Below are 54,430 nucleotides of genomic sequence, written 5' to 3'. Positions count from 1 at the left end.
ACGCGCCCCTGCACCATCACGGTCATGACGAGCTGGTTCTGGTTCAGCACGCACTGGCGGGTCGAGTCGGCGAGCGTCACCTGGTAGAGCAGCTTCTGCGGATCGTCCTTGGCGCCCTTGGCGTAGCGGCGCATCACAGCCGTGCCGTCGCGCAGATAGACCTGCGGGCACGAGCCCTGCACGACGGCGGTGCCCGTCTGCTGCTGGGTGGCCGTCTGTACGCCAGACGGATCGCTCGTCACGCCGAGATCGGCGGGCTTGTCGGTCTGATTGCAACCGGCGACGACGGCGAGAAGGGATATGCCGAGAAAGCGGCGGATATTCATTCCAAACACGATACTGTAACCCCTGCGATCAGGCCCCGCCCCCGGCGTGCAAGCCTTTCGGAACTCTTTTACGGGCCTTTTCACGACCCTAGGCGATGGTCTATAGCAGCGACGTGGCGAAAAATCGATTGTCGATTGAAACCGCCCGCAGAATTTCGACACGGCCCGTTTCACGCCGGAGCGGGCAGAATGCAACGGCATTGCCACGATCTGCCGCAAAGTGACCCGCGGTCTTGCGTGGCCTTTCGCTAGACTGGGCGACAGAGCATTGGTACGAAGCGACAGTCGGTTCCTGCGATTTTCGTCGCTCGAAATCATCAACCTTCCCAAGGACGTATGAACGTGGACTATGTTTCGACGCGGGGCGAGGCCCCTTCCCTCGGCTTCTCCGATGCGCTTCTGGCGGGTCTAGCCCGCGACGGTGGCCTCTATGTGCCGCGTGAATGGCCGAGCTTCTCCAAGAAGGAGATCCGGGCGCTGCGCGGCAAGTCCTACCAGGAGATCGCCTTCACGGTGCTCTCGCCCTTCGTCAAGGGCGACATCCCCGCAGACACGTTCCGCACGATGATCGACGAGGCCTATGCGACCTTCCGCCATCCGGCGATCGCGCCGCTGGTGCAGACGGGGCCGAACTCCTTCGTCATGGAGCTCTTCCACGGCACGACGCTCGCCTTCAAGGACGTGGCGATGCAGCTGCTCGCCCGGCTGATGGACCACGCGCTGGCGACCCGCGGCGCGCGCGCCACCATCGTCGGCGCCACCTCGGGCGATACCGGCGGGGCGGCGATCGACGCCTTTGCCGGCCGCGAGCGCACCGACATCTTCATCCTCTTCCCCGAGGGCAAGGTCTCGCCGGTGCAGCAGCGCCAGATGACGACCTCCAAGGAAAAGAACGTCCACGCGCTTGCCATCAAGGGCAATTTCGACGACTGCCAGAACCTCGTCAAGGCGATGTTCAACGACGTGAAATTCCGCGACCGGGTACAGCTCTCGGGTGTCAACTCGATCAACTGGGCGCGCATCATGGCCCAGATCGTCTACTACTTCACCAGCGCCGTGGCGCTGGGCGGCCCGGACCGGAAGATCTCCTACACCGTACCGACAGGCAATTTCGGCGACATCTTTGCCGGCTATGCCGCCAAGCGCATGGGCCTGCCGATCGACAAGCTGATCATCGCCACCAACGAGAACGACATCCTCGCGCGCACGCTGAAGACCGGGCGCTACGAGATGAAGGAGGTGAAGGCCACCACCTCGCCATCGATGGACATCCAGATCTCGTCCAACTTCGAGCGCCTCTTGTTCGAGACCCATGGCCGGGATGCCGGCGCGGTGCGCCGCGCCATGGAAAGCCTCAAGCAATCCAGCGCCTTCGACATCGGAGAAAAGGCGCTGAAGGCGATCCGCAAGGATTTCCGCGCCGGCCGCGCGTCCGAAAAGCAGGTGGCTGCGACGATCAAGGATACGCTTGCCGAGACCGGCTATCTGCTCGATCCGCATTCGGCGATCGGCGTCTTCGTCGCCGCCAAGCACGAGAAGCCCGGCGCGCCCATGGTGACGCTCGCCACCGCCCATCCCGCGAAATTCCCCGCCGCAGTAAAATCGGCCAGCGGTATTGACCCGGCGCTTCCGACGTGGCTTGCTGACCTCATGCAAAGGGAGGAGCGGTTCGACGTCCTCGATGCGGAGCTCGATGCGGTGGAAGACTTCATCGGGAAACACACGCGGGTTCGAGGCTAGAAACGCAGAAAGTGCGCAGGATGAAAGTTGAGTGCACCCGGCTTCAATCCGGGTTGACCGTGGTGACCGAAAACATGCCGCATCTCGAGAGTGTCGCTCTCGGCGTGTGGATCAAGTCGGGGTCACGCAACGAAACCACGGACGAGCACGGCATCGCCCATCTTCTGGAACACATGGCCTTCAAGGGGACGGAGCGTCGCTCCGCCCGCCAGATCGCCGAGGAAATCGAGAATGTCGGCGGCGAGGTCAACGCTGCCACCTCGACGGAAACCACCTCCTACTACGCCCGCGTGCTGAAGGACCACGTCCCGCTCGCGGTCGACATCCTTGCCGACATCCTGACGGAATCCGTCTTCGACGAGGAAGAGCTCCGCCGCGAGAAACACGTCATCCTGCAGGAAATCGGCGCGGCGAACGACACGCCCGACGACGTGGTCTTCGACAAGTTCTCCGAGGTCGCCTATCGCGACCAGATCATCGGACGCGCCATTCTGGGCACGCCGGACTCGGTGCTGTCCTTCTCGCCCGGCGAGATCCGCTCCTATCTCGACCGCAACTATACGACGGACCGCATGTTCGTCGTGGCGGCCGGCGCCGTTAACCACGAAGACTTCGTGCGCCAGGTCGAGGACCGCTTTTCCTCGCTTCCGACCGCACCGAAAATCTCGCCTGTCTTCGAACCGGCCCGCTATACCGGCGGCGACATCCGCGAGACGCGCGACCTGATGGATGCGCAGGTGCTGCTCGGCTTCGAGGGCAAGGCCTACCATGCCCGCGACTTCTACTGTTCGCAGATCCTCGCCAACATCCTCGGCGGGGGCATGTCCTCGCGCCTCTTCCAGGAGGTGCGCGAGCACCGGGGCCTGTGTTACTCGATCTACGCCTTCCACTGGGGCTTTTCGGACACCGGCATCTTCGGCATCCATGCCGCGACCGGCGGCGAGAACCTGCCGGAACTGATGCCCGTCATCTTTGATGAGCTGAAGAAGTCCTCCGAGACGATCCACCAGCAGGAGATCGAGCGTGCCCGCGCACAGATCCGCGCCCAGCTTCTGATGGGTCAGGAAAGCCCTGCAGCCCGCGCCGGCCAGATCGCCCGCCAGATGATGCTCTACGGCCGCCCGATCCCCAACGAGGAGCTGATGGAGCGCCTTGCCGGCATCACCATCGAGCGCCTGACGGACCTTGCCGGCCGCCTGTTCTTCGATACCGTGCCGACCATCTCGGCCATCGGCCCGCTGGAGCATCTCGTCTCGACCGGCGACATCACGCGTTCGCTGTCGCGCCAGGCCCTTCCAGACCGCGCGGCGAGCTGAGGAGACCATCTCCCACAACTGCCGGGAAAACTTCCGGCAGCGGTGTCGGAACGGAGATCGCGTGTCCGTCCTTGTCCTGAAACGGAAAGGAGATGGACCATGGACGACCTCGTTCTCACGACCTTCGACTGGGTGCCCGAAATGCCGCGCGGCTTCGTGCGCGACCTGCGCGTGCGCTGGGCACTGGAGGAGGTCGGATTGCCCTACCGTGTCGAGAGCGTGCCCTTTGGCGACCGCAAGGCCGGGCACCTCGCACACCAGCCCTTCGGCCAGGTGCCCTGGCTCGTGGATGGCGACATCTCGATCTTCGAGACCGGTGCGATCCTGCTCCATCTCGGCGAACGCAGCGCGGCCCTGATGCCCACCGATCCGCGCGGCCGGAGCGACGCCATCAAGTGGCTTTTCGCGGCACTCAATTCCGTCGAGATGGCGAGCCTGCCCTGGGCCTTGCTGATGTTCGCGAGCGTTCCCACAGGTTCACCCTCGCGCAAGCCGCTCGACAGCTTTCTCACGCTGCGGCTGCAGCGCATGGAAGCGGTCCTTTCGGAACGTGAGTGGCTGGCCGGCCGCTTCTCCATCGCCGACATCGTGATGGCGGACGTGCTTCGCCTCGTCGAACGCTTCGGCGGGCTGGTGGAGTATCCGGCCTGCCATACCTACATGACCCACGCCACCGCCCGTCCTGCCTTTGCCAAGGCCCATGCCGACCAGATGGCGCATTTCGCGGCGGCGGACTGAGTGGCGGGGCACGTCAGGATACAGGGATCAGCATGCTCAAGGTCATCGCACAGGATTTCATTCACCCCGAGGCTGTCGATATCGTCCGGCCGCTCTACCGGGAGCTCGTCGAGCTCACCCGCCGGGAGCCGCTGTGCATCAGCTACGATCTCTTCACGGACCAGAAGGATCCCGGCCACTTCGTCTTCATCGAAACCTGGCCGGACCGCGCGGCGCTGGATGTGCACTGCGCCACCGAACACTTCCGCCGTCTCGTCCCGCAGATCGACGCCCACCAGCGGGAAAAGGGTACCTATATCTTGATGGACGGCTTCGATCCAACCGGCTGAAATCGGAAAGACGGGAAAACCATGCAGAAAATCGCCGCGATGCTCGAACGCGCCCAATGGGCTGAAAAGCCCGACGTCTGGCAGGGCGAGTTCGAAGGCCAGGCCTTCGGCACCGACGTCTCCGTCGTGTTCTACACCACGGACGAGATCGGGCGCGGCCCGCCGCTCCACCGGCATCCCTATGACGAGATCTTCATCGTGCGCCAGGGCCGTGCGCTCTTCACGGTGGGCGACCGGCAGCTTGAGGCAAGCGCCGGGCAGATCGTCTTCGGGCCGGCCAATGTGCCGCACAAGTTCGTCAATCTCGGCCCCGGCCGGCTGGAGACGACGGACCTGCATGTGACGGCGGTGTTCGCCCAGGAGGACCTCGAATAGCAGGCATTCACGACGCCATGCAAAAAACGCATGCCTACGCTGCAAGCATATGCATTTTTTCCGGGCACGCGATTGTTTATATCATTGGCAACACAAAGGAGTTGACCAATGAACATCTTCGCAAAGCTCAAGAAGAACGCCGCCGACCGCCGTGCCGTCCGTGAACTCAACGCCCTCGACGACCGCGCGCTCCAGGACCTCGGCATCTCGCGCTCGAACATCCAGTCCGCCGTCAAGGGCCTCGTTGTTTTCGGCTGAGCCATCCGGCAGGAAAGCCGGGCGCCAGGCCTGATGACGGGGCGCGCTTGATGAAGCGCTCGAACCGGTCGTCCCGCCCTCACCGGAAGGTGGAGCGCCGATGGCTTTGAAGACGCAACCCGCCGCAAGGCGGGTTTTGTTTTTTCGGGACTTTTCCCGCCACGCCGAGGCCCCAGTCCCCCCGGACCATTTGACGCCGGTGAGCCTCTCGGCATAATCTTGTCCGACAAGGCACGCCACGCATCGGCGCGCGCGGAGGGCGAATGGCACGGTCGGTTTTTCGGTTTCTGTCCCGGCAGTCCGACACCGTGGAACTTGCCGACGATCGGCACCTCCTGCGCCTGCCCCGCTTCCAGGACTACCGGCAATGGTATCAGCTGCGTTCGGAAAGCCGCCGCTTCCTTGAGCCGTGGGAACCGACCTGGCGCAACGACGAGTTGACGGAGAGCGCGTTTCGCGCCCGTGTTCTCAGAAATGAACAGGAATTTTCCTCCGGCCAGGCCGTGCCGCTCTTCGTGTTCGCGCGCGAGGAAAAGGCGCTGCTCGGCGGGCTGACCATCGGCTATATCAGGCGCGGCGCGGCACAATGCTGCATGATCGGCTACTGGATGGGCGAGCGGCATGCCGGCCAGGGCCATATGCATGGTGCCCTGAAACTGGTCATACCGTATATCTTTTCGAGCCTTCAGTTGCACCGTATCGAGGCAGCCTGTATTCCAGACAATCAGAGAAGCATCCGTCTCCTTGAAAAGGCCGGCTTTCGGCAGGAAGGCTACCTTCGGGAGTATCTGAAGATAAACGGGGAGTGGCGCGACCACGTGATGTTTTCGCTTCTGGCGGCCGACAGGCGGCCGTAGGCGGCACCCGGGGCGCGACAGGACTGGGCAGACCTAAGGACCATGCAGTTTCAATGAAGCCTCTATCCGTGCCGCAAACGCTGCATGCCAGCCGGTTGCTCGCTCTCATCCTTCTGGCCACGATGCTCCTTTCCGGCATGATGACGGGACGCGCCTTTGCCGTCGAACCCGTCAAGATCTCCCGTGACGACACCGCGCTCGACCTCACCGCCACCACGGAAATCTATACCGGCCGGGGCGAGGCCTTCCAGGTCTCCACGGCACCCGGAACGGACGGCATCGTGCGCCGCATCGAGGTGCGCGCCACCTCGCAGGACCATCAGGGCGACTGGGCCGTCTTCGCGCTCGCCAACGTCTCTGAAGAGCAAATCGACCGCCTGATCGTCGCCCCGCATTTCCGCCTCGTGCAGTCGAAACTCTTCTGGCCGGACCTTGGGGCAAAGCGCATCATCTCGATCACCCCGAGCGAAGGCTTCGCGCTCGACCGCCAGCCGAGCGACGAGGCGGACGTCTTCCGCATCACGCTCAACCCCGGCACGGTCGTCACCTTCGTCGCGGAGCTGGCGACGCCCGATCTGCCGCAGATCTATCTCTGGGCGCCGGATTCCTACAAGGACACGGTCAACGCCTTCACGCTCTATCGCGGCATCGTGCTCGGCATTGCGGGCCTGCTCGCCGTCTTCCTCACCATCCTCTTCGTGGTGAAGGGCACCTCCATGCTGCCGGCGACGGCCGCGCTCGCCTGGGCCGTGCTCGGCTATATCTGCGTCGACTTCGGCTTCCTGTCCAAGCTCATCAGCATCACCGCGGGGGACGAGCGCATCTGGCGCGCCGGCACGGAGGTGTTCCTCGCCGCAGGCCTCGTCGTCTTCCTCTTCACATACCTGAACCTCAACCGCTGGCATGCGCATCTTTCCTATGCGACGCTCGCCTGGATTCTTGGCCTCGGCCTGCTCTTCGGCGTCGCGATCTACGATCCGCCGATCGCTTCCGGCATCGCCCGTCTCTCCTTCGCCCTGACCGGCACGGTCGGCATCGTGCTGATCGCCTATCTCGGCTTCAACCGCTACGACCGCGCCATCCTGCTCGTGCCCGCCTGGGCCCTCATCCTCGTCTGGCTGTTCGGCGCCTGGCTGACGGTGACGGGACAGCTCAACAACGACATCATCCAGCCGGCGCTCGGCGGCGGCCTCGTGCTGATCGTGCTGCTCATCGGCTTCACGGTGATGCAGCACGCCTTTGCCGGCGGCGCCTACAGCCAGGGGCTGTTCTCCGATCTCGAGCGCCAATCGCTGGCGCTGACGGGCTCCGGCGACACGGTCTGGGACTGGGACGTGGCACGCGACCGCGTCGTCACCATCCCCGACATCTCCATCCAGCTCGGCCTTGCCCCTGGCGTCATGCACGGCCCGGCGCGCAACTGGCTGCCGCGTCTGCATCCGGACGACCGCGACCGTTTTCGCGCGACGCTGGACGTGCTCCTGGAGCACCGCAAGGGCCGACTCAACCATCAGTTCCGCGTGCGCGCCGAGGACGGCCACTATCATTGGCTCGCCATCCGCGCCCGGCCGGTGCTCGGCGCGAACGGCGAGATCATCCGCTGCGTCGGCACGATCATCGACATCACCGAACAGAAGAACTCCGTCGATCGCCTGCTGCAGGACGCCCTGCACGACAACCTGACGGGCCTGCCGAACCGCCAGGTCTTCCTCGACCGGCTGCAATCGATCCTGTCACTCACCGCAAGCTCGGACACTGTGCGCCCGACGGTGCTGACCATCGACATCGACCGCTACAAGCAGGTCAACGACGCGCTCGGCATTGCCGCCGGCGACAACATCCTCATCGCCCTCACCCGGCGTCTGCGCCGCCTCCTGAAGCCGCAGGACACGCTGGCACGGCTTGCCGGCGACCAGTTCGGCCTTATCCTGATGTCGGAGCGCGACCCTGCCAAGGTCGCGGATTTCGCCGATGCGGTCAGCAAGGCGATCATGGTGCCGATCAATTTCGGCGGTCGCGAGATCATCCTGACCGCCTCGATCGGCCTCGTCTCCTGGGTCGACCAGCAGGAGGACGCGCCGGGCCTGCTCAACGATGCGGAACTGGCCATGTACCGGGCCAAGAAGGGCGGCGGCAACCGCGTCGAACCCTTCCGTCCCGCCTTCCGCACCTTCGGCGCGGATCGCCTGCAGATCGAGACGGACCTGCGCCGCGCCATCGAGCGCAAGGAACTCTCGCTCGTCTATCAGCCGATCGTCCGCCTTTCCGATGCCGAGATCGCCGGCTTCGAAGCGCTGATGCGCTGGGACCATCCCAAACGCGGCAACATCTCGCCGACGGAATTCATCCCGATCGCGGAAAGCTCCGACCTTATCAACCAGCTCGGCCTCTTCGCCTTCGACAAGGCGGCGAGCGACCTGATGGACTGGCAGCTCCAGACCGGCGACCTGCCCGTCTTCGTCTCGGTCAACCTCTCCAGCGCCCAGCTCCTCAACAACGAGCTCTACAACGACGTGCGCGCCGCGCTCGCCAAGACGCGCTGTGCGCCGGAAAAGCTCAAGCTGGAACTCACCGAATCCGTGGTGATGGAGAATCCCGAGCAGGCCCGCCTGATCCTCACCAAGCTGAAGGACGTCGGCCTCGGCCTCGCGCTCGACGATTTCGGCACGGGCCATTCCTCGCTCTCCTATCTCACCCGCTTCCCCTTCGACACGATCAAGATCGACAAGGCGCTGGTGCGCGACGGTTCCGACAAGCGCACCGTGCTGCTCCGCTCCGTCATCTCCATGGCGCGGGAACTGGAAATGCAGGTCGTCGCCGAAGGCATCGAGTCCGAAGAGGACGCGATCGAGCTCGGCAATATGGGCTGCGAATTCGGCCAGAGCTACCTCTTCGGCCCGCCGATCGGCTACGATTCCGTGCTGCGGCTGCTGAAGGAGCGCTTTCCGCTGATGAAGCGGGCATAGACGCCCGCTACGAACGCCTCACCAGCCTGTTGATGAAATCCAGCTTCTGCACGACCGGTGGCGGCAGGACGAAGGGGTAGCTGTCGGGCTGGCCCATCGAACGCTGGATGGCGTTCATGGCGACGCTGAGCGGGATCCAGGCTTCGACGAGGCGACCGGCATCGGGGGCACGGTAGGGATCGAAGGTGACCTCGGCCTCCAGCTCCTCGTGGCCCTTCGGATCGGTGTTGAGGCCGAAGGCGCGGGCGGTTTCCAGCGTATCGACGATGTGGAAGAAATGTGCCCAGCACTCGGCGAAATCCTCCGCCGGGTGGCAGCTGGCATAGGCGCTGATGAAATGTTGCGGCCAGTCGGCGGGCGGCCCCTGTTCGTAGTTGCGCCGGAGGGCGGCGGCGTAGTCCGCGCGCTCGTCGCCGAAGAGGCGGCGGGCCTCTTCCAGCGTCGCCTCCTCGCGGATGAGCCGGGTCCAGTAGAAGTGGCCGATCTCATGGCGGAAATGGCCAAGCAGCGTGCGGTAAGGTTCGTCCATCGACACGCGCACGCCCTCGCGCACCTCATCGTCGGCCTCGGCCGCGCGCAGACTGACGAGGCCGTCCTCGTGACCGGTCATGGCGGCCTGGACGACATTGCCGCCGGCATCCAGCTCGTCGGCCAGAAAATCGAAGACGAGGCCGCCGGCAGGGTCGTCCTCGCGCGTCGGGTGCGGCAGCTTCCAGCGCAGGATGGAATAGAAGAGATGGCGCTGGGCTGCGCCGATACGCCGCCAGCGCTCCAGCCCCTTCGGGTCCGTGGTGGGCACGATGCGGTTGTGGCGGCAGGCCTCGCAGAAGGCGTGCGCGCTGTCGGCCGGCAGCAACCAGTTGCAGACATCCTGCGCGGCGTTGTCGCAGAAGCGGTAGACGCCCTCGCCCGGCGCGATCTTCCAGAACCCCTCGCCCTCCGGCACCAGGGCATGCAATGTCATGTCCTCGGCAAGAAACCCGAGCGTGGAGCCGCAACGCACGCAGACGCGGTTGTCGAAATAGGTGGTCTGGCCGCATGTCGCGCAGGTGAAAAGTTTCATGATGCCTCGATCCGGCGATGGCCCTTCGACAAAATACCCGCATCGGCCGTTGGCGATACGGGTATTTAGGCTTTGCGGTGGCGGGATGACGCGGCGCGCCGTCCCGCAAGTCGTCGGTCAGAGGCGATCGACGGCGCCCTTGACTGCATCCTTGGCCTTGCCGACCGCTTTCTGGGTCTTGCCCTTGGCTTCCTGGACGGCGCCTTCAACGCGCAGTTTCGGGCTGCCTGCGGCCTGCTTTGCCTTGCCGGCCAACTCGTTGGCCGTGCCTTTAATCTTGTCGCTCGTGCTACCCACCATCGTACTCCTTGTTAGAGGCGCAATTGTTGACGCGCTCCATAAACGGCAGGCGTTGCGACAGGTTCCGGCAGCATTGGAGAAAATTTGCCGCGCCGCTCAGGCGTGGCCGGCCTCGGCGGAGAGCATGGCGGGCGAGATGCCCATCAGGGCGAGCGCCCGCTCGTATTTGCTGTCAAGATTGGTGTCGAAGATCAGCTCCTCCTGGGCCGGGCAGGACAGCCAGCCATTGGCGCCGATCTCGTTTTCGATCTGGCCTGCGCCCCAGCCGGCATAGCCGAGCATCATCAGGCCCTTCTCCGGCCCGCGGCCGCGGGAAATGGCACGCACGATATCCAGCGTCGCCGTGAGGCAGATGTCGTCGCTGACGGGAATGGAGGATTCGGACATGTAGTCGTCCGAATGCAGCACGAAACCGCGCCCGCTCTCCACCGGCCCGCCGCAGCGGATGGGAAAATCCAGCGTCGCGCCGGGCAGGCGGATCACCTCGTCCTCGCCGAGCAGGTCGAGATGCAGCAGCACATCGGAGAAGTTCAGCTGCTGCGGGCGGTTGATGACGAAGCCCATGGCGCCATCGTCCGAATGGGCGCAGATATAGACGACGGTGCGGGTAAAATTGGCGTCGGCCATGCCCGGCATGGCGATCAGGAACTGACCGTCAAGGAAGCCGCGTTCTCGCCTGTTTTTCAGAACCGACATAGCCATAATGGATGTAGCCTACCAATTCGCCATCAAATGAAAAGCGTTCTTTTCGCCGGCGCGGAACGCCAGCCCTGCAAGAAAGGTATGGTGTCCCGGCAGGCGATCAAGCTTTTATGATCGGTCCGTGCATTTTTGTTGCTGGAAAGCATTCCGCCGCAGCGCTAGATGTTGACCCATGAAACGCCTGCAAACTGCTGCAATCGCGCTGCTTTTCCTGTCCTCCGCCGCCTCGGCGGCAACCTCGCCCTGGGTGGAGACGCCGGGCGGCGACGTGCGCCTCGTGGTGCTTCCGGCGGAAACCGACGGTTCGGCGCGCGCCATGCTGGACATCCGCCTGCATGACGGCTGGAAGACCTACTGGCGCGACCCCGGCGGCAGCGGCATTCCGCCGTCCATCACCGTCTCCGGCGCAACGCTGACCTCGATCGGCTTTCCTGCGCCGCGCCGGCTCGGCGACGAGGCGAACCACTATATCGGCTATGACGCGCCGGTGCGCCTGCCGATGAAGCTCGCTACGGCGGCACGCGGCACTGTCACCGCCACGGTTTTCCTCGGCGTGTGCAAGGATATCTGTATCCCCGTGCAGGCCGAGCTGACAGTCGAGCCGGGCGGCGACGGCTTCACCAACCCGCTGGAGGAGACGGCGATCGCCGCCGCCGAGGCGACCCTTCCCGGGATGGCGGGCGACGGCTTCCGGCCACTCGACGGCCAATGGTCGGCGGACGGCAAGACGATTTCCGTGCGTTTCGAGGCACCGGCGGACGCGGCACCCGCGGATGTCTTCCTCTCGGGCGCCCCGTTCGAATTCGGCGCGGCCGGCCCCGTGCGGCGGGACGGCAATGCCTTCGTCGCCGACATTCCGGTGCTGCACCGGCCGAAGGTGTTCGACCTTGCGAAGAACCCGATCCAGCTGACGCTCCGCTCCGGCGAGAAGACGATGGAAGCCCCGCTCGCCGTCGAGTGAACCCGCGGCGTTTCGGGCGGAAAACCGCTTCGCACTTTTGCCGGCGCTGCTTATAGTGCCGCCGGCAGGCCCCTTCCGGCCTTCGCCATTCCCTATCAGACAGGAGAGAAGCCGTGACCATTTCCGTTGGAGACAAGCTGCCCGAGCTCAAGATCAAGGAGCGCACGCCGGACGGTCCCGCCGACATCTCGACCGCAGACCTTTTCGCGGGCAAGCGCGTCGTGCTCTTTGCCGTGCCGGGTGCCTTCACGCCGACCTGCTCGCTGAACCATCTTCCGGGCTATCTCGAAAACCGCGACGCGATCCTCGCCAAGGGCGTGGACGACATCGCCGTCGTCGCAGTCAACGACCACCATGTGATGGGCGCCTGGGCGACCTCCACGGGCGGCGCCGGCAAGCTGCGCTTCCTCGCCGACTGGGATGCCGGCTTCACCAAAGCGCTCGGCATGGACATCGATCTCTCCGCCGGCACGCTCGGCGTGCGCTCCAAGCGCTATTCCATGCTGGTCGAGGACGGCGTGGTGAAGGCGCTGAACATCGAGGAAAGCCCCGGCCAGGCGACCGTTTCCGGCGCGGCGGCGATGATCGAGCAGCTTTGAGATCAAAGGGGGCTAGGCCCCTCATCCGGCTACCGCCCCTTCTCCCCGCGCGCGGGGAGAAGGTCCCGGCAGGGGAATGAGCGGCAATCAGCCTGAGCGCCCTACCCCTTCTTGAACGGCGCCATGCCCTTGCGGGCGAGCTCGTCGGCACGTTCGTTTTCCGGGTGGCCGGCATGGCCCTTGACCCAGTGCCATTCCACCTTGTGGCGCAGGCGTTCGGCATCCAGCGCCTGCCAGAGGTCGCCGTTCTTCACGGGCTTCTTGTCGGCGGTCTTCCAGCCGTTCTTCTTCCAACCGAAGATCCATTTCGAAATGCCGTCCATGACGTATTTCGAATCCGTGTAGAGATCGACCTCGCAGGGCGTCTTGAGCGCGGCAAGCGCACTCATCGCCGCCGTCAGCTCCATGCGGTTGTTGGTGGTCTCGGCCTCGCCGCCGCACAGGTCCTTCTCGACCGTACCGTAACGCAGCACTGCGCCCCAGCCGCCGGGGCCGGGATTGCCCGAGCAGGCGCCATCCGTGAAAATATCGACATGCTTCATCGCGACAGACCGTATTCCGCAGGGTTTTGGATCTGGCGGTGGAAGCGCAGCTTGCGCAGATATTCCAGCGGATCCTTCTTGACGACAAGCGCGCCGGGCGGCGTCATCAGCCAGTCGTAGAGCCGCGTCAGGAAGAAGCGCAGCGCCGAGCCGCGCGCCAGCAGCGGCAGGGCCGCGGCCTCCTCCTGCGAAAGCGGGCGCACGCTTTCGTAGCCTTCAAGCAGCGCCATGCCCTTGGTCAGGTTGAACGCACCGTCCTTCTCGAAGCACCACGCGTTGAGGCAGATGGAGACGTCGTAGGCGAGCAGGTCGTTGCAGGCGAAATAGAAATCGATGAGACCCGACAGGGCGTCGCCGATGAAGAACACATTGTCCTGGAAGAGATCGGCATGGATGACGCCCGACGGCAGGCCCTTCGGCCAGTTCGTCTCCAGGAAGGCGAGTTCGCCGGCGATCTCATCCTGCAGGCCGGTCTCCACCTCGTCGGCGCGGTCCGCCGACTTTTCCCACAGTGGCCGCCAGCCACCGACGGAGAGCGCGTTGGCGCGGGTGATGTCGAACCCTTCGCCGGCCAGATGCATTTCGGCCAGCGCGCGGCCGACCTCGCGGCAATGTTTCGCCGCAGGCTTGCGCAGCCACATGCCCTCGAGGAAGGAGATCATCGCGGCAGGGCGGCCCGAAAGCTCGCCAAGCAGCGCGCCGTCGTTGCGCGGCAGTGGCAGCGGGCAGGAAAGACCCCGCTCGGCCAGGTGATGCATCAGACCGAGGAAGAACGGCAGGTCGTTTCGGTCGACGCGCTTCTCGTAGAGCGTCAGGATGAAGGCGCCTGCCGTCGTGTGCAGCAGGAAATTGGAATTCTCCACGCCCTCGGCAATGCCCTTGTAGGACAGCAGCGTGCCCGCGTCATAGGCAGTGAGGAAGCGGGCGAGATCGTCTTCGGTGATATCGGTATAAACGGCCACGGCGGGTCTCAGGCTTGCGGGGTGGTAGGATCGACGGGACGGGATGGCATGGACGGCCGCCCCTCACCTGCCTGCCGGCATCCTCTCCCCGCAAGCGGGGCGAGGAGCGATGGGCGCACCGCTCTGCTCCTTCGCCCCGCTTGCGGGGAGAAGGTCCCGGCAGGGGGATGAGGGGCAATAGACGGCAGGGCCTGCAAGATTTTATTCCCCATTGACGAAGGCCATGTCGGCGGAGGTGAGTTCGATGGTGCGAAGCTCGCGGTTGACGAGGAAGTGCTCGTTTTCCTCGACCGTGTCGGCAAGCTCCACGACGGCGTTGTAGCGCGCGCGGAAAGCCTCGATGATCTCGTTGACGATGACCTCGGGCGCCGATGCGCCGGCCGAGAGACCGACGGTCCTGATATCGCCGATGGTTTCCCAGTCGATCTCGGCGGCGCGCTGCACGAGCACGGATTTCGTCGCCCCGGCCCGCAGCGCCACTTCGACGAGGCGCTTGGAATTGGAGGAGTTCGGCGCGCCGACGACGAGGAAGAGATCGCAGCCCGGCGCCGCCTGCTTGACCGCTTCCTGCCGGTTGGTGGTGGCGTAGCAGATGGAATCGGCGGCCGGGGCCGTCAGGTTCGGGAAGCGCTCGTGCAGGCGCTTGATGACGCCGGCCGTGTCGTCCACCGAGAGCGTCGTCTGGGTGACGAAGCCGAGATTGTTTTCGTCCGGCGGAACGTATCTGTCCGCGTCCTCGACGGTCTCGACCAGCGAGACGGAGCCTTCCGGCAGCTGGCCCATGGTGCCGATCACCTCGGGATGCCCGGCATGGCCGATCAGAACGACGTGGCGGCCAAGGCGCTGGTGGCGCATCGCCTGCTTGTGGACCTTGGAGACGAGCGGGCAGGTCGCATCGAGATAGAAGAGATTGCGCGCCTCGGCATCGGCGGGCACGGATTTCGGCACGCCATGGGCGGAAAAGACGACAGGCTGCTGGCGGTGCTCTTCCGGGATCTCGTCGAGCTCTTCGACGAAGATCGCGCCCTTGGCCTCCAGCCCCTCGACGACATAGCGGTTGTGCACGATCTCGTGGCGCACATAGACCGGCGCACCATAGGCCTTCAGCGCCAGCACGACGATCTGGATGGCGCGATCGACGCCGGCGCAGAAGCCGCGCGGGCCACACAGCCTGATGGTCAAGTCCGGTCGGGTATCAATCATGCTTCACTGTATCCGGCAATGGTCGGGGCCTTGCGCCCCATATAGGCCGGCAAGCGCCGCCGCGCCAAGAAAAAACAACTTGATCGCCCGCATTCAGGCCCCTGGACGAGCGGTCCTCCGCCGCAGCACGGCAAAGAGGCCGACGCCGACCAGTGCGGCCGCCAGGCCATACCAGGTGACGGCATATTGCAGATGGTTGTTGGGCAGGTCGAACTGGGTAACGGCGCCGATCGGCAGCCCCTTGGGGTTCGGCGCATCCCCGGCATCGACGAAGAAAGGCACGAGCCTGTCTGCGGGAATACCGGTCGTCGCCGCCATCGCGTCGAGGTCCTTCCAGTAGAAGATGTTCTTCGACAGGTCGTTGTCTGGCACGATGGAGGACGGTTTTTCGGCAAGGCGGGCACGGGCAAGACCGGTCACGCTCTGCAGGCCAGTGAGCTGGCCCTGCTTGCGCATTTCCGGCTCCTTCGCCTCGAAGGGTGTAAAGCCCCGGTTGACGAAGAGGAAGCGCCCGTCGGCCAGCTGGAGCGGCGTATAGACGTGATAGCCGGTCTGGCCGCGCCAGGTGGCAAAGAAGTGCCGCTCCTTGTTGTTGGCGAAAACGCCCGAGACAGTCACGGGGCTGTATTCGATATCCTCGCCCCGCGCCGCCATCACCTCGATATCGGCCAACGACACCGGCGCGGCGTTGCGGCGCGCCGCCATGTCGGAAAGAAGCTGCTCCTTCCAGTAGAGGCGCTGCAGCTGCCAGGTGCCGAGCGACAGGAGGATGGCGAGAGCGACGACGAAGGCGGTTCCCATGAGGATCGCCACGCCCCTGCTCTTTCGCGGCATCGCGCCGGCCGGGACCTCAGCCACGGTCGATCTCGCCCGGCCGGGCATTGTTGCGGTATTGCAGCGTGATCAGCAGGCCCTTGAGCACGCGCGTCAGCCCGAGGCCGAGAATGATGACGAGCGGGATCCACAGAAGGAAATGCACCCAGAGCGGCGGATTGACGTTGACCTCCATCCACAGCGCTGCACCGACGACGATGAAGCCGACGATGAGCAGCACGAAGACGACCGGGCCATCGCCCGAATCGGCGAAGGAATAGTCGAGCCCGCAGCTTGTGCAGGACGGCTTCACCTTGAGCAGGCCGTCGAACAGCTTGCCCTGGCCACAGCGTGGGCAACAGCCACGCAGCCCGGTGCTGAAAGGGTCGACGGGGGGATAAAGTGCCTTGTCCTCGTCCATGCTCGTATCCGTATGTTCACGCCCGGGTGGGCTGCCGCGGGCTCTTGCTTCAGGCGGCAAGGCCCATCACCTGCCTGCCGGCATCCTCTCCCCGCAGGGGGATGAGGGGCCAAAGCGGCGCATATGCTCCTATACCGTCCTGCCCGCCGCCCGTCCAACCGAAAGGCCGCGACAAAGGGGCCCGAAACGGGAAACGGCCGCATCGCTGCGGCCGTTTCGACAAATCGAGCAAGGCTCGCTTACATGTGCGCGATCGGCGCGCCCCAGCCACCCCAGATGTAGATGGAGAAGAACAGGAAGAGCCAGACGACGTCGACGAAGTGCCAGTACCAGGCGGCCGCCTCGAAGCCGAAATGCTGCTTCGGAGTGAAGTCGCCGCGCATGGCGCGGATGAGGCAGACGATCAGGAAGATCGTGCCGACCAGAACGTGGAAGCCGTGGAAACCGGTCGCCATGAAGAAGGTCGCGCCGTAGATGGATTCCTTGAAGGCGAACGGTGCGTGGGCATACTCATAGCCCTGGACGAAGGAGAACAGCACGCCGAGGACGACCGTCAGGGCGAGGCCGTTGATGAGGCCCTTGCGGTCGTTGTGCAGCAGCGCATGGTGCGCCCAGGTCACGCAGGTGCCCGAAAGCAGCAGGATGACGGTGTTGTAGAGCGGCAGGTGCCAGGGGTCGAGAACCTCGATGCCCTTCGGCGGCCAGACGCCACCGGTGTGCTCGACGCGCGCGGCCTGGATGGCTTCGGCCGGGAAAAGGCTGGCATCGAAGAAGGCCCAGAACCAGGCGACGAAGAACATCACCTCGGAGGCGATGAACATGATCATGCCGTAGCGCAGGTGCAGCGAGACGACGCGGGTATGGTGGCCCTCATGCGCTTCCTTCACCGTGTCCGCCCACCAGGCGTACATGGTGTAGAGCGTGATCAGCAGGCCGATGTAGAAGATCCACGGATTGGCCAGGTTCAGGCCGAACAGGTGGAAGGTACCGCCCGACAGGTAGCGCATGTAGCCGATGCCGCCGAGCGCCAGGACGAAGGCGCCGATGGAGGCAAGCAGCGGCCACGGGCTGGGGTCGATGATGTGGTAGTCGTGTTTCTTCTGATGCGCATCGGCCATCTGACTTATCCCCAATGTATCGCGTTCCGTTCCCGGCATAGCCGGAAACGCTTGGTATTCAAAGCTTGTTCGCGTCGTCCGCCTTCACCTCCGCAGCCGAAGCCACCGGCTTCGACGCCTCATGCGGATAGAAGGTATAGGACAGCGTGAGCGTGTGGATGCCCTTCGTCTCGACCGGCTCGACGATCGCGGGATCGACGAAGAAGACGACGGGCATGATCAGTTCCTCGCCGGGCTTCAGCGTCGTTTCGGTGAAGCAGAAGCACTGGACCTTGTTGAAATAGGCGCCGGCCGCCTGCGGCGTGACGTTGAACGTCGCCTGGCCGGTCGTCGGTGTGGAGGCGAGATTGCGCGCCTTGTACATGATCTGCACGGTCTCGCCGATCTTCAGCTCGACCTCGCGCTGCACCGGCTCGAAGCTCCAGGCAAGGCCCGGGCCGACATTGGCGTCGAAGCGCACCTTGATCGTCTTGTCGAGGATGATGTCGGAGGCCTGCTCGACGCGCTGCGTCGTGCCGCCGTACCCCGTCACCTTGCAGAACATCTCGTAGAGCGGCACGGCCGCATAGGCCATGCCGACCATACCGATGACGAAGGAGCAGCATATGGCGACGATCGTGCCATTTCCCATCCTGCTCTTTTCGGTCTTTTGCATCTCGCTCATCGTCAGCCCGCCATTCCGCCGGAGAACTTCACGAGCGTGACGATGTAGAACAGCACGACGAGGCCCAGAAGCACCGCGCCGAGCGCGATGTTGCGGCCGCGGCGCGCCTTCTTCTGATTTTCCGTGAGATTTACCGTTTCCATTACAGCACCCATCCGAATGACGCGATCATGTGGTCGACCATCAGGCCGGAGAAGACCGCGAACAGATAGACGATGGAGAAGGCGAAGAGCTTCTTGGCCGGCACCATCGCGACGTCGCCCTCCGGCATGCGCAACACGCCGACAGAGTACCACACGAAGCCGAGGCCGAGGGCTGCGGCAAAGAGACCGTAGCCGAGGCTGGCGAACCCGAGAAGGGTCGGCACGACGGCGATCACGGCGGTCAGCACCGCATAGATGAGGATCTGCACCTTGGTGGTCCGCTCACCGGCGACATTCGGCAGCATCGGCACGCCGACGGCGCCGTAGTCGCGCATCTTGAACAGAGCGAGCGCCCAGAAATGCGCCGGGGTCCACAGGAAGGTGATGAGGAAGAGCACGACGCTCTCGATGGAAACGCCGCCGGTGACGCAGGCCCAGCCGATCATCGGCGGAAAGGCGCCGGCCGCGCCACCGATGACGATGTTCTGCGGCGTCGAGCGCTTGAGCCACATCGTGTAGATGACGGCGTAGAAGAAGATGGTGAAGGCAAGCAGACCGGCCGAAAGCCAGTTGACCGCAAGGCCGAGGATCGCGACCGAGAAGGCGGAGAGCGTCAGGCCGAAGGCGAGCGCTTCTTCCGGGCGGATGCGGCCGGAGGGAATGGGACGCTTGGCGGTGCGGGTCATGACCGCATCGATGTCGGCGTCGTACCACATGTTGAGGGCGCCGGATGCTCCCGCGCCCACGGCGATACAGAGGATCGCGATGGCGGCGATGAACGGGTTGATCTCGCCCGGAGCAAGAATGAGGCCGGCGAAGGCCGTGAAGACGACGAGCGACATGACCCGCGGCTTCAGGAGCTCGAAGAAATCACGCGGCGACGCTTCGGAGAGGTAGACCTCGCCGCCGCCCGGAACCGTTTCGTGATGCTCGATGACCGCCATGTTCTTTCCGTCGCGTTCGGCCGATTCATTCGGCCTTTTCTACTGGCGGAGCCGCCGTTTCCGGCGGCTCCGATCTCAAGGGTCTTACTTGACCTTCGGAAGCTGTTCCCACTGGTGGAACGGCGGCGGCGAAGAGAGCTGCCATTCCAGCGTGTTCGCACCTTCACCCCACGGGTTGTCGCCGGCGACGCGCTTCTTGGCGAAGGCTTCAAAGACGCCGAAGAGGAAGATCAGGACGGCGAAGGCCGAGATGTACGAACCGTAGGACGACACCGCGTTCCAGCCGGCAAAGGCGTCCGGGTAATCGATGTAGCGGCGCGGCATACCGGCAAGGCCGAGGAAGTGCTGCGGGAAGAAGATCAGGTTCACGCCGACGAACATAACCCAGAAGTGCAGCTTGCCGAGGAATTCCGAGTACATGTAGCCGGTCATCTTCGGGAACCAGTAGTACCAGGCAGCGAAGATCGCGAAGACGGCGCCGAGCGACAGAACGTAGTGGAAGTGGGCGACCACGTAGTAGGTGTCGTGCATGGCGCGGTCGAGGCCGGCATTGGCGAGCTGAACGCCCGTAACGCCGCCGACGGTGAACAGGAAGATGAAGCCGATCGCCCAGATCATCGGCGTCGTGAAGCGGATCGAACCACCCCACATCGTCGCGATCCACGAGAAGATCTTCACGCCCGTCGGAACCGCGATGACCATCGTGGCGAAGACGAAGTAGCGCTGGGTCTGGAGCGACATGCCGACCGTGTACATGTGGTGCGCCCACACGATGAAGCCGACGGCGCCGATCGCGACCATGGCGTAGGCCATGCCGAGGTAACCGAAGATCGGCTTGCGCGAGAAGGTCGAGACGATGTGGCTGACGATGCCGAAACCGGGCAGGATCAGGATGTACACTTCCGGGTGACCGAAGAACCAGAACAGGTGCTGGAAGAGGATCGGGTCACCACCGTTTTCCGGCGCGAAGAAGGCTGTGCCGAAGTTGCGGTCCGTCAGCAGCATGGTGATGCCGCCTGCCAGAACCGGCAGCGAGAGCAAGAGCAGGAAGGCGGTGATCAGCACCGACCAGGCGAAGAGCGGCATCTTGTGCAGCGTCATGCCCGGAGCGCGCATGTTGAGGATCGTCGTGATGAAGTTGATCGCGCCGAGGATCGAGGAGGCGCCGGCGATGTGCAGGCCGAGGATCACGAAGTCCATGGCAGGACCCGGCTGACCCGACGTCGAGAACGGCGGATAGATCGTCCAGCCGCCGCCCGCGCCGTAGCCGCCCGCCGGGCCTTCGACGAACATCGAGAGCAGGACGAGCAGGAAGGCCGGAATGATCAGCCAGAACGAGATGTTGTTCATGCGCGGGAAGGCCATATCCGGCGCGCCGATCATGATCGGCACCATCCAGTTGGCAAAACCGCCGATGAGCGCGGGCATAACCATGAAGAAGATCATGATGAGCGCATGCGCCGTCGTGAAGACGTTGAACATGTGCTTGCCGCCGTCGATGGCAGCATCGCCCTCGAAACCGTAGACCATCGAGGCAAGACCGTGGAAGATCTGGATGCCCGGCTCCTGCAGCTCCATGCGCATCACCACCGACAGCGTGCCGCCGATGATGCCCGCACAGATCGCGAAGATCAGGTAGAGGGTGCCGATGTCCTTGTGGTTGGTCGACAGGAACCAACGCTGGAAGAATGTGAGCGGCTTGTGTTCGTGGTGATCGTGGTGATCGCCGTGGGCAGCGGATGTTCCGGCCATGGTCTCTCTCCCTTGGAATTACTGCGCGGCGTTTGCGGCAACGTTGACGGACTTTGCCGCACCGTCGACCGACGCCATCAGGGCTTTGTTTGCATCGCCGAGGTTCGTCGCGGCGGCTGCGAGCCACGTATCGTACTTCTCCTGCGAGACGACGCGGATGGCGATCGGCATGAACGCGTGGTCCTTGCCGCACAGCTCGGAACACTGGCCGTAGAACAGGCCTTCACGGTCGGCCTTGAACCAGGTTTCGTTGAGGCGGCCCGGGACGGCATCGATCTTCACGCCGAAGGAGGGCATCGCGAAGGCGTGGATCACGTCGGCAGCGGTGACGAGGAGACGGACATGCTTGCCGACGGGGACGACGACTTCGTTGTCGACAGCCAGAAGGCGCGGATAGACGCCCCTGTCTTCCTTGCCGGCAGCAGCGCGATCGCCGTCCTGCAGCAGGATGCTGTCGAAGGAGAGCGGGCTCTCGCCGACCTGATACTCATAACCCCAGTACCACTGGTAACCGGTGGCCTTGATCGTCAGCTCCGGCTCTTCCGTCGGGGCGAGCTGCCTGGTCAGAAGCTGGAAGGACGGAACGGCGAGGAACAGGAGAACGATGACCGGGCCGAGCGTCCAGACGACTTCGATCGCCGTGTTGTGGCTGGTCTTGGACGGAACCGGGTTCTTGCTCTCGCGGAACTTCACGACGACGACGATGAGCAGGACGAGAACGAACAGGGTGATCGGGACGATGAACCACAGAGTGTACTGCTCGAACCAGCGGATCTCTTCCATGATCGAGGTCGCGGCGGGCTGAAGGCCCTTCTGCCAGTCGAACGGCTGATCAGCGAAGGCGGTCGAAGCAAAGAGCAGACAGCCGATCGCGGCCAGAACTGCAAAAGCTTTGTTTTTCACAACGTATCTCCCCAAGGCGTTTGATCGGGATCAAACAGACGCGCAGAATCCCTGCTATACTGAGTGCTTAAAACCACAGTTTCATGCTCGCCGCAACAGCCATGGGGGACACCCCGTGCGGCATTTTTGCGCAAAAGCAAAAGCATGGGCCCGCTCCCCACAGTTTCTTCATAATTCCCTATAGCATGAAAGGTTTGGCCGCGGCGATCCTGCGCAAAGCCCCCTTGCTTCCCCTCATCCACCGCCCGCACCGGCGGTTCGGCCCCGGGCAAGGCCCCTATTATAATGAGTGGAGAACCGGTCCAATTTCCGCCTTCAATCAATTGGAAATGAGCGCCCGGGGCTTTTCATTTCACCCCTGCCCCTTCAAAGATAGCCCGACTGATTCGAGATTCCGAGGTTTTCATGGGTTTTGCTCCCCTTTCCCGGCTGTCCCGCACGGCACTTGGCCTTGCCGCGCTCGGGTTCGGCGCTCTCGCGCTTCCTTCCCTTTCGGCAGCCCAGCAGCCCGGCACGGTGAAGTCGAACCACGGCGCCTGGTCGATCGTCTGCGACCAGCCGGCCGGCGCCTCCGGCGAACAGTGCGCGCTGATGCAGAACGTGCTCGCCGAGGACCGGCCCGAGCTCGGCCTGTCCGTCGTCGTGCTGAAGACCGCCGACCGCAAGGCGAAGATCCTTCGCGTGCTCGCGCCGCTCGGCGTGCTCCTGCCGAACGGGCTCGGCCTCAATGTCGACGGCAAGGATATCGGCCGCGCCTATTTCGTGCGTTGCTTCTCGGACGGCTGCTATGCCGAGGTCGTGCTCGAGGACGAACTCCTGAAGACCTTCCGCTCCGGCGCGACGGCAACCTTCATCGTCTTCCAGTCGCCCGAGGAAGGCATCGGCATTCCCGTCGATCTCAAGGGTTTCGGCGAAGGCTACGACGCACTGCCGTAAGCCCCGCCCCCGGGCGGGCTTGCCGCCCGCCTTCCGGGGACTTACATGAGGCCCCAAGTCCAATGCTTGCGGAGCCTCCCATGAACACCGACCTTCTCTCCCTCTTCGATGCCGACGAGGCGTCCGTACAGGCGGTGCTCAAGGAGACGTTGAAGAACGCCGACGACGGCGAGCTCTTCCTCGAACACGCCCAGGCCGAATCCCTTTCCTTCGACAATGGCCGCCTCAAGGGCGGCAGCTTCAACACCGACCAGGGTTTCGGCCTCCGCGCCGTTGCCGGCGAAGCCGTCGGCTATGCGCATTCCGGCGAGATGACCCTGTCGGCGCTGAAGCGCGCGGCCGACGCTGCAGGCGCCGTCACGCGCGGCTTTTCCGGCGACTACGCCGCCGCCCCGCAGGGCACAAACCGGCAGCTCTATACGCCGGACAACCCGATCGGCACACCAAGCTTCGAGCAGAAGGTCGCCCTCCTAACCGAGATCGACGCGTATCTCCGCGCCAAGGATCCCAAGGTGCGGCAGGTGACCGCCTCGATCGCCGCAAGCTGGCAGGTCGTCAACATCCTGCGCGCCGACGGGCACCGCGTTACCGACATCCGCCCGATGACGCGCGTCAACATCTCCGTCGTCGCCGGTGAAGGCGACCGGCAGGAGACCGGCAGCTACGGCGTCGGCGGTCGCACCACCTTCGACGCATTCCTCACCGAGGAAAGCTGGCGTTTCGGCGCCGACGAGGCGCTGCGGCAGGCGCTGGTCAATCTCGAGGCCGTCGAGGCACCGGCCGGGACGATGGACATCGTGCTCTCCTCCGGCTGGCCGGGCGTCATGCTGCATGAAGCGGTCGGCCACGGGCTGGAAGGCGACTTCAACCGCAAGAAGACGTCGGCCTTCGCCGGTCTGCTCGGCGAGCAGGTCGCGGCCAAGGGCGTCACCGTCGTCGACGACGGCACGATCGACGACCGCCGCGGCTCGATCACGGTCGACGACGAGGGCACGCCGTCCGCCTACAATGTGCTGATCGAGGACGGCAAGCTGGTCGGCTACATGCAGGACCGGCAGAACGCTCGCCTGATGGGCATGAAGGCGACCGGCAACGGCCGCCGGCAAGGTTATGCCTATCGCCCCATGCCGCGCATGACCAACACCTACATGCTCTCCGGCGACAGGACGCCGGAGGAAATCATCGCCTCGGTGAAGAACGGCCTCTACGCCGTCTCCTTCGGCGGCGGACAGGTGGACATCACCTCGGGCAAGTTCGTCTTCGGCTGCACCGAGGCCTACCTCATCGAGAACGGCAAGGTGACGGCCCCCGTCAAGGGCGCCATGCTGATCGGCAACGGGCCGGACGCCATGCGCCGCGTCTCGATGGTCGGCAACGACACGAAGCTCGACACCGGTATCGGCAATTGCGGCAAGGCCGGCCAATGGGTCCCGGTCGGCGTCGGCCAGCCGCATCTGCGCATGGACCAGGTGACGGTCGGCGGCACCAAGGCCTGATCCCGAAATCGCTCTACCGAGCCTCGACTTCAAGAACCAGAGACCGCAAAGCGCAGCAACAGCCATTCCCGGAAGGCGCGCGCTTCCGGGGAGAGGCGCTTGAAGTCACGGGCGACGAGCCAGTAGGCGCCATAGTGAATGGATATGTCGAAGAGCTGCACAAGGCGCCCTTCGGCGATGTCCTCGGCCGCGAAGGCGCGGTCGACCAGCGCGACGCCGTGGCCGCGCAGCGCCGCCTGCAAGACGAGATTGCCTTCGGTAAAGATCTGCGCGCGCCCGGGCGGCACATCCGCCAGGCCGGCGGCGGCAAACCAGCGCTGCCAGGCGCTGCGGTTCTCCTCGTGCAGCAGCGTGTAGGCGAGGATGTCGGCCGGCGTGCGCAGCGGCGCCCCCTCCTCCATCAGGCAGGGCATGACGACGGGCACCAGCTCCACATCCGCCAGGTGCTCGGCTGCAACGCGCGGCCAGGCTCTGGCGTCCATGCCATGCCGGATGGCGATTTCCGGCTCGTGCGCGCGAAACTCGATGAGCCGCATGTCGGATTCGACCACGACGTCGATCTCGGGATGGTCGGCGTGGAAATCGTCGAGATGCGGCACGAGCCAGCTCGCCGCGAAGGAGGGTTCGGAGCTGATCTCCAGCAGCCCGCCGCCACGCCGGCCGCGAATCTCCGACAGGCTTGCATCCATCGCATCGAAGGCGCGCGACAGGACGTCGAGCAGCGCTTCGCCGGCGGAGGTGAGGCGGACGCTGCGGTGACGGCGCTCGAAGAGCGGTTTGCCAAGCTCGGCCTCCAGCTCCTTGACCTGCCGGCTGACGGCGGCCTGCGAGACGAGCAGCTCCTCGGCCGCCAGCGTGAAGCTGCCAAGCCGGCCCGCCGCCTCGAAACTCCTGAGCGCCGTGAGCGGCAGCCGTCCGCGTTTCATCGCATAACCTCAAGTCATCCGAAATCGACGATAAACTCGTTTGAGCAAAAAGGGCAAGCAGGCGGACAATCCGTGCAGACAGAAAACACGGAGAACCACGATGTTCGACCCCATCACGCGCATCTTCATGGATGTGATCCGCATCCTCACCTTCCAGGCCGGGCGGCCGGCGCCGCCGCGCCACAGGAAAGCCGTTGTTAACCACTCGGATACCGACCGGGTGCGATAACGGCCGCGAGAGACGAAAAGGGACGACGAAGACGACATGCCGATTCGCAGCGTCATGCGACAGGGGCTGAGGCGCGCCGTGATCACCGGCGGGCTGGAGTTCGCGCATCTGGCCGAGCGCGTCGGGCTGATGGCGTCCGCGCGCGGCATGGGTGCGATCTTCACGCTGCATCATGTGCGGCCGAAGACGCCGCAGACCTTCGATCCGAATGCGCATCTGGAGATCACGCCGGACTTTCTCGACGCGGCGATCGAACACCTGGCGGAAGAAGGCTACCAGTTCGTGGCGCTGGCCGACATGCCGGCACGACTGGCCATCGCACGCGGTGGCGAGCGTTTCGCAGCCTTCACATTGGACGACGGCTATCGCAACAATGCGGTTCATGCCCAGCCGGTCTTCACACGGCACAAGGTGCCCTTCACCGTCTTCGTCTCGCCGGGCTTTGCCTGCAAGACGCACGGCATCTGGTGGGAGACGCTGACGGAGCTTTTGCGCGTCGCCCCGCATCTGGAGTTCGATTTCGGCTCCGGCGCGATCGCCCTGCCGCTCGCAACCCTCTTCCAGAAGCAGACCGCCTATGTCCGGCTCGCCCATTTCATCCAGGCGGAGATGGATGAGGCTACGGCAATCGAGCGGCTCGATGCCGCCGCAAGGGCCCACGGCATCGATCCTCTGATGATCACCGAACGGCTCGTCATGCGCGAGCCGGAGCTGAAAAGCCTCGTCGTCAACCCCCTCGCCTCGATCGGCGCGCATACCGTAAGCCACCGGGCTCTCGCCCGCCTTGGCGACGCGGAAGCACGCCAGGAGATGGAGCAGTCGGCCGAGCGCATCGCCGCCATCATCGGCCACCGGCCGGACACGCTCGCCTATCCCTATGGCGGCCGCGCCTCCGTCTCGCCCCGCGAGCATCGACTTGCCAGGGACCTCGGCTTCCGCGTCGCCGTCACGACGGATCCGGGCACGATCTCGGCCCGCTCCTTCGACGCGCCGACGACGCTCCCGCGCATCTCGCTGAACGGGCACTACCAGAAAGCCAAATATGTCGGGGCACTGGCTTCAGGCATTCCCTTCCGGCTGATGCGGCGCTGAGCTTGGGCATGCGCCTTCTCCGTGATATGCTGGCGCACACTCGGAGACCGTTCCATGCTAGCCCTGCGCCTGCCTGCCGATATCGAAAAGCGCCTTGAAGAGCTTGCCCGGAAAACCGGGCGCAGCCCGAGCGAACACGCACTCGAGGCCATCGTCGAGCATCTGGACGACCTAGAAGATCTCCACCTTGCCGAGCAGCGGCTTGCCGAACTGAAAAAGGGGCAGGCAGGCACCATCTCTCTTGCCGAGATGATGAAGGCCCATGGCGTGGAAAATTGAATTTCACCCCGGCGCGGACAAGGAGCTCGAAAAACTCGGCACCGCGGCCGCCCGGCGTATCCTCCGCTTCCTCAGTGATCGCATCGCCCCGCTCGAGGATCCTCGTGCGATCGGGCAGGCGCTGAAAGGATCCGAACTCGGCGCCTTCTGGAAGTACCGCGTCGGCGACTATCGCATCATTGCGCGGATCGAGGATTCGGTCGTCACGATCTTCATCATTCGCATCGGCGACCGGAAATCCGTCTACCGCTGACCATTCACGGATACATCCTGACCTTCGTCCAGCCGGCACCGTCCGCCGTGCGGCGGAATTCCATGCGGTCGTGCAGGCGGAAGGGGCGGTCGTGCCAGAACTCGATCGAGACGGGCTTGATGCGGAAGCCGGACCAGTGCGGCGGGCGGGGAATCTCGCCGATGGCGTAGCGGGCCGTGTATTCGGCAACCGCCTTCTCCAGCGCGAAACGGCCTTCCAGCGGGCGCGACTGCTTCGATGCCCAGGCGCCGATGCGGCTGCCCCGTGGGCGCGAGGCGTAGTATTCGTCCGCCTCGGCATCGGTGACGATCTCCACCTCGCCGCGGATGCGCACCTGACGGCGCAGCGACTTCCAGTGGAAGCACATGGCGGCCTTCAGCGCGCCAAGGATTTCCACACCCTTCTGGCTCTCGAAATTCGTATAGAAGACGAAGCCGCGTGCATCGAACCCCTTGAGCAGGACCATGCGCACATTCGGCAGGCCCGCCTCGTCGACGGTGGCGAGCGCCACCGCGTTCGGGTCGTTCGGCTCGGTCTTCGCCGCCTCCTCCAGCCATGTGCCGAAGAGGGCGTAGGGTTCGTTTTCCTCGGTGAAGTCACCGCTTGTTAACGCATTTTCGCTCATATTCGATTCAATGCCGATCTATTAACTGCATGAGGCAGGTTGGAGTGGACGTCATAGCAAAGTCGCGCGCGCAGACAAAGCCATACAGGGCACATTGCCTTGCGGTTGTTGTCGTGACCCTGTGCGGCGCCTCTCTCTCCGGCTGCATGGGCGGTCTCGACATCTTCGACGGCAGCAAGGTCGATACCCTGCGCACCAGTTCCGTGCCCTCGGGCACCGAACGCCTGACCGACGAGATCACCGTGCGCAACGCCGTCTCCTCCGCCGATCTTGCCCGCACCGGCGGCAGCGCCATTCCGTGGGCGAACTCCGCCTCGGGCAGCGCCGGCGTCATCAGCAGCATTGCGGAAAATCGCGACACGACCGGGCGGCCGTGCCGCGACTTCGTAACGACACGCCATTCCTACCAGGGCATCGCCAACTATTCCGGCCGCACCTGCCTTGGCAATTCCGGCGAATGGCTGCTGCTCGCCTTTGATCTGCAAGGTTGAGGACACGCGATCTTTGCACTTTTTCAACTCTGGCCCGTAACCAGTGATTAGGACGTTCATCGCTATCATGGCCGGCAAAACGGCAACGGGTGGAAGTTATGCGTGACCCCTATTCGGTGCTCGGCGTGAAGCGAAACGCCGGGCAGGAGGAAATCAAGGCAGCCTGGCGCTCGCTGGCGAAGGCCGTGCATCCCGACCAGAACCATGACGACCCCAATGCCACAGTGCGCTTCACGGAGGCCGGCCGCGCCTACGACATCCTGCGCGACCCCGACAAACGCAGCCGCTACGACCGCCAGCAGCGCGAGGCCGAACTGCGCCGCATGGAGCAGATGCGCCGCCAGCAGGCCGAGCGCAAGGCAAGGAGCGAAGCGCCGCCGCGCGTGTCGAACGAGGATGCCGAGGACATGATCGCCCGCATCTTCGGCGTCGATTCGCGCGGACAGCCGGCAGAAGCAAAAGTCCAGGGGCAAGCGCAGCCCCAGCCGCGCGCCCAGCAGCAGGCACAGGCCGCCGGCGCCGCCGCACAGGACGCCCGCAAGGCGGCCGACGAGCCTGAGATCGAAGAGGCGCCGCAGGGCCGCGGCGTCGCCCCGGCAAGCAGCCTCATCTCCGCCATCATCCGCCGCATCCGCGGAAGCCGCGTCAAGGTGGAGACGGCACCGGACTTCGTTGCCGACGTCACCGTCAGCGTCGAGGACATCCTCAACAAGGTGCGCCCGACAATCGAGACCCCGGACGGGCAGACGCTGCGCGTGCCTGTCGGCGCCGGATCGACGGATGGCCAGGTGATCCGCCTCAAGGAGGCCGGTTACCGCATCGAGAACCTGAAGCGCGGCGATGCCGTCATCACCTTGCGCGTTGCCCCCGGTCGCTTCCGGGTCGATGGTTTCGACCTGAAGGTCGATCTGCCGGTGACGATCGAGAATGCCGTGCTCGGCTGCGAGACGACCATCGACGGCCCGCTCGGACCGCTGCCGGTAACGGTTCCGGCCTGGTCGGGCTCCGACCACCAGATCCGTATTCCCGGCGAAGGTCTGCTCATGGAAAACGGCGAACGGGGCGATCTCGTCGCCGAAATCCGCCTTCTCCTGTGGGAAAAACCGGATGACAAGATGATCGACCTGATGCGCAGCCTGCGCGAAGGGCTTTATCTTTGAGCCCTTTGTGACGCTTTCATAAAACATGCACCCATTGTTACGAGTGCTAACAGTTCCTGAACCCTCCCGCGCTTGAACCCCAATGCCGCCTATGCCATAGGCAAATCTGACTTAAGTATCAGGGGGCAAACCATGGTTCAGGCATCTGGTCTGATGAAGGGCAAGCGCGGCGTCATCATGGGCGTCGCCAACAACCGTTCCATCGCCTGGGGCATCGCCAAGGCTATCCACGCACAGGGCGGCGAGATTGCCCTGACCTATCAGGGCGATGCGCTGAAGAAGCGTGTGGAGCCGCTGGCCGTCGAAATCGGCGCCGTGCTGGCCGGCGATTGCGACGTTTCCGACGAGGCATCGATCGACGCCGTCTTCGAGAATATCGAGAAGACCTGGGGCAAGATCGACTTCCTCGTGCATGCGATCGGCTTTTCCGACAAGGACGAGCTGACCGGCCGCTACGTGGACACCACACCGGCGAATTTCGCCAAGACCATGCAGATCTCGGTCTATTCCTTCACGTCGGTCGCCCGTCGCGCGGAAAAGCTGATGACCGACGGCGGCTCGATGCTGACGCTGACCTATTACGGCGCAGAGAAGGTCATGCCGAACTACAACGTCATGGGCGTCGCCAAGGCCGCGCTCGAGGCGAGCGTGAAGTATCTCGCCGTCGACCTCGGCCCGAAGAACATCCGCGTCAACGCGATTTCCGCCGGCCCGATCAAGACGCTCGCAGCCTCCGGCATCGGTGACTTCCGCTATATTCTCAAGTGGAACGAGTACAATGCGCCGCTGCGCCGGACCGTCACGATCGAAGAAGTCGGCGATGTCGGCCTCTACATGCTGTCCGACCTGTCGCGCTCGGTAACCGGCGAAACCCATCATGCGGACAGTGGCTACCACGTCGTCGGCATGAAGGCCGTCGACGCGCCCGACATCTCCGTCATCAAGGACTGATACGAACGTCCGCCCCGGGGTTTTCGCCTTGCTCATCTACATGATCCGTCACGGCCAGACCGCGTGGAATGCAGAGGGCAGGCTGCAGGGGCAGAAGGACATTCCGCTGAACGAGACCGGCCGCCGCCAGGCGGCCGGCAACGGCGCCGCCCTCAAAGGCATTCTCGGCGCCGCGGCCGCCGATTTCGATTTCGTCGCAAGCCCGCTGGGCCGCACGCGCGAGACGATGGAAATCCTGCGCCGCGCCATGGGGCTCGATCCCCTCGCCTACCGCACCGACGACCGTCTCGTCGAATTGTCCTTCGGCGACTGGGAAGGCCATACCCTGCCCGAGCTGATGGCCGAAGCGCCGGCACGGGTCGAAGAACGCAGCCACGCGAAATGGAACTTCATTCCGCCCGGCGATGCGGCGGAAAGCTACGAGATTCTCTCCTGGCGCATCGCGTCCTGGCTTGCCGATGTCCGTGGTCCGACCGTCTGCGTCAGCCATGGCGGTGTTTTCCGCGCGGCCTTCCGGCTGAACGGCATGGACGAGGAAGAAGCGGCCAACACGCCGATCCACCAGGATCGCCTGCTGCGCATCGATGCGACGGGCATGCACTGGCTCTAAGGGACAAGAGCCCGCCTGGAAAAGCCGGACGGCCGTGGCGGAATGAAAGGCAAAGCCTTACTGGATGATTTCGAGATCGTTGATGACGCGCTTGCCGTCGACTTCGGTGTAGAACACCAGCACCTTCACGCCCGGTTCCAGCCCTTCGAAATTGAACTCTTCCGGCGCCTGGTACTTCTTGCCGTCATCGAGCGAGAGGCTGAGGTTCGTCGTGTCGACATTCGTGATCACGGCCTCCACGTCGGCGCTTTCGGCAGAAGCTGCGAGCGGCGAAAGGAAAACGGCCGTGGCCATCAGCGCGGCGATCAGAAAGCGCATCTTGCGAACCCCTGGGAATGAATCAGTCTTTTTGCTGGCCATGTCAGATGCCCCCCAAATATGGCGAAATTCGCCCGCCCCCGCGTGCGCTGGTGAAATGGATGGCCGGAAAGATCATACGAAGCAAGGCAGGCTGCCCGCTCATCCCCGGAATTGTCGGACAAGGGCGGCGGAGGGCCCGGAAAGCGGCTTGGCAACACTCTCCCGTATCGGGACGGAAATGCAAGTATTTCAGCTGTTTATAAATGCAATCTTAAGGAAGCCTCCCTTACCGTTTTGCGACCACCGGGGATTCTCTTTTTGCGCGTTCCAGCCGCCTTTCGCCACGCTCTGGCGTCCATAGCAGAATGGGCGAAACCGTCGCTCATTCCGGCGGCGATCGCCGGTTGCGTCATCCTGACGGCGGGCATCGTCTACGAGCGGCAGAACGAGCATATCTACCGCAACGAGCTGCAGAACCATGTGGCGGGCGACCTCGCGCTGGTCGCAGCCCGGCTGCAGAGCCAGGTGAACGGCAATGTCGCGGCCCTGCGCAGCGTCGCCAACATGTTCGCGGTGGCGCCGGAGCAGGCGACGCTGCAGTTCAACGTCTTCGCCCGCAAGCTGATGCTGCAGAACACCCATTTCCGCCGGGTCGGCGTCGCGCCGGAGGGGACGGTCCGGCAGGCCTTCCCGCTCGACGGCAACCAGCATTACCTCGGCACCAATTTCAACCGCTTCCCCTCCTTCCGCCGGGCCGCCCAGATGGACCGTTCGCGCGGGCGCCCGCTAATGTTCGGGCCGGTGCAGTTCGCCAAGGGCGGCCGCGGCTTCAACCTCTTCATACCGGTCTTCACCAATGTGGATGCGCGGCACTATTTCTGGGGCTACATCGACGGGCTGATCGACGAGCGCAAGCTCTTTACCGACGCCGGCCTGTTCGATGCCGACCAGCCCACGCGGCACAGCGCGCAACGGCACGAAACCGATATCCAGCTCGCCATCCGCGACGTCAGCGTGCCCGACAATATCGTCGATCCGTTCTTCGGCGATGCGGAGGTCTTCGAGAAGGAACCCGTCCTCCAGGCGCTGGATTTTCCCGGCGGGCGCTGGCAACTGGCGGCCATCCCCTCCAAAGGCTGGCAGCACCCGCCTGAAAACCTCACCCAGATCCGGCTGATCATCGCCGCGGCGGCACTCGTCATCATCGTGCCGATCTTTCTGACCGGCGGCCTCGTCAGCGAACGCCAGCGCAACATCGCCCGGCTGCGGGCGCGCGAGCGGCAGGTGCAGTCACTCTCCCAGCGCCTCGACATCGCGCTCGACGCCTCCAAGATCGGCATCTGGGAAGTCGAGCTGTCGACCGGCGCGCGCAACTGGGACGAACAGATGCACCGTCTGCACGGCTTCCCGGAAAACGAGACGCCGAACGACCACGAATGGCGTTCCGTTCTCCACCCCGACGACGTCGCCATCGCCAGGGGCGAGATGGACCGGATCCGCGCCGGCGGCAACGACTACAAGTCGCAGTACCGCATCCTCATGCCCGACGGCAACTGGCACCATATCCGCAATGTCGGTTCACGCCTCACCGGTCCCAACGGCGAGGACAAGCTGACCGGCATCAGCTGGGACGTGACCGAGGACGTGCTGCTGAACGAGGCGCTGAAGAGTGCCAAGGACCATGCCGAGGTGCAGAACGCCGAGCTCGCCAAGCTGACGCAGCGCCTCGACCTCGCGCTCGATTCCTACGAATGCGGCCTGTGGGAGGCCGATCTGGAGGATGGGCTGACGCTGTGGGACGACCGCATGCACCAGCTCTACGGGATCACCAACACCGGCAAGCGCATCACCCACGACACCTGGATCAACGCCATCCATCCCGACGACCGTGCCGAGGCGGAAGGCAAGGCCAGCCGGACCATCGACGAGAACGTGCCCTATTCGCGCACCTCGCGCGTCGTGCATTCGGACGGATCCATTCGCCATATCCAGTCGGTCGGCAAGCTGCATACCGGGCAGGACGGCCGCCGCAAGCTGGTCGGGCTCGCCTTCGACGTCACCGACGACATGCAGATGACCGCCCGCCTGCGCCAGGCCAAGGAACAGTCCGAACGGCAGAATACCGAACTGGAACAGACCAGCCGCCGCCTCGACCTCGCACTCGATTCCTACCAGTGCGGCCTCTGGGAAGCCGATCTCGACCTCCGCCGGACCTACTGGGACGAGCGCATGCACCAGCTTTACGGCCTGGTCTTCACCGACGGCACCGTGACGCACGAGGAATGGCTCGCCGCAATGCACCCGGACGACCGGGAAGAAACGGTCCAGACCGTCAATCACTGCGTCGAACACGATTTGCCCTATGTGCGCGAGGCCCGCATCCTGATGCCGGACGGCGAGATCCGCCATGTGCGCTCCGTCGGCAAGGTCCACCACGCTCAGGACGGCGGCCGCAAGCTGATCGGCCTTGCCTTCGACGTCACGGAAGACGTGATCCTGAAGGAAAACCTGAAGGCGGCCAAGGAACAGGCGGACGCCAAGAACATCGAGCTGGAACAGGCCAAGGTCCGCATCGAGCACAACGCGCTGCACGACCCGCTGACCGGGCTCGGCAACCGCCGCAAGCTCGACGACGAGCTGACGGACATCGCCACGCGCAGCGAGACGAAGGATGCGCGCGTCGGCATCCTGCATATCGACCTCGACCGCTTCAAGCAGATCAACGACACGCTCGGTCATGCCGCGGGCGATGCGCTTCTCGTGCATGCCTCGCAGGTGCTGCGCGCCTGCGTGCACACCGGCGACCTCGTGGCACGCATCGGCGGCGACGAATTCGTCGTGGTGGTGACCAACACGACCGATCAGGTCTATCTCAGCGCGCTGTCGCGGCGCATCATCAGCCTGATGCAGCAGCCCGTCGAATATGAGGGCCATCTCTGCCGCTTCGGCGTCAGCATCGGCATCGCCCTTGCCGAGGGCCGGTCGATCGACACGGCCAGGCTGCTCGTCAATGCCGATATCGCGCTCTACCGGGCCAAGGCGCTCGGGCGGAACCGGCATGAATTCTTCACCGAGGCGCTGCAGGCCGAGATCATCTCGAACAAGCGCATCGCCGACGATATCCTGGCCGGCATCGAGAACAACGAATTCGTGCCCTACTACCAGCCGCAGATCGACGCAGGCACACTGAAGCTCGCCGGCGCCGAAGCGCTGATCCGCTGGAACCATCCGCGCGAAGGCCTGCTGACGCCCGACCACTTCCTGAAGATCGCCGAAGACCTCAACGTCATGGCCACGCTCGACCGCATCGTCCTGGAAAAGGCGCTGCTCGACTGCGCCCGCTGGGCGGCGCAGGGCCTGATCATGCCGAAGATCTCGGTCAACGTGTCGGCCCGGCGCCTCCGGGACGAGAGCCTGATCGACAGCCTCACCGGCCTCTCCATCCAGCCCGGCCAGATCGCCTTCGAACTGGTCGAATCGATCTTCCTCGACGAGAGCGACGACGTCGTTCTCACCAACCTGGAACGCATCAAGGCACTCGGCATCGACATCGAGATCGACGATTTCGGCACCGGCCACACCTCCATCGTCAGCCTCCTGAAGCTGAAGCCGAAGCGGCTGAAGATCGACCGCCAGCTTGTCGCCCCCATTCTCACCGCCCGCAACGAACAGGCGCTGGTGCGCTCGATCATCGAGATCGGCCGCTCGCTCGGCATCGAGATCGTCGCCGAAGGCGTGGAGACGATGGAGCATGCCGAGATGCTGGGCCTGCTCGGCTGCGATCTCCTGCAGGGCTACGCCTTCGCCAAGCCGCTCTCCCGCGACGCCTTCCTCGCCTTCGGCAGCGAGATGCGGTGGAAGCTGGCGTCGTAAGGGCCTGGATCGCCCCTCATCCGCCTGCCGGCCCCTTCTCCCCGCAGGCGGGGCGAAGGGGGTGTCGCGCCGGTCTCCCCAGACAGCGGCATCGTTGTGGGGGAGAACATCGCCCCTTGCCCCTTCTCCCCGCCTGCGGGGAGAAGGTCGCGGCAGCGGAATGAGGGGCAATCACTGGGCATCCTGACGGTAAAAGCGCGAAACCCTTGTCCCTACCCCGCCTTTTCCACTAAGAGAGGTCGCACTTTCCTGTGGGGTCCGGTTCCGCTCATGTCGCACAATACCTTCGGTCATCTCTTCCGCGTCACCACCTGGGGCGAAAGCCACGGGCCGGCGCTTGGCTGCGTGGTGGACGGCTGCCCGCCCGGCATCCGCTTCACGCTGGCCGAACTGCAGGCCTGGCTCGACAAGCGAAAGCCGGGCCAGTCGCGCTTCGTGACGCAGCGCCGCGAGGACGACCTCGTCAAGGTGCTCTCCGGCGTGATGCTGGACGACGACGGCGAGACGATGATCACGACGGGCACGCCCGTCTCCATGCTGATCGAGAACACCGACCAGCGCTCCAAGGACTACGGCGAGATCGCGAAACGCTACCGCCCCGGCCATGCCGACTACACCTATGACGTCAAATACGGCATCCGTGACTATCGCGGCGGCGGGCGCTCCTCCGCCCGCGAGACGGCGGCCCGCGTCGCCGCCGGCGGCCTTGCCCGCAAGGTCGTGCCGGGGCTCACCGTCCGCGCCGCGCTGGTGCAGATCGGCAAACACAAGATCGACCGCAGCAACTGGGACTGGAACGAGGTGAACAACAACCCGTTCTTCGCGCCCGACCCTGCCATCGTGCCCGTGTGGGAGGACTATCTCGACGGCATCCGCAAGGCGGGCTCCTCGATCGGCGCGGTCGTCGAAGTGATCGCCGAGGGCGTTCCCGCCGGCATCGGCGCACCGATCTACGGCAAGCTCGACCAGGACATCGCCTCCCTCCTCATGTCGATCAACGCCGTCAAGGGCGTCGAGATCGGCGAAGGATTTGCGTCTGCCGAACTCACCGGCGAGGACAACGCCGACGAGATGCGCATGGGCAATGACGGCAATCCGATCTTCCTGTCCAACCACGCCGGCGGTATTCTCGGCGGCATTTCCACCGGCCAGCCGGTCGTCGCCCGCTTCGCCATCAAGCCGACCTCCTCGATCCTCACCGAGCGCCGCTCGATCGATTCGGACGGCAACAATGTCGACGTGCGCACCAAGGGCCGGCACGATCCCTGCGTCGGCATCCGTGCCGTGCCGATCGGCGAGGCAATGGTCGCCTGCGCCGTTGCCGACCACTACCTGCGCGATCGCGGCCAGACCGGCCGCCTGAAATAATCGGCTGAATAGGAGCCTGCCATGAGCTACGATCAGAAGCGTGTCGTCGATGCCATCCGCGCCTTCGAGGCCGGCGAGATCGTCGTCGTCATGGATGACGACGGCCGCGAGAACGAGGGCGACCTCATCGTCGCCGCCGTGCACTGCACGCCCGAAAAGATGGCCTTCATCGTGCGCCACACCTCCGGCATCGTCTGCACCCCCATGCCGCGCGAGGAGGCCAAGCGCCTCAACCTCAACGCCATGGTGGCGGAAAACGATTCGGCGCACACCACCGCCTTCACCGTCTCGGTCGACTTCAAGCACGGCACGACGACGGGCATTTCGGCCGACGACCGCACGCTGACGGTGCGCAACCTCGCCAATCCCAATGTCGGCGCCGCCGACTTCGTGCGCCCCGGCCACATCTTCCCGCTCGTCGCCCGCGAAGGCGGCGTCCTCATGCGCTCCGGCCACACGGAAGCCGCGGTCGACCTCTGCAAGCTCGCAAGCCTGCCGCCGATCGGCGTGATCAGCGAGCTCGTCAACGACGACGGCACCGTCATGCGCGGGCCGCAGGTGGCAGGCTTTGCCGAGCAGCACGGCCTCAAGCAGGTCTCCGTCGCCGACCTCATCGCCTATCGCCAGCGCAAGGAAACACTGATCGAGCAGGTCGACGGTTTCGACATCGATACGCCCTACGGCAAGGCGAAGGCCCTGACCTACACCCTGCCCTGGGACCCGATGCAGCACCTTGCCGTCGTCTTCGGCGACATCAGGGACGGCGTCGACATTCCGGTGCGCCTGCATCTCGAAAATGTCGGCGGTGACGTCTTTGGTGCGAGCCGCCAGATCGACGCGATCATGAAGCGCATCGCCGAACAGGGCCGCGGCGTGATCGTCTATCTGCGCGAGGGGTCCGTCGGCGTCGGCCAGTCCTCCACCGCGCGCAAGGGCAAACACGACCGCGAGGGCCACGACGAGGCGCAGGCGCGCGAAAGCGAATGGCTGGAAATCGGCCTCGGTGCGCAGATCCTGAAGGATCTCGGCATCACGTCGATCCGCCTGATGGCCTCGCGCGAGCGCCACTATGTCGGCCTCGAAGGGTTTGGCATCCAGATCAGCGCCACCGACCTCTGCTGAAACCGAATATCCCGCTTCCCCGAAACGTCTGAGTTTCACGCGGCAATCGGGGATCGCGGGATTTTCTCGGGGGATGGCGGGGCATGTGGGATTTCAGCATCGGCAGGACCATCGGTATCCTTGCCAGGACCATGCCGTTCATCCTCCTGCGGATGGTGATCTACTTCGTCATCACGCTCGCCTTCATCCTCGCAACCGGCGCGGGAGCCGGCATCGGCTACGGCGTCGGCTCGCTCAGCGAAAGCCCGGAATCCTACGCCGCCTGGGGCGGCTTCATCGGCATGGGCTTCATTGCCGCCGCCGTCTACTGGGCGCGCGAATGGCTGCTCTACATGGTCAAGGCCGCCCATATCGCCGTCATCGTCAAACTGATCGACGGCGAGGCGCTGCCGGACGGCAAGGGCCAGGTTACCTATGGCCGCGAGGTCGTCACGGCCCGTTTCGGCGAGGCCAACGTGCTCTTTGCACTCGACCAGCTCGTCAAGGGCGTCATCGCCGCCATTACCGGGCTGATCGGCGGCGTCGCCGCCTTCCTGCCGATCCCCGGGCTCGACGCCATCGCCCGCTTCGCCAACACGGTCATCCGCCTGTCACTGACCTATGTCGACGAGATCATCCTCGGCTACAACATCCGCACGAACAGCGACAATGCCTGGGACGGCGCCCGCCGCGGCCTCGTGCTCTACGCGCAGAACGGCCTGAAGATGGTGAAGAACGCCGTCTGGCTCGCCGTCTTCCTCTGGGTGCTGTCGATCGTCGTCTTCCTCCTCGCCCTCGCCCCCGCCGGTGCGGTCCTCTACGCCTTTCCGGGCGAGATCGCGGGCTACAGCTTCGTCGTCGCCATCGTCTTCGCCTGGGCCTTCAAGGCCGCCGTGCTGGAGCCCTTCGCGATCGCCGCGCTGATGGCCGTGTATTTCGACACGATCCGCGGCCAGGTGCCCGACCCGGAATGGGACGCCAAGCTGACGGGCGCCTCCGAAAAATTCCGTGCGCTTGCGGAAAAGGGCAAAGCCGCCTTCGGCGGGCGGCCGGTGACGGCCTAACCCGCGTCCCCGCGCCAGCCGTCCAGATACCGCACCGTCTCCACGCCCGCGAACTTCGCAATGCGGGCCAGCTCTGCCTCAAGCTTCTCCTGCCTGCCGGCGGAGGCGCGGACCTTCGGCTCCCACCACAGCCGCTTGACGTCGAGCGTACCGGCCTTGCGGTCGGCCTTCATGTCGATGCGGCCGACAAGGCGGTCGCCCTCGAGCAGCGGGAAGACGTAGTAGCCATATTGCCGCTTGGGCTCCGGCACGAAGATCTCGATGCGGTAGAAATAGCCGAACAGCCGTTCGGTGCGGTTTCGGTCGCGGATCAGCGGATCGAAGGGCGAGAGCACGCGCAGGCGGGCGGGCGGTTCGGGCACATTGCCAAGGCAGGCCGGGAAATCGGCAAAGGCGTGCGAGGCGCGCGGCTTGCCGCCGTCCGCCGGCTCGATCGAGACCGGGCGCAGCTCCTCGCGATGGTCCTCCACCCAGGCCTTCGCCTCCTCCGGCGAGATGAGGTCCCAGAAGGCGGCGATCTCGCCATGGGTGGCAAAACCCAACCGCTCCAGCGCGCTGCGGCAGGCCCAGTCGACAAAGGCATCGTGCTCGACGTCCGGCGCATGGTGATGGGCCGGCACCACGCGCTCGACGAGATCGTAGACCTTCTGGAAGTTCTCGCGCCGGGCGATCGCCAGCTTGCCCGTGTGCCAGAGATATTCCAGCGCCGTCTTGTTCGGATGCCAGTTCCACCAGCCGCCGGATTTGTGGTCGTCGGCCTTGAGGTCCCGCGAAAGGACCGCGCCGCCGGAGGCGATGCGCTCGTAGGTCTCGCCGAACGCCTTGTCGAAGCCCTCGCCCTGCCATCGGCGCCACCGCTCGGCCATCGAGGCCTCCTTGCGGCGGAACCGGTGTTTCCAGTAGCGGAAGAAGCTGCTCGGGATGACCGAGGCATCATGGGTCCAGTGTTCGAAGAGGTCGCCGTCCTTCTCCAGCAGCGCCGTCAGATGCTCGCGGCGATAGGTCTGGTTGCGCGAGAACAGGATCTGGTGATGCGCCCGCTCCACGGTGGCGATGCTGTCGACCTGCACGAAGCCGATGTCGTGGATGAGGTTCAGCAGGTCCGCCTTGCCGAGCAGGCGGCCGGGCGGAGCGCTCAGACCCTGGCGGGCGAGAAAGATGCGCCGGGCCTCGGCATTGGAGAGAAGAATCGTCATGGTGGATGATAGACACATATTCTCGGTTTGTTCTACATATTTTCGATGGCCAAGCGGGATCGGGCCGCTGTGCCCGTCACACGAGTGTCGCTTTTCGAACAGACCGGCGCGGAAAACCTCTTCGCACATGCGGTAGAATTGCCTATAGCTCCCCCACCATCCACGAAACGGGACCCCGCTTTTGGATATCGTCTTTTCCGCCGCAACGGTGACCTATGCCGGACGCACCGCGCTGCACCCGCTGACGCTTGCCCTGAGCGAGCCGCGCATCGGCGTCGTCGGGCTCAACGGTTCGGGCAAGACCACCATGGCGCGGCTGATCAACGGCCTCGTCAAGCCGACGGGCGGCACGGTGACGGTCGCCGGGCTGGACACGGTGGCCGACGAAGCGGCTGCGCGCGGGAAAACCGGGTTCATCTTCCAGAACCCGCAGCACCAGATGATCCTGCCGATCCTGGCCGAAGACATCGCCTTCGGCCTCAAGAACCGCGGCTTCGACAAGGCAGAGATCGCGGCGCGGACGGAGGCGGTGCTCGCGCGCTTCGGCATATCCCATCTCGCACGGCGGCGCGTGCACGAGCTTTCCGGCGGCGAGACGCAGCTCGGCGCCATCGCCAGCGTGCTCGTCACCGGTCCGGACCTCCTGATCCTCGACGAGCCGACCAACCAGCTCGACCTGAAGAACCGCGCGCTCATCGAGCGCACCGTTGCGGGCCTGCCGGAACAGGTGCTCGTCATCACGCACGATCTCGCCTTGCTGGAGGGGTTCGACCGGGTGCTGGTGTTCCACGAGGGCCGGCTTGCGGCCGACGACCGGCCAGCCGAGGCGATCCGCGCCTATCGGGGGATCGCGGCATGCTGAACGGGCTCGACATCGAGGGCGACTCGCTGCTGCACCGCATGCCGGTGCGCGGCAAGCTGCTCACGCTCTTCGCCGCCGCGATCGGGCTCTTTATCGTTGCCGACCTGCGCATCCTCGTGCCGGCGCTCGGGCTTTCGGCCGTCCTCTGCCTTTCGACCGGCATTGGTCTTCGCGAGGCCTTCCGGCGCGTGCGTTTCGTGCTCTTCACGGTGCTCCTCGTCGCAATCGCGAACTATGCCTTCCATTCGCTGCACGAGGCGCTGGTTGTCTTCTCCCGGCTGAGCGCACTGGTTCTGCTGGCTGCCGCCGTCACCGCCACGACCTCCATTTCCGCCTTCATGGACGAGATCACCCGGCTCCTGACACCGCTCGAACGCTTCGGCTTCGTGCGCGCGGCCGATGTGAGCCTCGCGGTCGGCCTCGTCATCCGCTTCGTGCCGGAGATCTTCGCGCGCTACGGCGAGATCACCGACGCCCACCGGGCGCGCGGCCTGCCGGTCCGGCCCTTGACCACTCTCGTGCCGCTCATCATCCTGACGCTGAAGGACGCCGATACGATCGCCATGGCGATTGACGCGCGCGGCTTTCGGCGGCACTAAGCATTCGACCCAATTTTGTCCACCGGGGAACCTGACATGACCACCAGAGACATCGTCCTCGTCGCCCTCTTCGCCGCGATCATCGTGGTGCTGGGCCTGCTGCCGCCGATCACGCTCGGCTTCATTCCGGTGCCGATCACCGCGCAGACGCTCGGCGTCATGCTCGCCGGCTGCATTCTCGGCGCAAAGCGCGGCGCGGCCGCCGTGCTGCTCGTGCTGCTGCTCGTGGCCATCGGCCTGCCGGTCCTGTCGGGCGGGCGCGGCGGCCTAGCCGTCTTTGCCGGCCCGACCGCCGGCTACCTCGTCGGCTGGTTCTTCGGCGCCTATGTCTGCGGCCTCATCGCCGAGCGCTTCGTGAAGGAAGACCAGCCGGAGCTGACCCAGTTCGCCGCCTTCCTCGGCGCCTCGATCGTCGGCGGCATCGCGGTCGTCTACCTCTTCGGCATTCCGTGGCTGGCCTATATGAGCGGCAAGGTCTTCTTCGAGACGGCCCTCGCCTCGATGGTCTTCGTGCCCGGCGACATCATCAAGGCCTGCGTCGCCATGCTGGCCGGCCGCGCGGTGCTTGCCGGCTATCCGCTGCTGCCGCAGCGCGCCTGAGCCGATGCCGCTTTCCGGCGCCCTCGAACGGCACGCCGCCGAAAGCCCCTCGAACCCGGCCTTCCACCTGGAGGACCGGGTTCTTTCCTATGGTGCACTGGCGGCAACGGCCCGGCAGTTCCTTGCGGCCTTCCGCGATCTCGCGCCCGAAGGCCGCAGCACCATCGGGCCGAAAACCCGGCTGGTCGCGATCATGACCGGCAACCACGCGCTCTTTCCCGCCGCCTTTGCGGCCGCAACGGCCGGCATCCATTGCGCCGCCCTGATCGACCCGCACCTGCCGGAAGCCCAGCGTACACGCCTGATCGGCAAGATCGACCCCGACCTCGTCGTCACCGCCCACGGCGCCGATCTTGCCATCGAGAGCCGGCGCGACGGTGCGCGGCGGGTCATCGCCGAAAGCGCCGCGCTGGACACGCCCGTGCTGCCGGAAGGGGCCGACGACGACCCGTTCCTCATCGTCTTCACCTCGGGCACGACGGCCGATCCGAAGCCGATCATCCGCGACCGGCGCTCCTGGCGCGTCAGCCTTGCCACGGGCGCGCCCTTCTTCGGCATCGACCGGGCGCTGGACACCTGTGCCCCCGGCCCCCTCGCCCATGGCCTTGCGCTCTATGCGATGACCGAGACGCTGCTTGCCGGCGGCGCCTTTCATTCCGCCGCGCATTTCGATCCGGATGCAACGCTGGCAACGATCCGGGCCAACGCCATCCGCCGCCTCGTCCTGGTGCCCACCATGCTGCGCCGGCTCGCCGCAGAGCCCCCGGCAACCGGCGTTGCCGCCATCACGATTGCCGGCGCGAAGCTGACGGCGACGGACCACGCCCTGTGCGCGGCGCACTTTCCCGCCGCGGCGCTGCGCGAATATTACGGCGCCTCCGAACTCGGCTTCGTCACTGTCGCCGCACCGGGCGATGCCGCCTCCTCCACCGCGGTCGGCAAGGCCTTTCCGGGTGTGAACATTGCCGTGCTGGACGATGCCGGTAACCCGCTGCCGGCGGGCGAGACGGGCACGGTCTTCGTCGAAAGCCCGCTGGTCGCCACCGGCTATCTCGTACAGGGCGACGGGGCGGGACTCTCCCGCTTCGGCACATTGGCGACGGTCGGCGACCTCGGCTTCCTGGAGGCGGACGGCACGCTGCACCTCCTCGGCCGCTCCGGCGGCATGGTGCTGTCGGGCGGCAACAACATCTATCCTTCCGAAGTGGAGACGGCGCTGCGCGATACGGCCCTGGTGCGTGCCGCCCATGTCTTCGGCATCCAGCATGCCGATCTCGGCAGCGAGCTCGTTGCCGTGATCGAACCGGAACAGCCGGGCCTGACCCCAAAGGCACTGACGGCGGCGCTCTCGGCGCTTCTGCCGCGCTACAAGCAGCCGCGCCGCATCTGGCTGTGCCGTGCCATGCCCATGACGCCCTCCGGCAAGGTGGCAGCAAAGACAGTCCGGCAATGGGTGGCGGAGGAGAGCGATGCACTCGACCGTTTCCTCTGACCGCATTCCCGTCGTCGCCGCGGCCTTCCGCACGCCGATCGGCCGCATCGGCGGGTGGCTTTCGGCCATCGAGCCAGCCAGCCTCGCCGCGCCGCTCATCCGAAAAATCCTCGAGGAGACGGGACTGCCGCCGGATGCCGTTGACGACGTCATCCTCGGCAATGCCGCCAACAGCGCCGGCAATCTTGCGCGCCTTGCCGCGCTGGAGGCGGGCCTTCCGGTTTGCGTGCCCGGCATGACGATCGACCGGCAATGCGGCTCCGGGCTGGAGGCGATTACGCTGGCAGCGCGACTGGTGCAGGCGGGCGCCGGGCGCATCTATCTTGCCGGCGGCACCGAGAGCACCAGCCGCGCGCATCTGCGCTTCCGCCCGCCCTCAACGCCGGGCGGCGCGCCCGAGCCTCTCCGCCGCGCCCGCATGGCGCCGGATACGGTGGGCGATCCGGACATGGGCATCGCCGCCGAAAACGTCGCCGCCCATGCCGGCATCAGCCGGGAGCGGCAGGATCGCTTCGCGCTCGAAAGCCACCGCCGCGCCGTGGCGGCGCGCAAGGCCGGGCGCTTTGCCGGCGAGATCGTGCCGATCGTCACACCCACCGGCCCGGTCCCTGACGATGAATGCCCGCGCGAAAATACCTCGCTGGAAAAACTCGCCGCCCTGAAACCCGTCTTCCGTCCCGACGGAACGGTGACGGCGGGCAATGCGTGCCCGGTCAATGACGGGGCCGCCGTCGTGCTCGTCACGTCACGCGCCGAGGCGCAAAGGCTGGGCCTGACGGTGCTGCTGGAGATCGTCGACAGCGCGGTCGCCGGCGTCGATCCGAACCTGCTCGGCCTTGGCCCCGTGCCGGCGATGCAGAAGCTCGCCGCGCGCCATCCCGGCCTTGACGCGGCGCGGGTCCCCTTCATCGAATTCAACGAGGCCTTCGCCTCCCAGGTGCTTGCCAGCCTCGATGCGCTGGGCATCGATCCTGCCGCCGTCAACCGCGAGGGCGGGGCGCTGGCGCTCGGCCACCCCTATGGAGCCTCCGGCGCCATCCTCGCCACGCGGCTGTTCACGCAGATGCGGACGGCGGACGCGGGCACGGAGGGGCTCGCCATGATGGGCATTGGCGGCGGCATGGGAATCGTGACACTTTTCCGGAAATTGTGAGGGGGATTATGGGCGAGAAGATCTATTCCGGCGGCTGCCTGTGCGGCGCCATCCGTTTCGAGGCGACGGGCGTGGCGGAAAAGCCGCATACCTGCTCCTGCCGCTTCTGCCAGCAGCACACGGGGGCCCCGACCGCCGCCTGGGTGGAGTTTCCCGCCGGGCGCCTCGCCTGGACCGGCAGCGGCGGCAAGCCTGCCACCTGGCGCTCCTCCGACTATTCCAGCCGCGCCTTCTGCCCGGCCTGCGGCAGCTCCATCGGGGCGATCGACGACGAGCCTGTCGTGGCGCTGCTGATCGGCGGCTTCGACGATCCGGCCGATCCCGCGCTCATGCCGCAATACCATTCCTTCGAGGATTGCCGGCCCGGCTGGCTGAAGGTCGAGACCGCGTCAGGCGAGGAATGACTTCAGCCAGTCGCGCACCGGCTGCGGCACGTTGACGGGCTGGCGGCTTGCGGGATCGACGGCGACCCAGACGACCTCCAGGTCGGCGACCGGTGCGCCCTCCGCGGAGATCGCCACGGCAAAGCTCAGCGAGGTCGCGCCGATGCGCGTGACGGACACCTCGAAGCGGGCGCGGTCGTCAAGCCTCAGGCCGCGGTGAAAGGTGCAGCCGGACTTGCGCACGAAATAGACCGGATCACCGGCGCCTTCCGGCCGGTGCCGCCAGAGCCCGGCGACGGCTGCCTCGGCATGGGCATAGTATGCGGCATTGTGCATGTGGCCGTGCATGTCTATATCGCGGAAGGGTATCCGGACTTCGCTGACCGTGATGTCTGCCGCCTGTTCCACGTCTTGTCCCGGGGTAAACCATGCTTCGTGCCGTTGTTAGAGCGTTCGGCGATCCCCGGCAAGTGATCCGCCTCGAGGAGGCCGAGCGCACGTCGCCCGGTCCCGGCGACGTGGAGATCCGCATCCGCCGCGCGGCCATCAACCCGTCCGACCTCATTCCCGTCACCGGCGCCTATCGCAGCCGCACGACGCTGCCCTTCGTGCCCGGCTTCGAGGGCGTCGGGGAGGTCGCCGCCCTCGGCGCGGGCGTCACCGGGTTTTCCATCGGCCAGCGCGTGCTGCCGATCGGCGCGAGCGGGTTGTGGCAACCCTTCCTGCTGCGCCCGGCCGACTGGTGTTTTGCCGTGCCGGACGACCTTTCCGACGAGGCCGCCGCGATGGCCTATGTGAACCCGCTCACCGCCTTCCAGCTGGTCGAGGCCGCCAGGACGCATTTCGGCGCGGTGGAGGGCCAGCGCGTCGGCGTGACGGCCGCCGCCTCCGCCATCGGGCGCATGCTGCTGGTGCTGCTGGCCGAGGCCGGCTTCCGGCCTGTCGCCCTCGTGCGCAGCCCGGCGAGCGCGACGCGGCTGGCGGAGACGTTTGCCGGCGAGATCGTTCCCCATGCCGCCCCGCCGCTCGATGCGGTGCTCGACGCAGTCGGCGGAGAGCCCGGCAATGCGCTGTTCCGGCAGATCCGCGACGGCGGCGCCTTCATCCAGTATGGCGCGCTGAGCGGCGCACAGCTCGACCCGGCGCTGGTGGCGAACCGGCGCGAGGCGGTGGCCTTCTCCTTCCTCTGGCTGCGCGGCTGGGTGCATTCGGCGCCGCGCGCGGCGATCGAAGCAGCCTTCGAACGCAGCTTTGCGGGTATCCGCGCCGGCTTTCTCGGCTCGGCCGTCGACCGCGTCTTCGCGCTTTCCGACCTTTCCGCCGCACTCGCCCGGCAGGACGATCCCGCGCGCGCCGGAAAACTGCTTCTTGCGCCCTGACGGTTGAAAAGCCGTGGACACCGGCCCATTTCCCGTGGACCTCGCGAACCGCAATGGGTAGCTTCCGGCCATGACGACGTGTCTCTTCGAGAACCCGATCTTCCTCGAGCACCATACGCCGGAGGGCCACCCGGAGCGGTCGGACCGCATCCGGGCGATCAATCTTGCGCTGGAGCACGAGCGCTTTTCGCCGCTCCTGCGCGAGAAGGCGCCGCAGGCGAACGAGGATTTCGTCCTGCTCGCCCATCCCGAGCGGCACCTCACCGCCGTCATGTCCGCCATGCCCGAGGAGGACATCGCCCAGGTCGAGGCCGATACCTATGCGAGCCCCGCGACGCTGCAGGCGGCACTGACCGGCATCGGCGGCGCCATCGCGGCGGTCGACGCCGTCTTCACCGGCAAGGCCGACAACGCCTTCGTCGCCGCCCGCCCGCCCGGCCACCACGCCGAACGCGACAAGGCGATGGGCTTCTGTTTCTTCAACAACGCCGCCATCGCCGCCCGCCATGCCCAGAAGGCGCACGGCGCCGAGCGCGTCGCCATCGTCGACTGGGACGTGCATCACGGCAACGGCACGCAGGACATCTTCTTCGACGATCCGTCCGTGCTGTTCTGCTCGACGCACCAGATGCCGCTCTATCCCGGCAGCGGCGCGAAGGACGAGACGGGCGCCGGCAACATCGTCAACGCGCCCCTTTCGATGAACGACGGCAGCGACCATTTCCGCGATGCCTTCAGGTCGCGCGTCCTGCCGCGCGTCGCCGATTTCCGGCCGGATGTCATCATCATCTCCGCCGGCTTCGACGCCCACCACCGTGACCCCCTGGCGCAGATCAACCTCGTTGCCGACGATTTCGACTGGGCGACCGCCAAGCTGATGGAACTTTCCGAAAAATCGGCGAACAACCGGGTGGTCAGCCTGCTGGAAGGCGGCTACGACCTCACGGGCCTCGCCGAATCCGCCGCCACCCATATCTACCGCCTGATGAGAGGCTGACCATGACCAACGCCACCACCCCCGACGTCTCCGCCCTCTCCTTCGAACAGGCCGTGGAGGAGCTGGAAAAGATCGTCGCCGCCCTCGAGCGCGGCGACGTGCCGCTCGACCGCTCCATCGAGATCTACGAGCGCGGCGAGGCGCTGAAGAAGCATTGCGAGACGCTGCTCTCGGCCGCCGAGAACCGCATCGAAAAGATCCGCCTCGACCGCGCCGGCAAGCCGCAGGGCACCGAGCCGCTCGACGGGGCATGAGCCTCTAGTCCGGCGCCGTCCCTGCCTCTGGAAAAATCCCCGTGAGCAGGGAGGCGCATTGCGCCGCTCGCGAGGCGGAGCGGTGCTCCCCGACATCGGCAAGCAACCGAACCCGGCGACACACCGTCAACGCCCGCCGCCCTATCCACGCCCCTCCCCGCCCGCTAGCATGTGGGTCACACGGCAACGACAGGAGGGCGCCATGAGTTTCTTTCCCGGAAAGGACCCGGAGGCCGGCGATGCGGCGGCGTGCGATGCGCTGGAGCATCTGATCATTCCGCGCACGAGCGATATCGGCGGGCTGGAAGTGCGGCGGGCGCTGCCGACGGCCAAGCGCCGGCTCGTCGGGCCGTTCATCTTCTTCGACCGCATGGGCCCGGCGCTGCTGCGCGCGGGTGAGGCCATCGACGTCAAGCCGCATCCGCATATCGGGCTGTCCACCGTCACCTATCTCTTCGACGGCGAGATCAAGCACCGCGACAGCCTCGGCACCGAAATGGTCATCGCGCCCGGCGACGTGAACCTGATGACGGCAGGGCGCGGCATCGTGCATTCGGAGCGCTCGCCGGAGAACCTGCGCGGCAAGCCGCAGTCGATCTCCGGCCTGCAGACCTGGCTTGCGCTGCCGGACAGCCACGAGGAGATCGCCCCCGTCTTCGCCCACACGACCAAGGCGGAGCTTCCGGCCTTTTCGGCGGACGGCATCACCGGACGCACCATCATCGGCTCCTACGAGGGCTATGCATCGCCGGTCGCCGTGCCGACGCAGACGCTCTACACCGACCTGACGCTGGCGCCCGGCGCCGCCGCACCGCTTGCGGCAGACTGGGAGGAGCGGGCGGTCTACGTACTGTCCGGCACGCTGGATGTCGCCGGCGACGTCTTTGCACCCGACCAACTGCTCGTCTTCCGTCCCGGCGATGCGATCACGCTGAAGGCCGGCCCGCAGGGCTGTCACATCATGCTCTTCGGCGGCGCGGCGCTCGGCTCGAAACGCTTTATCTGGTGGAACTTCGTCTCTTCCTCCAAGGAGCGAATCGAGCAGGCCAAGGAGGAATGGCGCACCGGCCGCTTCGACATAGTACCCGGTGACGAGGAGGAGTTCACACCGCTGCCGGCCAGCTGACCTATAGATGAGCGGGCATATGTTCGAGTGAGCCGAGCCGATGGTTTTCGGCTCCTCCTGCCCATCTTGACTTATTCATAGCCGTATGGCTATAGAAAATCCATAGCTATTGAGGTATGGATCAACGTGGCCGAAGTACACGACGCGCTCTTCCGCACGCTTGCGGATCCCACCCGCCGGGCGCTGTTCGAGCGGCTGTGCCGCGAGGGGGAGAAGACGGTGGGGGCGCTGACGGCGCAGGCCGGCGTTTCCCAGCCGGTCGTTTCCAAACATCTCGCTTTACTCAAGCAGGCGGGCCTGGTGCGCGACCGGCACGAGGGCCGGCAGACGCATTACAGCGCACAGCTCGATGCGCTCGCCCCGCTCGTCGACTGGACGAGCCAGATGGCCGGCTTCTGGCAGAGCCGGTTCGATCGCCTGGAAGACCTCCTGAAGAGAATGGATCAATGACAGAAACGCTTTCCGTCGTCCTGGAACGGCAAATTCCCCATCCGCCGGAAAAGATCTGGCGCGCGCTGACCCAGCCCCATCTCATCGCCGAATGGCTGATGGAGACCGATTTTGCGGCCAGTGTCGGTCACCGCTTCGATTTCCGGGCGGAATGGGGCTCGGTGAACTGCGAGGTGCTGGAGGTCGAGCCGCACCGCAGCCTTTCCTACACCTGGGGCGATTCGCGCCTGAAGAGCGTCGTCACCTGGACGCTGACGCCGGTCGGCGCGGGCACGACCCTGCGCATGGAACAGACCGGCTTCAAACCGGACCAGCCACGTTACTTCCAGGGCGCGCAGGCCGGCTGGCCGCGGTTCCTCGACAATCTCGACCGTGTCCTGAGCGATCTGGACTGATCGGCGGGCACCCCCTTCACCGTTGCGAGGAGGCAACCATGAACTGGAACATACGGATCCGGCAGATACACCGCTGGCTCTCGATCGTCTTCACCGTCGCCGTGCTGATCAACATCGCGGCCATGACGCAGGAGAACCCGGCCCTCTGGATCGGCCTTCTCGCGCTCTTTCCGCTCATCCTGCTGCTCGCAAGCGGGCTCTATCTCTTCGCCCTGCCCTATCTGGCGCGGCGACGCAGCCCGGAGGGCCTGCAATGACCGGGGCACCGGAGGAACCCAAACTCCTTTCCGGCGGCAATCCGCAGATCGCCAAAGGTTATGGTGACGGCCCGATCCAGGCCTATATCGCGGCGATGCCGGGCTGGAAGAGCGATGTCGGCCGCAAGCTCGACGCGCTGATCGCGAAGGCAGTGCCCGATGTCCACAAGGCCGTGAAATGGAACTCGCCGTTCTATGGCATCGAGGGAGACGGCTGGTTTCTCAGCTACCATTGCTTTGCGAAATACATCAAGCTGACCTTCTTTCGCGGCACGTCACTCGATCCGGTGCCGCCGGTCGCCTCGAAAACCCCTGAAACGCGCTATTTCCATATCCAGGAGGGCGACGATCTCGACAAGACGCCGCTTGCCGACTGGATCGCGCAGGCGAGCCGGCTGCCGGGCGAGCGCCTGTGACGAAGGAGACGACGACCATGGACGAGACGAAAAGCGAGACGGCCACCCCTTCCGCGCTGATCGACGCGCGCATTGCCGAACTTGCCGACTGGCGGGGCGAAACGCTCGCCCGGCTGCGCGCGCTGGTCAAGGCGGCCGACCCCGATGTCGTCGAGGAATGGAAATGGCGCGGCGTGCCGGTCTGGGAGCATGACGGCATCGTCTGCACCGGGGAGACCTACAAGGCCGTCGTGAAGATGACCTTTGCCAAGGGCGCCGCACTGGAGGACCCGGCAGGCCTCTTCAATTCCAGCCTGGAGGGCAATACCCGTCGCGCCATCGACTTCCGCGAGGGCGAGGCCATCCGCGAGGACGCCCTGAAGGCGCTCATCCGCGCCGCGGTGGCGCTGAACCAGGCTTCCCGCGCCAAGCCGCGGGCGAAAAAGGCCTAGGGGAATCACGACAGCGTGACTGCGGGCACCTCGTGTCCGCAAAATGCCCCAATTGCCCGGGAGAACGCGGGAATGCGTCGGTTTGCGCGGTATCAATCCGGCGAAATACGCTCTAGACTTGCTGAAACGGTTGAAATCGCGCGCCGCATTCTGCATGTGACAGGTGAGCGCGGCATGAGACCGCATGTCCGGGCCGGGTTCCGCAACGGAGCCAGGGCACACGGGCGAGAACACGAGGCATGAGAGTGACCCAAGCACCCGCCACCCCCCTGCTCGACAAGGTTCGCATTCCCGCGGACCTGAAGGCCGTGGACGACCGTGACCTGCCGCAGCTTGCCAGCGAACTGCGCGCCGAAATGGTCGATGCCGTCTCGCGCACCGGTGGACATCTGGGTGCTGGCCTTGGCGTGGTGGAGCTGACCATCGCCATCCACAAGGTCTTCGACACGCCGAAGGACCGGCTGATCTTCGACGTCGGCCACCAGTGCTATCCGCACAAGATCCTTACCGGCCGGCGCGAGCGCATCCGCACGCTGCGCCAGGAGGACGGCCTGTCCGGCTTCACCCGACGCGCAGAGAGCGAATACGACCCCTTCGGCGCGGCGCATTCCTCGACGTCGATTTCCGCCGGCCTCGGCATGGCCGTCGCGGCCGACCTTTCCGTCGAGCACCGCAACGTTATCGCCGTCATCGGCGACGGCGCGATGTCCGCCGGCATGGCCTATGAAGCGCTGAACAATGCCGGTGCGCTCGATGCCCGCCTCATCGTCATCCTCAACGACAACGACATGTCGATCGCCCCGCCCACCGGCGCGATGAGCGCCTATCTCGCACGCCTCGCCTCCGGGCGCACCTATATGGGCTTCCGCGATCTCGGCAAGAAACTGACGGCCTATCTCGGCAAGAAGGTCGACCGGGCGATCACCCGCGCCGTGGAGCACGCGCGCGGTTATGTCACCGGCGGCACGCTGTTCGAGGAGATGGGCTTCTACCATATCGGCCCGATCGACGGCCATTCCTTCGAGCATCTTCTGCCCGTGCTGCGCAATGTGCGCGACAATTCCAAGGGCCCGGTGCTGATCCACGTCGTTACCCAGAAGGGCAAGGGCTATCCGCCGGCGGAAGCTGCCGCCGACAAGTATCACGGCGTCAACACCTTCGACGTCATCACCGGCACGCAGGCGAAGGCAAAGCCGAACGCCCCCGCCTATACCTCCGTCTTCGCCGAGGCGCTGGTGCAGGAGGCGGGCTTCGACGAGAAGATCCTCGCCATCACCGCCGCCATGCCGTCCGGCACCGGGCTCGACAAGTTCGCCAAGGCCTATCCGGCCCGCATCTTCGATGTCGGCATTGCCGAGCAGCATGCCGTGACCTTTGCGGCCGGCCTTGCCTCCGAAGGCTACAAGCCGTTCTGCGCGCTCTATTCCACCTTCCTGCAGCGCGGCTACGACCAGGTGGTGCATGACGTCGCCATCCAGGGCCTGCCCGTGCGCTTCCCGATCGACCGCGCCGGTTTCGTCGGCGCCGACGGGCCGACCCATGCCGGCTCGTTCGACACGACCTATCTCGCCACCCTGCCCGGCTTCGTGGTGATGGCAGCCGCCGACGAGGCGGAACTGAAGCATATGGTGCGCACCGCCGCCGCCTATGACGAGGGCCCGCTCTCCTTCCGCTATCCGCGCGGCGAGGGCGTCGGCGTCGACATGCCTGTTCGCGGCGAGATCCTTCAGATCGGCAAGGGCCGCGTCGTCAAGCAGGGCTCCAAGGTGGCTCTCCTCTCCTTCGGCACGCGACTGGCCGACTGTTTGCTCGCCGCCGAGGACCTCGATGCGGCCGGCCTGTCCACGACGGTCGCCGATGCGCGCTTCGCCAAGCCGCTCGACCACGACCTGATCCGCCAGCTTGCCCGCCACCACGAGGTGCTGATCACCATCGAGGAAGGCGCCATCGGCGGTTTCGGCAGCCATGTGCTGCAGTTCCTGGCGCTCGAAGGCCTGCTCGACCACGGCCTGAAGGTGCGCCCGATGGTGCTGCCGGATATCTGGATGGAACAGGCCAAGCCCGAGGCGATGTATGCCAAGGCGGGCCTCGACCGTGCCGGCATCGTCTCCACGGTCTTCCAGGCCCTCGGCCAGAAGGCTGTCGGCGTGGGCGTCGCCGGCTGATCTCCGCGGCGTTTCCGCTGTTTCCGGCAGCGCAAAACGCTCTCCCTCACTGTTTTAAAGAAAGTGCGGCGCAATCTGCGTCGCGCGTTTGCGGGGATTGCCCTATTGGCTGCCCAGGATGCGGTCCGCCGCAGCCTGAAGGGCCTTGGCGTCGATGTCCATCGCCCGCAAGGCACGGGCCGCAACGCCATGCGGCATGGCGGCAACGATCGCAACGACATGGGCGCCAAGCAGTGGGTTGTGGCTGCCCCGCCCTTCCGCCAGCGTCTGCATGACCGCCTTGCCGGAGGGTGCAGCGTCGAAGACGGCACGCTGCGCGGGTGCCGGCTCCGGTTCCGTCAGACCCGCGGCAAGCCCGGCGGGAAGCCCCAGCATTTTCAGCGCATCCGCATATTGGCGCGCGATGGCGGGACGAAACGCATCGGGATCGGCGCCGATCGCCTCGAAGGCGCGGCGGGCGGTGCCATCCGGCAGATCGAGCGCCGCGAGCAGGAAATGCTCCGCGCCGGGCTCCTTCTGCTGGTCCTGCCTTGCATGCTGTTCCGCCTGTTCACAAAGGGCCTTGATCGTGCCCATGCTTTGAAAGCGTTCCTTGATCCGGTCGAACACAAAACCTCCTATGCGGGATCGTCGCCCGCGGCGATATCCGAAAGCCGCTTGTGGGCGGCCTGTTTGGTGACGCCGAGCGCCTGCGCGATCCGCGCCCACGACCAGCCCTGCTTCAAGGCCGATCGCACCGCCCGCCGCTCCAGCCCGTCCGCGAGGCGACGAAGCGCAATCACCGCCGCAAAGGCGTTTTCCGGATCTTCGGGATCGGGCAGCTTTTCGAGATCGACCATATGTCAACTTTAGTTGACGATTCGACATCCGTCAACCAAGGTTGACGCAGGAGATGCCGGCTATGTGCGGCTTGGCTTCAGGAGCAGGATACCGGCCCCCGTTTCCGGCATTGCCTCCACCATCTTTCAGACCCTCCGCCGGACGGCTGTCAGGGTGGGCGCCGCGAATAGTCGCATCTCCGCCCTCAGTCTCCCGCTGAAAACAAAACGCCCCGGCGGATGGGCCGGGGCGCTTTCCTGTCGTTCAGGTGGAGATCAGAATTCCGTCCATTCCTGCGCGAGGGCCGTGTTGCCGCGGGAGACCGCCACCGGCCAGTGACCTGGGCGCGCGGCCGTCTCCATCGTGCGGTGCATGGCCCGGAGTTCGCGCGCCGCGCCAGGCAGGACGAAGCGAGAAATCTGATCGCGCAGGCGCACCGCCTCGTTGGCAAGCGATGCGCTGGCAGCATTCGCCTCCTCGACCATGGCGGCATTGCGCTGCGTGACCTGGTCCATCTGGTTGACGGCCGTGTTCACCTCGCTGAGGCCGACGGACTGCTCGCGGGCGGAAATCGCAATGGCATCCATGTGCTGGTTGATGGTGGCGACATGCATGCCGATCGCCTCCAGCGAAGCACCCGTATCCTGTACCAACCGCACGCCGCCCTGCACTTCGGCGGCCGAATTGCGGATCAGCTCCTTGATCTC

The 54,430-nt window shown here is 65.4% G+C and carries 63 protein-coding genes (2 of these 63 only partly in view); 40 read left to right on the top strand and 23 right to left on the bottom strand.

Annotation, left to right across the window (positions count from 1 at the left end; genetic code table 11):
• Positions 1–335 carry the 5' portion of a hypothetical protein gene (locus AKG11_RS07715; protein WP_371260045.1) on the bottom strand. The gene continues 223 nt to the left of window position 1, outside the view, so the window shows 335 of its 558 coding nt (coding positions 1–335); the start codon lies at positions 333–335; its stop codon lies off the left edge, out of view.
• A gap of 327 nt (positions 336–662) precedes the next feature.
• Here AKG11_RS07715 and thrC point away from each other — a divergent pair, with 327 nt between their 5' ends.
• The 8 genes from thrC (at position 663) to AKG11_RS07680 (ending at position 8,905) form a co-directional block, all read left to right on the top strand.
• Positions 663–2,066, top strand: coding sequence for a threonine synthase (gene thrC, locus AKG11_RS07710; RefSeq protein ID WP_197283964.1), 1,404 nt, complete (start codon positions 663–665; stop codon positions 2,064–2,066).
• Positions 2,067–2,086: 20 nt separating this feature from the next.
• Entirely contained in the window at positions 2,087–3,382 is a 1,296-nt protein-coding gene (locus tag AKG11_RS07705; RefSeq protein WP_023512592.1) for a M16 family metallopeptidase, read from the top strand.
• Between the two features lie 99 nt (positions 3,383–3,481).
• A complete protein-coding gene (locus AKG11_RS07700; RefSeq protein WP_050743471.1) occupies positions 3,482–4,120 on the top strand; it encodes a glutathione S-transferase family protein in 639 nt (212 codons plus the stop codon).
• 32 nt (positions 4,121–4,152) lie between these two features.
• Positions 4,153–4,449, top strand: coding sequence for a putative quinol monooxygenase (locus AKG11_RS07695; protein ID WP_050743470.1), 297 nt, complete (start codon positions 4,153–4,155; stop codon positions 4,447–4,449).
• A gap of 21 nt (positions 4,450–4,470) precedes the next feature.
• Positions 4,471–4,824: a cupin domain-containing protein gene (locus AKG11_RS07690; protein WP_050743469.1), complete on the top strand. Its 354-nt coding sequence runs from the start codon at positions 4,471–4,473 to the stop codon at positions 4,822–4,824.
• 108 nt (positions 4,825–4,932) lie between these two features.
• Positions 4,933–5,082 carry a DUF1127 domain-containing protein gene (locus AKG11_RS33650; RefSeq protein ID WP_023512596.1) on the top strand — a complete coding sequence of 50 codons (150 nt, stop codon included), beginning with the start codon at positions 4,933–4,935 and terminating at the stop codon, positions 5,080–5,082.
• Between the two features lie 263 nt (positions 5,083–5,345).
• Positions 5,346–5,939, top strand: a complete 594-nt coding sequence (locus AKG11_RS07685; protein ID WP_023512597.1) for a GNAT family N-acetyltransferase — start codon at positions 5,346–5,348, stop codon at positions 5,937–5,939.
• A 122-nt stretch (positions 5,940–6,061) separates the two neighbouring features.
• Positions 6,062–8,905, top strand: coding sequence for an EAL domain-containing protein (locus AKG11_RS07680; protein ID WP_371260047.1), 2,844 nt, complete (start codon positions 6,062–6,064; stop codon positions 8,903–8,905).
• A gap of 7 nt (positions 8,906–8,912) precedes the next feature.
• Here the strand turns inward: AKG11_RS07680 and AKG11_RS07675 are convergent, their stop codons facing one another.
• The 3 genes from AKG11_RS07675 to AKG11_RS07665 form a co-directional block, all read right to left on the bottom strand.
• The gene (locus AKG11_RS07675) at positions 8,913–9,968 is read right to left on the bottom strand and encodes a zinc-binding metallopeptidase family protein (protein WP_050743468.1); all 1,056 of its coding nucleotides are present in this window, start codon (positions 9,966–9,968) and stop codon (positions 8,913–8,915) included.
• A gap of 117 nt (positions 9,969–10,085) precedes the next feature.
• A complete protein-coding gene (locus AKG11_RS07670; RefSeq protein WP_050743586.1) occupies positions 10,086–10,265 on the bottom strand; it encodes a CsbD family protein in 180 nt (59 codons plus the stop codon).
• 99 nt (positions 10,266–10,364) lie between these two features.
• Positions 10,365–10,970 carry a YqgE/AlgH family protein gene (locus AKG11_RS07665; protein ID WP_023512601.1) on the bottom strand — a complete coding sequence of 202 codons (606 nt, stop codon included), beginning with the start codon at positions 10,968–10,970 and terminating at the stop codon, positions 10,365–10,367.
• 172 nt (positions 10,971–11,142) lie between these two features.
• Here AKG11_RS07665 and AKG11_RS07660 point away from each other — a divergent pair, with 172 nt between their 5' ends.
• Both AKG11_RS07660 and AKG11_RS07655 read left to right on the top strand, forming a co-directional pair.
• Complete coding sequence (locus tag AKG11_RS07660) at positions 11,143–11,931, top strand: protein-disulfide reductase DsbD domain-containing protein (RefSeq protein WP_050743467.1); 789 nt, start codon at positions 11,143–11,145, stop codon at positions 11,929–11,931.
• Between the two features lie 113 nt (positions 11,932–12,044).
• A complete protein-coding gene (locus AKG11_RS07655) occupies positions 12,045–12,530 on the top strand; it encodes a peroxiredoxin (protein ID WP_023512603.1) in 486 nt (161 codons plus the stop codon).
• Positions 12,531–12,631: 101 nt separating this feature from the next.
• Here the strand turns inward: AKG11_RS07655 and rnhA are convergent, their stop codons facing one another.
• The 11 genes from rnhA to coxB all read right to left on the bottom strand — a co-directional run bounded on the left by rnhA (position 12,632) and on the right by coxB (position 21,995).
• Entirely contained in the window at positions 12,632–13,072 is a 441-nt protein-coding gene (rnhA, locus tag AKG11_RS07650) for a ribonuclease HI (protein ID WP_023512604.1), read from the bottom strand.
• Positions 13,069–14,034: a homoserine kinase gene (locus tag AKG11_RS07645; protein WP_023512605.1), complete on the bottom strand. Its 966-nt coding sequence runs from the start codon at positions 14,032–14,034 to the stop codon at positions 13,069–13,071. Before AKG11_RS07645 ends, rnhA begins: the two co-directional genes overlap by 4 nt.
• Before the next feature lie 201 nt (positions 14,035–14,235).
• A complete protein-coding gene (gene ispH / locus AKG11_RS07640) occupies positions 14,236–15,237 on the bottom strand; it encodes a 4-hydroxy-3-methylbut-2-enyl diphosphate reductase (protein ID WP_023514564.1) in 1,002 nt (333 codons plus the stop codon).
• A gap of 93 nt (positions 15,238–15,330) precedes the next feature.
• Positions 15,331–16,119: an SURF1 family protein gene (locus AKG11_RS07635; protein WP_082342366.1), complete on the bottom strand. Its 789-nt coding sequence runs from the start codon at positions 16,117–16,119 to the stop codon at positions 15,331–15,333.
• On the bottom strand, positions 16,088–16,471 hold the full coding sequence (locus AKG11_RS07630) for a DUF983 domain-containing protein (protein WP_050743466.1): 384 nt from the start codon (positions 16,469–16,471) through the stop codon (positions 16,088–16,090). Before AKG11_RS07630 ends, AKG11_RS07635 begins: the two co-directional genes overlap by 32 nt.
• Positions 16,472–16,710: 239 nt before the next feature.
• Positions 16,711–17,589, bottom strand: coding sequence for a cytochrome c oxidase subunit 3 (locus AKG11_RS07625; RefSeq protein ID WP_050743465.1), 879 nt, complete (start codon positions 17,587–17,589; stop codon positions 16,711–16,713).
• A gap of 58 nt (positions 17,590–17,647) precedes the next feature.
• Positions 17,648–18,253 (bottom strand): cytochrome c oxidase assembly protein, encoded by a 606-nt coding sequence (locus tag AKG11_RS07620; protein WP_050743464.1) that lies wholly within the window; start codon positions 18,251–18,253, stop codon positions 17,648–17,650.
• Positions 18,254–18,255: 2 nt separating this feature from the next.
• Entirely contained in the window at positions 18,256–18,396 is a 141-nt protein-coding gene (locus tag AKG11_RS34470; RefSeq protein WP_023512272.1) for a hypothetical protein, read from the bottom strand.
• On the bottom strand, positions 18,396–19,340 hold the full coding sequence (locus AKG11_RS07610; RefSeq protein WP_023512271.1) for a heme o synthase: 945 nt from the start codon (positions 19,338–19,340) through the stop codon (positions 18,396–18,398). The genes AKG11_RS34470 and AKG11_RS07610 overlap by 1 nt, the downstream gene beginning before the upstream one ends.
• 84 nt (positions 19,341–19,424) lie before the next feature.
• On the bottom strand, positions 19,425–21,092 hold the full coding sequence (ctaD, locus tag AKG11_RS07605) for a cytochrome c oxidase subunit I (protein WP_023512270.1): 1,668 nt from the start codon (positions 21,090–21,092) through the stop codon (positions 19,425–19,427).
• Between the two features lie 18 nt (positions 21,093–21,110).
• Positions 21,111–21,995, bottom strand: coding sequence for a cytochrome c oxidase subunit II (gene coxB, locus AKG11_RS07600; protein WP_023512269.1), 885 nt, complete (start codon positions 21,993–21,995; stop codon positions 21,111–21,113).
• A gap of 405 nt (positions 21,996–22,400) precedes the next feature.
• Between coxB and AKG11_RS07595 the strand changes: the two genes are divergently transcribed.
• Together AKG11_RS07595 and tldD are read left to right on the top strand one after the other, a co-directional pair.
• On the top strand, positions 22,401–22,931 hold the full coding sequence (locus AKG11_RS07595) for an invasion associated locus B family protein (RefSeq protein WP_023512268.1): 531 nt from the start codon (positions 22,401–22,403) through the stop codon (positions 22,929–22,931).
• An 80-nt stretch (positions 22,932–23,011) separates the two neighbouring features.
• The gene (tldD, locus tag AKG11_RS07590) at positions 23,012–24,427 is read left to right on the top strand and encodes a metalloprotease TldD (protein ID WP_050743463.1); all 1,416 of its coding nucleotides are present in this window, start codon (positions 23,012–23,014) and stop codon (positions 24,425–24,427) included.
• Positions 24,428–24,456: 29 nt separating this feature from the next.
• Here the strand turns inward: tldD and AKG11_RS07585 are convergent, their stop codons facing one another.
• On the bottom strand, positions 24,457–25,353 hold the full coding sequence (locus AKG11_RS07585) for a LysR substrate-binding domain-containing protein (RefSeq protein ID WP_050743462.1): 897 nt from the start codon (positions 25,351–25,353) through the stop codon (positions 24,457–24,459).
• A 100-nt stretch (positions 25,354–25,453) separates the two neighbouring features.
• Between AKG11_RS07585 and AKG11_RS35685 the strand changes: the two genes are divergently transcribed.
• The 4 genes from AKG11_RS35685 to AKG11_RS07570 are packed head-to-tail and all read left to right on the top strand — an operon-like array spanning position 25,454 to position 27,206.
• Positions 25,454–25,582: a hypothetical protein gene (locus tag AKG11_RS35685; RefSeq protein WP_023512265.1), complete on the top strand. Its 129-nt coding sequence runs from the start codon at positions 25,454–25,456 to the stop codon at positions 25,580–25,582.
• A 36-nt stretch (positions 25,583–25,618) separates the two neighbouring features.
• A complete protein-coding gene (locus AKG11_RS07580) occupies positions 25,619–26,674 on the top strand; it encodes a polysaccharide deacetylase family protein (protein ID WP_050743461.1) in 1,056 nt (351 codons plus the stop codon).
• Between the two features lie 54 nt (positions 26,675–26,728).
• Entirely contained in the window at positions 26,729–26,953 is a 225-nt protein-coding gene (locus AKG11_RS07575) for a type II toxin-antitoxin system RelB family antitoxin (RefSeq protein ID WP_023512263.1), read from the top strand.
• Complete coding sequence (locus tag AKG11_RS07570; protein WP_023512262.1) at positions 26,937–27,206, top strand: type II toxin-antitoxin system RelE family toxin; 270 nt, start codon at positions 26,937–26,939, stop codon at positions 27,204–27,206. Before AKG11_RS07575 ends, AKG11_RS07570 begins: the two co-directional genes overlap by 17 nt.
• 4 nt (positions 27,207–27,210) lie before the next feature.
• Here AKG11_RS07570 and pdxH read toward each other — a convergent pair whose 3' ends face one another.
• Positions 27,211–27,831 carry a pyridoxamine 5'-phosphate oxidase gene (gene pdxH / locus AKG11_RS07565; RefSeq protein WP_023512261.1) on the bottom strand — a complete coding sequence of 207 codons (621 nt, stop codon included), beginning with the start codon at positions 27,829–27,831 and terminating at the stop codon, positions 27,211–27,213.
• A gap of 44 nt (positions 27,832–27,875) precedes the next feature.
• On the opposite strand from pdxH, the gene AKG11_RS07560 reads away from it, so the two are divergent.
• The 4 genes from AKG11_RS07560 to AKG11_RS07545 all read left to right on the top strand — a co-directional run bounded on the left by AKG11_RS07560 (position 27,876) and on the right by AKG11_RS07545 (position 31,043).
• The gene (locus AKG11_RS07560; RefSeq protein WP_023512260.1) at positions 27,876–28,322 is read left to right on the top strand and encodes an RT0821/Lpp0805 family surface protein; all 447 of its coding nucleotides are present in this window, start codon (positions 27,876–27,878) and stop codon (positions 28,320–28,322) included.
• A 98-nt stretch (positions 28,323–28,420) separates the two neighbouring features.
• Positions 28,421–29,482 (top strand): DnaJ domain-containing protein, encoded by a 1,062-nt coding sequence (locus AKG11_RS07555; protein WP_050743459.1) that lies wholly within the window; start codon positions 28,421–28,423, stop codon positions 29,480–29,482.
• A 132-nt stretch (positions 29,483–29,614) separates the two neighbouring features.
• On the top strand, positions 29,615–30,433 hold the full coding sequence (fabI, locus tag AKG11_RS07550) for an enoyl-ACP reductase FabI (protein ID WP_023511844.1): 819 nt from the start codon (positions 29,615–29,617) through the stop codon (positions 30,431–30,433).
• Positions 30,434–30,461: 28 nt separating this feature from the next.
• Positions 30,462–31,043, top strand: a complete 582-nt coding sequence (locus AKG11_RS07545) for a histidine phosphatase family protein (RefSeq protein WP_050743458.1) — start codon at positions 30,462–30,464, stop codon at positions 31,041–31,043.
• A gap of 57 nt (positions 31,044–31,100) precedes the next feature.
• Here the strand turns inward: AKG11_RS07545 and AKG11_RS07540 are convergent, their stop codons facing one another.
• Positions 31,101–31,361 carry a DUF1344 domain-containing protein gene (locus AKG11_RS07540; protein ID WP_023511842.1) on the bottom strand — a complete coding sequence of 87 codons (261 nt, stop codon included), beginning with the start codon at positions 31,359–31,361 and terminating at the stop codon, positions 31,101–31,103.
• Between the two features lie 300 nt (positions 31,362–31,661).
• Between AKG11_RS07540 and AKG11_RS07535 the strand changes: the two genes are divergently transcribed.
• From AKG11_RS07535 to AKG11_RS07520, 4 genes are all read left to right on the top strand, one after another.
• A complete protein-coding gene (locus AKG11_RS07535; protein WP_050743457.1) occupies positions 31,662–35,216 on the top strand; it encodes a bifunctional diguanylate cyclase/phosphodiesterase in 3,555 nt (1,184 codons plus the stop codon).
• Positions 35,217–35,486: 270 nt separating this feature from the next.
• Complete coding sequence (aroC, locus tag AKG11_RS07530) at positions 35,487–36,584, top strand: chorismate synthase (RefSeq protein WP_037406046.1); 1,098 nt, start codon at positions 35,487–35,489, stop codon at positions 36,582–36,584.
• Between the two features lie 21 nt (positions 36,585–36,605).
• On the top strand, positions 36,606–37,706 hold the full coding sequence (gene ribB, locus AKG11_RS07525) for a 3,4-dihydroxy-2-butanone-4-phosphate synthase (protein WP_023514770.1): 1,101 nt from the start codon (positions 36,606–36,608) through the stop codon (positions 37,704–37,706).
• Positions 37,707–37,789: 83 nt separating this feature from the next.
• Positions 37,790–38,749 (top strand): hypothetical protein, encoded by a 960-nt coding sequence (locus AKG11_RS07520; protein ID WP_050743456.1) that lies wholly within the window; start codon positions 37,790–37,792, stop codon positions 38,747–38,749.
• On the opposite strand, the gene AKG11_RS07515 is transcribed toward AKG11_RS07520, so the two are convergent.
• A complete protein-coding gene (locus tag AKG11_RS07515) occupies positions 38,746–39,945 on the bottom strand; it encodes a winged helix-turn-helix domain-containing protein (RefSeq protein WP_023514772.1) in 1,200 nt (399 codons plus the stop codon). The two genes, AKG11_RS07520 and AKG11_RS07515, sit on opposite strands and share 4 nt — an antisense overlap.
• A 181-nt stretch (positions 39,946–40,126) precedes the next feature.
• Here AKG11_RS07515 and AKG11_RS07510 point away from each other — a divergent pair, with 181 nt between their 5' ends.
• Genes AKG11_RS07510 through AKG11_RS07485 form a run of 6 tightly spaced genes read left to right on the top strand, consistent with a single transcriptional unit; the run spans position 40,127 to position 45,055 of the window.
• The gene (locus AKG11_RS07510; protein WP_023514773.1) at positions 40,127–40,807 is read left to right on the top strand and encodes an energy-coupling factor ABC transporter ATP-binding protein; all 681 of its coding nucleotides are present in this window, start codon (positions 40,127–40,129) and stop codon (positions 40,805–40,807) included.
• Positions 40,801–41,406, top strand: coding sequence for an energy-coupling factor transporter transmembrane component T family protein (locus tag AKG11_RS07505; RefSeq protein ID WP_050743455.1), 606 nt, complete (start codon positions 40,801–40,803; stop codon positions 41,404–41,406). Before AKG11_RS07510 ends, AKG11_RS07505 begins: the two co-directional genes overlap by 7 nt.
• A gap of 36 nt (positions 41,407–41,442) precedes the next feature.
• Positions 41,443–42,006, top strand: coding sequence for a biotin transporter BioY (locus AKG11_RS07500; protein WP_050743454.1), 564 nt, complete (start codon positions 41,443–41,445; stop codon positions 42,004–42,006).
• 4 nt (positions 42,007–42,010) lie between these two features.
• A complete protein-coding gene (locus tag AKG11_RS07495) occupies positions 42,011–43,498 on the top strand; it encodes a class I adenylate-forming enzyme family protein (RefSeq protein ID WP_050743453.1) in 1,488 nt (495 codons plus the stop codon).
• Entirely contained in the window at positions 43,476–44,651 is a 1,176-nt protein-coding gene (locus AKG11_RS07490; protein WP_050743452.1) for a thiolase family protein, read from the top strand. Before AKG11_RS07495 ends, AKG11_RS07490 begins: the two co-directional genes overlap by 23 nt.
• A gap of 8 nt (positions 44,652–44,659) precedes the next feature.
• On the top strand, positions 44,660–45,055 hold the full coding sequence (locus tag AKG11_RS07485; protein ID WP_023517340.1) for a GFA family protein: 396 nt from the start codon (positions 44,660–44,662) through the stop codon (positions 45,053–45,055).
• Here the strand turns inward: AKG11_RS07485 and AKG11_RS07480 are convergent.
• Positions 45,041–45,442, bottom strand: a complete 402-nt coding sequence (locus AKG11_RS07480; protein ID WP_245290167.1) for an acyl-CoA thioesterase — start codon at positions 45,440–45,442, stop codon at positions 45,041–45,043. The two genes, AKG11_RS07485 and AKG11_RS07480, sit on opposite strands and share 15 nt — an antisense overlap.
• Positions 45,443–45,462: 20 nt before the next feature.
• Here AKG11_RS07480 and AKG11_RS07475 point away from each other — a divergent pair, with 20 nt between their 5' ends.
• The 10 genes from AKG11_RS07475 (at position 45,463) to dxs (ending at position 52,904) form a co-directional block, all read left to right on the top strand.
• Positions 45,463–46,413 (top strand): zinc-dependent alcohol dehydrogenase family protein, encoded by a 951-nt coding sequence (locus tag AKG11_RS07475; protein ID WP_023517338.1) that lies wholly within the window; start codon positions 45,463–45,465, stop codon positions 46,411–46,413.
• Positions 46,414–46,483: 70 nt separating this feature from the next.
• Positions 46,484–47,410: a histone deacetylase family protein gene (locus AKG11_RS07470; protein ID WP_023517337.1), complete on the top strand. Its 927-nt coding sequence runs from the start codon at positions 46,484–46,486 to the stop codon at positions 47,408–47,410.
• Between the two features lie 2 nt (positions 47,411–47,412).
• On the top strand, positions 47,413–47,664 hold the full coding sequence (locus AKG11_RS07465; RefSeq protein WP_024271032.1) for an exodeoxyribonuclease VII small subunit: 252 nt from the start codon (positions 47,413–47,415) through the stop codon (positions 47,662–47,664).
• 202 nt (positions 47,665–47,866) lie between these two features.
• The gene (locus tag AKG11_RS07460) at positions 47,867–48,790 is read left to right on the top strand and encodes a pirin family protein (RefSeq protein ID WP_050743451.1); all 924 of its coding nucleotides are present in this window, start codon (positions 47,867–47,869) and stop codon (positions 48,788–48,790) included.
• 126 nt (positions 48,791–48,916) lie between these two features.
• Complete coding sequence (locus AKG11_RS07455; RefSeq protein WP_023514294.1) at positions 48,917–49,240, top strand: ArsR/SmtB family transcription factor; 324 nt, start codon at positions 48,917–48,919, stop codon at positions 49,238–49,240.
• Entirely contained in the window at positions 49,237–49,635 is a 399-nt protein-coding gene (locus AKG11_RS07450) for an SRPBCC family protein (protein WP_023514295.1), read from the top strand. The genes AKG11_RS07455 and AKG11_RS07450 overlap by 4 nt, the downstream gene beginning before the upstream one ends.
• A 38-nt stretch (positions 49,636–49,673) precedes the next feature.
• A complete protein-coding gene (locus AKG11_RS07445; RefSeq protein ID WP_050743450.1) occupies positions 49,674–49,892 on the top strand; it encodes a hypothetical protein in 219 nt (72 codons plus the stop codon).
• Positions 49,889–50,308, top strand: a complete 420-nt coding sequence (locus AKG11_RS07440; RefSeq protein ID WP_050743449.1) for a DUF1801 domain-containing protein — start codon at positions 49,889–49,891, stop codon at positions 50,306–50,308. The genes AKG11_RS07445 and AKG11_RS07440 overlap by 4 nt, the downstream gene beginning before the upstream one ends.
• 17 nt (positions 50,309–50,325) lie before the next feature.
• Positions 50,326–50,739 carry a DUF1801 domain-containing protein gene (locus tag AKG11_RS07435; RefSeq protein WP_050743583.1) on the top strand — a complete coding sequence of 138 codons (414 nt, stop codon included), beginning with the start codon at positions 50,326–50,328 and terminating at the stop codon, positions 50,737–50,739.
• A gap of 245 nt (positions 50,740–50,984) precedes the next feature.
• Positions 50,985–52,904: a 1-deoxy-D-xylulose-5-phosphate synthase gene (gene dxs, locus AKG11_RS07430; RefSeq protein WP_050743582.1), complete on the top strand. Its 1,920-nt coding sequence runs from the start codon at positions 50,985–50,987 to the stop codon at positions 52,902–52,904.
• A 102-nt stretch (positions 52,905–53,006) separates the two neighbouring features.
• Here the strand turns inward: dxs and AKG11_RS07425 are convergent, their stop codons facing one another.
• From AKG11_RS07425 to AKG11_RS07415, 3 genes are all read right to left on the bottom strand, one after another.
• On the bottom strand, positions 53,007–53,513 hold the full coding sequence (locus tag AKG11_RS07425; RefSeq protein WP_050743448.1) for a Clp protease N-terminal domain-containing protein: 507 nt from the start codon (positions 53,511–53,513) through the stop codon (positions 53,007–53,009).
• Between the two features lie 8 nt (positions 53,514–53,521).
• Positions 53,522–53,743, bottom strand: a complete 222-nt coding sequence (locus AKG11_RS07420; protein WP_050743447.1) for a hypothetical protein — start codon at positions 53,741–53,743, stop codon at positions 53,522–53,524.
• Between the two features lie 255 nt (positions 53,744–53,998).
• Positions 53,999–54,430, bottom strand: partial view of a methyl-accepting chemotaxis protein gene (locus AKG11_RS07415; RefSeq protein ID WP_245290166.1) — the final stretch only. It continues 1,743 nt past the right edge of the window; only the last 432 of its 2,175 coding nucleotides appear in the window; the start codon falls outside the window, past its right edge; it ends in the stop codon at positions 53,999–54,001.

Origin of the sequence: Shinella sp. SUS2 (assembly GCF_001262505.1) — a bacterium.
GTDB lineage: Bacteria > Pseudomonadota > Alphaproteobacteria > Rhizobiales > Rhizobiaceae > Shinella.
This window is presented reverse-complemented; position numbering and strand designations above follow the sequence as displayed.

Coding starts and splice junctions, on each gene's coding strand:
- AKG11_RS07570 (WP_023512262.1), top strand. CDS start 26,937: ATGGCGTGGAAAATTGAATTTCACCCCGGCGCGGACAAGGAGCTCGAA.
- AKG11_RS07555 (WP_050743459.1), top strand. CDS start 28,421: ATGCGTGACCCCTATTCGGTGCTCGGCGTGAAGCGAAACGCCGGGCAG.
- AKG11_RS34470 (WP_023512272.1), bottom strand. CDS start 18,396: ATGGAAACGGTAAATCTCACGGAAAATCAGAAGAAGGCGCGCCGCGGC.
- AKG11_RS35685 (WP_023512265.1), top strand. CDS start 25,454: ATGTTCGACCCCATCACGCGCATCTTCATGGATGTGATCCGCATCCTC.
- AKG11_RS07625 (WP_050743465.1), bottom strand. CDS start 17,589: ATGGCCGATGCGCATCAGAAGAAACACGACTACCACATCATCGACCCC.
- AKG11_RS07620 (WP_050743464.1), bottom strand. CDS start 18,253: ATGAGCGAGATGCAAAAGACCGAAAAGAGCAGGATGGGAAATGGCACG.
- AKG11_RS07610 (WP_023512271.1), bottom strand. CDS start 19,340: ATGGCGGTCATCGAGCATCACGAAACGGTTCCGGGCGGCGGCGAGGTC.
- AKG11_RS07450 (WP_023514295.1), top strand. CDS start 49,237: ATGACAGAAACGCTTTCCGTCGTCCTGGAACGGCAAATTCCCCATCCG.
- AKG11_RS07460 (WP_050743451.1), top strand. CDS start 47,867: ATGAGTTTCTTTCCCGGAAAGGACCCGGAGGCCGGCGATGCGGCGGCG.
- AKG11_RS07690 (WP_050743469.1), top strand. CDS start 4,471: ATGCAGAAAATCGCCGCGATGCTCGAACGCGCCCAATGGGCTGAAAAG.
- aroC (WP_037406046.1), top strand. CDS start 35,487: ATGTCGCACAATACCTTCGGTCATCTCTTCCGCGTCACCACCTGGGGC.
- AKG11_RS07595 (WP_023512268.1), top strand. CDS start 22,401: ATGGGTTTTGCTCCCCTTTCCCGGCTGTCCCGCACGGCACTTGGCCTT.
- ribB (WP_023514770.1), top strand. CDS start 36,606: ATGAGCTACGATCAGAAGCGTGTCGTCGATGCCATCCGCGCCTTCGAG.
- thrC (WP_197283964.1), top strand. CDS start 663: ATGAACGTGGACTATGTTTCGACGCGGGGCGAGGCCCCTTCCCTCGGC.
- ispH (WP_023514564.1), bottom strand. CDS start 15,237: ATGATTGATACCCGACCGGACTTGACCATCAGGCTGTGTGGCCCGCGC.
- ctaD (WP_023512270.1), bottom strand. CDS start 21,092: ATGGCCGGAACATCCGCTGCCCACGGCGATCACCACGATCACCACGAA.
- AKG11_RS07520 (WP_050743456.1), top strand. CDS start 37,790: ATGTGGGATTTCAGCATCGGCAGGACCATCGGTATCCTTGCCAGGACC.
- AKG11_RS07445 (WP_050743450.1), top strand. CDS start 49,674: ATGAACTGGAACATACGGATCCGGCAGATACACCGCTGGCTCTCGATC.
- AKG11_RS07635 (WP_082342366.1), bottom strand. CDS start 16,119: ATGCCCGGCCGGGCGAGATCGACCGTGGCTGAGGTCCCGGCCGGCGCG.
- AKG11_RS07490 (WP_050743452.1), top strand. CDS start 43,476: ATGCACTCGACCGTTTCCTCTGACCGCATTCCCGTCGTCGCCGCGGCC.
- AKG11_RS07505 (WP_050743455.1), top strand. CDS start 40,801: ATGCTGAACGGGCTCGACATCGAGGGCGACTCGCTGCTGCACCGCATG.
- AKG11_RS07515 (WP_023514772.1), bottom strand. CDS start 39,945: ATGACGATTCTTCTCTCCAATGCCGAGGCCCGGCGCATCTTTCTCGCC.
- AKG11_RS07540 (WP_023511842.1), bottom strand. CDS start 31,361: ATGCGCTTTCTGATCGCCGCGCTGATGGCCACGGCCGTTTTCCTTTCG.
- AKG11_RS07495 (WP_050743453.1), top strand. CDS start 42,011: ATGCCGCTTTCCGGCGCCCTCGAACGGCACGCCGCCGAAAGCCCCTCG.
- AKG11_RS07575 (WP_023512263.1), top strand. CDS start 26,729: ATGCTAGCCCTGCGCCTGCCTGCCGATATCGAAAAGCGCCTTGAAGAG.
- AKG11_RS07435 (WP_050743583.1), top strand. CDS start 50,326: ATGGACGAGACGAAAAGCGAGACGGCCACCCCTTCCGCGCTGATCGAC.
- rnhA (WP_023512604.1), bottom strand. CDS start 13,072: ATGAAGCATGTCGATATTTTCACGGATGGCGCCTGCTCGGGCAATCCC.
- AKG11_RS33650 (WP_023512596.1), top strand. CDS start 4,933: ATGAACATCTTCGCAAAGCTCAAGAAGAACGCCGCCGACCGCCGTGCC.
- AKG11_RS07585 (WP_050743462.1), bottom strand. CDS start 25,353: ATGAAACGCGGACGGCTGCCGCTCACGGCGCTCAGGAGTTTCGAGGCG.
- AKG11_RS07470 (WP_023517337.1), top strand. CDS start 46,484: ATGACGACGTGTCTCTTCGAGAACCCGATCTTCCTCGAGCACCATACG.
- AKG11_RS07475 (WP_023517338.1), top strand. CDS start 45,463: ATGCTTCGTGCCGTTGTTAGAGCGTTCGGCGATCCCCGGCAAGTGATC.
- AKG11_RS07500 (WP_050743454.1), top strand. CDS start 41,443: ATGACCACCAGAGACATCGTCCTCGTCGCCCTCTTCGCCGCGATCATC.
- tldD (WP_050743463.1), top strand. CDS start 23,012: ATGAACACCGACCTTCTCTCCCTCTTCGATGCCGACGAGGCGTCCGTA.
- AKG11_RS07665 (WP_023512601.1), bottom strand. CDS start 10,970: ATGGCTATGTCGGTTCTGAAAAACAGGCGAGAACGCGGCTTCCTTGAC.
- AKG11_RS07660 (WP_050743467.1), top strand. CDS start 11,143: ATGAAACGCCTGCAAACTGCTGCAATCGCGCTGCTTTTCCTGTCCTCC.
- AKG11_RS07465 (WP_024271032.1), top strand. CDS start 47,413: ATGACCAACGCCACCACCCCCGACGTCTCCGCCCTCTCCTTCGAACAG.
- AKG11_RS07485 (WP_023517340.1), top strand. CDS start 44,660: ATGGGCGAGAAGATCTATTCCGGCGGCTGCCTGTGCGGCGCCATCCGT.
- AKG11_RS07705 (WP_023512592.1), top strand. CDS start 2,087: ATGAAAGTTGAGTGCACCCGGCTTCAATCCGGGTTGACCGTGGTGACC.
- AKG11_RS07685 (WP_023512597.1), top strand. CDS start 5,346: ATGGCACGGTCGGTTTTTCGGTTTCTGTCCCGGCAGTCCGACACCGTG.
- AKG11_RS07420 (WP_050743447.1), bottom strand. CDS start 53,743: ATGGTCGATCTCGAAAAGCTGCCCGATCCCGAAGATCCGGAAAACGCC.
- AKG11_RS07700 (WP_050743471.1), top strand. CDS start 3,482: ATGGACGACCTCGTTCTCACGACCTTCGACTGGGTGCCCGAAATGCCG.
- AKG11_RS07580 (WP_050743461.1), top strand. CDS start 25,619: ATGCCGATTCGCAGCGTCATGCGACAGGGGCTGAGGCGCGCCGTGATC.
- pdxH (WP_023512261.1), bottom strand. CDS start 27,831: ATGAGCGAAAATGCGTTAACAAGCGGTGACTTCACCGAGGAAAACGAA.
- AKG11_RS07675 (WP_050743468.1), bottom strand. CDS start 9,968: ATGAAACTTTTCACCTGCGCGACATGCGGCCAGACCACCTATTTCGAC.
- AKG11_RS07440 (WP_050743449.1), top strand. CDS start 49,889: ATGACCGGGGCACCGGAGGAACCCAAACTCCTTTCCGGCGGCAATCCG.
- AKG11_RS07695 (WP_050743470.1), top strand. CDS start 4,153: ATGCTCAAGGTCATCGCACAGGATTTCATTCACCCCGAGGCTGTCGAT.
- AKG11_RS07680 (WP_371260047.1), top strand. CDS start 6,062: ATGCTCCTTTCCGGCATGATGACGGGACGCGCCTTTGCCGTCGAACCC.
- fabI (WP_023511844.1), top strand. CDS start 29,615: ATGGTTCAGGCATCTGGTCTGATGAAGGGCAAGCGCGGCGTCATCATG.
- AKG11_RS07630 (WP_050743466.1), bottom strand. CDS start 16,471: ATGGACGAGGACAAGGCACTTTATCCCCCCGTCGACCCTTTCAGCACC.